The organism is Streptomyces sp. NPDC046712, assembly GCF_040645695.1.
GTDB lineage: Bacteria > Actinomycetota > Actinomycetes > Streptomycetales > Streptomycetaceae > Streptomyces.
On sequence record NZ_JBEYYW010000029.1, the window covers coordinates 56,287 to 107,568 of the forward strand.

Consider the following 51,282-nt stretch of genomic DNA (forward strand, 5'->3'; position numbering starts at 1 on the left):
GTACTTCGACTGGGGCGACGACCGGCGCCCGCGCACCGACTACCACCGGACGGTGATCTACGAGGCCCATGTGAAGGGCCTGACGATGCTCCACCCGGAGCTTCCCGAGGAGCTGCGCGGGACGTACGCGGGTCTCGCACACCCGTCCGTCATCGGACATCTGAAGGAACTGGGCGTCACGGCATTGGAGTTGATGCCGGTGCACCAGTTCGTCAACGACCATCGGCTGGTGGACGCGGGCCTCGCGAACTACTGGGGCTACAACACCATCGGCTTCTTCGCCCCGCACAACGCCTACGCCTCCTGGGGCGACCGGGGCCAGCAGGTCCTGGAGTTCAAGTCGGCGGTACGGGCCCTGCACCAGGCGGGGATCGAGGTCATCCTCGACGTGGTCTACAACCACACGGCCGAGGGCAACCACCTCGGCCCGACGCTCTCCTTCCGGGGCCTGGACAACCCCTCGTACTACCGGCTCGCGAACGACCGCCGGTACTACACGGACACCACCGGCACCGGGAACTCGCTGCTCATGCGGTCCCCGCACGTGCTGCAGCTGATCATGGACAGTCTTCGGTACTGGGTGACCGAGATGCATGTGGACGGGTTCCGCTTCGATCTGGCGGCGACGCTCGCCCGCCAGTTCCACGAGGTGGACCGGTTGTCCTCGTTCTTCGACCTGGTGCAGCAGGACCCGGTGGTCAGCCAGGTGAAGCTGATCGCCGAGCCGTGGGACGTGGGTGAGGGCGGCTACCAGGTGGGCAACTTCCCGCCGTTGTGGACCGAGTGGAACGGCATGTACCGGGACTGCGTACGGGACTTGTGGCGGGGCGAGCCGAGGACTCTCGCGGAGTTCGCCTCCCGGCTGACCGGCTCGTCCGACCTCTACCAGGACGACGGACGCCGGCCGCTCGCCTCGGTCAACTTCGTCACCTGCCACGACGGGTTCACGCTGCGCGACCTCGTCTCGTACAACCAGAAGCACAACGAGGCGAACGGGGAGGGCAACCGGGACGGCGAGGGCTACAACCGGTCGTGGAACTGCGGCGCCGAGGGCGAGACGGACGACATCGGCATCAACGAGCTGCGCAACCGGCAGATGCGGAACTTCCTCGCCACGCTGATGCTGTCGCAGGGCGTGCCGATGCTCAGCCACGGCGACGAGTTCGGGCGGACGCAGGGGGGCAACAACAACGCGTACTGCCAGGACAACGAGGTGTCGTGGGTGCGCTGGCCGGAGCCGGGCAGCGACGCGGACGGCACGCTGCTCGAGTTCACCCGGGCGATGGTGCGGCTGCGCCGGGACCATCCGGTCCTCCGCCGCCGCCGCTTCTTCCACGGGCGGCCGGTGGAGGGCACGCACGACGAGCTCACGGACATCGCCTGGTTCACGCCGGAGGGCGAGGAGATGACCGCGCGGGACTGGCAGGCGGCGCACGCGCAGGCGCTGTCGGTGTTCCTGAACGGGAACGCGATCTCCGAGCCGGGGCCGCAGGGGGAACGGATCGCCGACGACTCGTTCCTGCTGATGTTCAACGCGTCCTCGCAGGAGCTGGAGTTCGAGGTCCCGGTCAACCACGGCCAGACCTGGCGGGTGGTGGTGGACACCTCCCACCCGGAGGGCATCCCACCCCAGGAGGGGCCGAAGGTGGCGGCGGGTGAACGGGTGACGCTGGCGCCGCTGAGCCTGACGGTCCTGAGACGCCCGGCGTAGCGCGTGGGCGGGGGCGCCCCGGCCGGGGCGCCCCCGCCCTCTCCGGGCGTTCCCACGACGGGGTGTCAGGGGGTGGGGGCCGGTTGCCGGGGCGCGGGGGACGGGGTGTGGGGGCGGGTGGTCCAGGAGAGGGTCGCGCACAGAAGCGCCGCGACAACCGCCACCGCGAAGGCCGCCGGCGCGCCATGACTCTCCGCGAGCCGACCCGAGAGCGCGAGCGCAAGCGCCTGCCCGCCGACGATGCCGCTGGTCAGAAACGCCATGGACTCGGCGAGCCGGGACGCCGGGACGATCCGCTCGGTGAGGCCGAAGACGGTGATCAGATGGGGCGCGTACGCGGCGCCGAGAACGACGACGACCGCGTACAGGGCGACGAGGGAGTCGACGAACACCAGCGGGACGGACAGGACGACGAGCGCGGCGGTCGCGGCCCGCCACCGCGTCGGCAGCCCGATCCGCGCCGGCACGCCCGCCATGGAGAGCCCGACGGCGGCGCTCATCACGCCCATCGCGGCGTAGACGAGCCCGGCCTGGGCGGGCGCGCCCAGCTTCTCGGTGAGCGCGGTGATCCCGGCCTGCGAGGCCCCGAACATGGCGCCCTGGAGCACCATCGTGATCCGCAGGGCGTACGCGGACCTCGGCAGCCGTCCCCGTTCGGCGGCGTCCGTTCGGGTGGTGCTGGCCGTCGCGCCGCCCTCGGCCACCCGGGTCGACGGGTGCAGTGCGAAGGCCGTGCCGCAGACGGCCAGGAGGACGGCGGCAAGCAGCAGGGCCGCGGCCGGGTGGGCGATCGCGGCGGCGAGGCCGACGAGGGCCGGACCGAGGACGAACGAGACCTCGTCGAGCGTCCCCTCGAAGGAGAGCACCGTCCCCACCACCCGGTCGTCCGCGCCGGAACGCCGCGCGAGGGCGACGGAGCGGGTCCGGGCGAGCGGCCCGATCTGCGGGACTGTCGCTCCGGCGAGCGCACCGAGGACCATCAGCCAGCCGGTCGCCGCGTGGGCGAGCGCCGCGAGGACGAGTGCGGTGACGGCCACCGCGTTGGCGAGGGACGCGGCGGCGACCACGCCGCGCTGTCCGCGCCGGTCGGCGAGCCGGCCGACGACCGGTCCCGCGACGGTCTGCCCCGCCGCGAGGGCACCTCCGGCGAGGCCCGCCGTCGTCAGGGATCCGCTCGTCTCGGCGACCAGAAGGAGGCTGCCGAGCTGGCACATGGCGGTGGGCAACCGCCCCAGGAAGGAGACGACCGGGAGTACCGGCCCGAGCAGTGACAGGGTGTCGCGATACATGCGGAGCATCGCCAGAACGTAACGCGATGCACACGAACGGACGCATGAGGCGATGACACAGAAGCCTCCGCGCCGGGTACGTACGTTCGCATGACGTCCTCGCTCACCGCACCGACGGTCCCCACCGCCACCTATCGGCTCCAACTCCAGCCGGAGTTCCCGTTCTCCGCCGCCGAGCGGGCGGTCCCGTATCTCGCCGGTCTCGGGGTGTCGCACCTCCACCTCTCCCCGGTCCTGGAGGCCGTGCCCGGCTCCGCGCACGGCTACGACGTGACCGACCACCGCACGATCCGGGCGGAGCTGGGCGGTGAAGCAGGGCTGCGGGCGCTCGCGGCGACCGCCCGGGCGCACGGTCTCGGCCTGGTCGTGGACCTGGTGCCCAACCACATGGCGGCGTCGCCCGTACACAACCACGCGCTGCGCGCCGTGCTCCGCGAGGGCCCGGACTCGCCGTACGCCCGCTGGTTCGACATCGACTGGGAGGCGGGCGACGGCCGGGTCCTGCTGCCCGTGCTGCCGGCCCGACTGCCGGAGGTACGGGAGCGGATGCGCGTCGCCGACGGCGTGCTGCACCTGGACGGGCAGACGTTCCCGCTCCGCGCGGGCACCGAGGGGCTTCCTCTGCCCGAGCTGCTCGACGCCCAGTGGTACCGGCTCGCCTGGTGGCGACTGGCCCGCACGGAACTCAACTACCGCCGGTTCTTCACCATTTCGGATTTGATCGGGGTGCGGGTCGAGGACCCCGAGGTGTTCGACGCGACCCACGGAAAGATCGTGGAACTGGTACGGGACGGGGTGATCGAGGGGCTGCGGATCGACCACCCGGACGGGCTCGCCGACCCGGAGGGCTATCTGGAGCGGCTGCACGGGGCCACGGGCGGACGGTGCTGGACGGTGGTGGAGAAGATCCTCACCGGTACGGAACCGCTGCCGCCGACCTGGCCCGTGGCGGGGACGACCGGCTACGACGCCCTGCGGTATGTGGACGGCGTCTTCGTGGACGCCGTCGGCGCCGACGAACTCCTCGACCTGTACCGGGAGTTCGCCGGGAGGGCCGGGGACCGGGGCGGCATCTGGGAGGCGACGGCCCGGCGCGCCGCGTACAAGGTCGTGACGCACGAGCTGGTCGCGGAGACGACCGCGCTGACCCGGATCGCCGGGCGGATCTGCGCCGCCGATCCGCAGCTCCGTGATCACGCGCCATGGGCGCTGCGCACGGCGATCCGTGAACTGCTGGTCCGTGTCCCCGTCTACCGCACCTACCGGACCGGCGGGGAGACGGTCCTCACCCCGGAGGCGGCCCGTGGGGCGAAGGCTGCCTTCGCCGTGCCGGAGGAGGCTGCGGCCGTCGACACCGTACGGGACCTGGCGCTGGGGCTGCTCGGCGACGGGCCCGAACACCGGGCGTTCCGGGCGAGGTTCGCGCAGACGTCGTCCGCACTTCGGGCCAAGTCCGTGGAGGACACCGCCTTCTACCGCTACACCCCGCTCCTGTCGGCGAACGAGGTGGGCGGCGAGCCCGGCCGTCCCGCCGTCGCGCCCGAGGAGTTCCACGCGTACTGCCTGCGGCTGGCGCGCGACTGGCCCGCCACCGGGACGGTGCTCTCCACGCACGACACCAAACGCAGCGCGGACGTCCGGGCGGGGATCGCGGTCCTCTCCCAATGCCCGGCGATCTGGGCCGCGTTGCTGGAGGAGGTGGCCGGGGTGCCGGCGCCCGATCCGCATCTGGCATGGACGGCGTGGCAGACCGCGTTCGGCTTCGGCACGCCGGATCCGGACCGGCTCGGTCCCGCGGTGCTGAAGTCCGTACGGGAGGCGGGGCTGCACACCAGCTGGACCGAGCCCGATCCGGTGTACGAGCGGGCCGTGACCGAATTCGTCGCGGCGGGGCCCGGCCGGATTCCGCTGCGGGCGGCGTCGGAGGCGGCGTTCGCCCTGGAGCCGCACATCCGGGCGCAGATGCTGGGCGCGGCGCTCGTCCAGTTGACGATGCCGGGGGTGCCGGAGCTCTACCAGGGGACGGAGCGGGAGTACCGGGCGCTGGTCGACCCGGACAACCGGCAGCCGTTCGCGATCGGGGCGGACGACGACAAGACGGCGGTGGTCCGGGCGGCGCTGGGGCTGCGGCGGCGATACCCGGAACTCTTCGGTGCGGGGACCTACCTTCCGCTGACCGCGTCCGGGGCCGCGGCGCCGCACTGTCTGGCGTTCGCCCGGGGTGAGGGCGCCTCGGCGGAGGTGGTCACGGCGGTCACCCGGCTGCCGCTGCGCCTCGTGGAAGCGGGCGGCTGGCAGGACACGGAACTGACGCTGCCGCCCGGTCCGTGGTTCGATCTACTCGACGGTGTACGGGAGTTCACGGGCGGCGCCGTGAAACTTGCCGAGCTCTTCGACGCGCGGCCGGTGGCGCTGCTCAGCCGCCGGGCCGTACGAGAGGACACCGAGCCCACGTCGACCGTGAGGACCTGAGGCGTGAGGCCGTGAGGGCACGGCCCGGGGGTGCTGCTCAGCCGCCGGGCCGTACGAGAAGGCTCCGTGGGGCGCGGGTGATCAGGCCGGTCCGCTCGGGCAGGAAGCCGTCGGCGAGCCGCAGCCGGGGCATGGCGTGGAGCAGCGCCCGCACGGCGTACTCGGCCTCGAGCGCCGCGAGGAGCACGGCGGGGCAGGCGCCGGTGCCGTAGGTCAGCTGGCCCGGGTCGTCGCGCAGGGGGTCGTAGCGGTCGGGTTCGCGGAACCGTTCCGGGTCGCGGCCCGCGGCCCCGATCAGCAGGGCGACGGGCTCCCCCGCCGGGATGGTGCCGCCGCTGACCCGCACCTCGGCGTCGGTGCGCCGGACGGCGATCTGGACGGGCGGGTCGCGGCGCAGCGACTCGGTCCAGGCGCGGGCGATCTGTCCGGCGGGGGCGTCGCGGAGGGCCGTCGCGTGCTCCGGGTCGGAGAGGACGTTGGCGAGGAAGGAGGCGAGGGCCTTCTCCCGTACCGCGATCTGGCCGGTGCACTGGCCGGCGAGCGAGGAGGCGGCGCGGCCGCGGACCAGGCGCATCATGTCCCGGTAGGGCACGCCGACGGCGGCGGCGACCGTGCCCGCGGGCAGCCAGTGGCAGAAGTCCGCGACCAGGTCGGCCTGGGGCCGGTCGGCGATGCGGCGGGCGAGGACGTAGGCGGTGCGGGCGGTGACGCTGCGGAGCTCGGCCTCGTCGACATCGACGTGCGTCTCCGCACAGGGCGGGTCGCCGGGCCGGTGGCCGTGGGTGAACCGGGCGTCGGTGAGGGCGGTGGCCACATCGGCGTACCGGCTGAGCACCCAGGCCCGCAGCAGCGGGTCGTAGGTGAGCGGGAACTCCTCGCGCAGGGCCCGGTGGACGGGGTACGGGTTCCGGGCGGCGCCGGGATCGAGGGGGCTGGGCGCGATCGTCCGGCTCGGCGACCGCTCGGCGGCGGAGGGCCCGTCCGCCCGGACCCGCGTGGCGGCGGCGGCGTTCACCCGTACGCGCGAGGGCGGCGCGGGTTCCATGGGCGGCACGGCCGCCCAGCCGTCCTGCCGTATCCCCGCGTTCGACTCGTCGCTCATCGCGCCCCCTGTCGGTCCACCGTGAGTGCGTCTCCCCACCCCACCACCGCGCCGGGAGCACCGCAGCCCGCATACCGCCGAACGGGTGAAGTCGGCCGGAATCACCCCTCAACGACAAAGGGGCGGGGCGGCTCGTGCCGTCCCGCCCCCTTGCGGTGGCTCAGGCCAGGACCCTCTCCCCGGCCGCCGCAGCGGACCGCCCCTCCGGCACCGACGACTCGGCCGGGCGGCGCGGCCACCAGGCCCGCTCGCCCAGGAGGGCCATCGCCGACGGGAGGATCACCGCGCGCAGCACGATCGCGTCGAAGAGGACGGCGACCGTCAGGCCCACCGCGATCTGCTTCATCTCGATACGGTCGATGAACAGGAAGCTGACGAAGACCGACACCATGATCACCGCGGCGCTCGTCACCACACTCGCCGAGCCGGCGATCCCGTCGACCACCGCCTGTCGCGTCGGCACCCCGCGCCCCACCGCCTCACGGATCCGGCTGACCACGAAGATCTGGTAGTCCGTGGACAGCCCCACGAGGATCGCGAGCACCAACAGCGGCGTACGGGAGCCGACGAAGCCCAGCGACTCGAAACCGAGCGGCCCCTCCGCCCAGGTCCCCTGGAAGACCAGCGTGAGCACGCCCCAGGCCACCACGACCGCCGCCAGGTTGAGCAGCGTGCCGAGTGCCGCCAGCACGACCGAACGGAACGCCGCGTACATGATCGCCAGGGTCGCGAGGGCCACGAAGGCGACCACCCAGGGAAGCCGCTGCCGCTGATGCGCCGCGTAATCGGCGCCGGCCGCGATCTCGCCGGAGACGGCCCACTGCAGCCCCGGCACTCCCTCGACGGCGGCGGGCAGCAGTTGCCCGCGGACCTTCTCCAGGGAGCGGCTCGCCTCGGGCGAGTTCGCGGCGTACGGGACGGGCAGGGCCAGCAGCGCCGTACGCCCGTCCTCGGCCGTCCGCACCACCGGCGCCCGGTCCTGGGCGAAGAGCGTGTCGCCGCGCGTGGCCTCGGTCAGTCCGCGGAGCGGCGCGGCCGGGTCGTCGCCCCGTACGAGGACGAGGTGCGCGGGGCCCTCGGAGGGGAAGGCCGCCACGAGCCGGTCGTACGCGGCGACGGCCGGGATGCTGTCCGGGAAGGTCTCCTTGCCCTCGGTGCCGAGCTTCATGCCGAGCGCGGGCGCGGCGAGCGCGACGGTGGCGACGAGACCGGCGATCAGGGCGACCAGCGGGCGGCGGACGACGGGCCGCAGCAGCCGGGCCCACATGCGTCCCTCGCCGCCCGCACGGCGCCGGCGGGCGCGCCTGCCACCGTCCATCCGGTGGCCCAGCTTCGCCAGCAGGGCGGGCAGCACGGTCAGCGAACCGCCGACCGCCACCAGCGTGACGAGGATCGCCCCGGTGGCGATCGACGAGAAGATCACGTCCCCGACGAGATACAGACCGGCGAGGGAGAGGGCGACGGCGAGACCCGAGTCGACGACGGCCCGTCCCGAGGTCGCGGCCGCCAGCTCGACGGCCCGCGCGTGGGAGATCGTGCCGCCGGAACGCTCCCGCTCCTCCCGGGCCCGCTTGAGGTAGAAGAGCGAGTAGTCGACGCCGACGGCCATGCCCATCATGAAGATCACGCTGAGCGCGGCGCCGCCCGCGTCCGGGAACACCCAGGAGGCGAGCCCGTACAGGCCGACCGCGCCGACGAAGGAGAACAGGGCGAGCAGGACGGGGACGCCGGCGGCGAAGACCGCGCCGAAGACGACGAAGAGGATCAGGAAGGTGACCGGGAGACTGATCATCTCGGTCCGCTGGAGCTCCTGGCCCTGCTTGTCGTTGACGGCGACGGAGATCGAGGCGCTGCCCGTCTGCTCGATCCGCAGACCCGGGTGGGCCTGCTGGACGGCGGCGGTCTGCGCGAGGAGTGCGTCGACGTCCTTCTTCGCGGTCTCCCGGTCCCCGCGCAGGGTGACGGCGATCCGCAGGGCGTCGCCCTCGCGGGAGGCGACCGGCTCGCCGACCGACTCGACAGCCGGCAGGCCGTCCATCCGCCGGCGGATCTCACCCGCGGCGGCCACGGGTTCCCCACCGGCCGCGGCCGCGGGTCCCTCGCCGGCCGCCCGGTCCCGGCGTTCGATCAGCACCTGCTCGACGGGCGGCGGCGTCAGCCCGCTGCCGGAGGCCATGGCCTCGGCCCGTCCGGCCTCACCGATCCAGAAGTCCTCGAACGAGCCCTTGTTCATGCCCGCGGCCGCCCCCGCGCCGACGCACAGAGCGAGCAGGAGCACCCAGCCCGAGATGGCCTTCCACGGGTGCGTGGCACACCACTGCGCCGTACGGACCGTGACGGGAGCTCTGCCCTGGGAGTGCTGACCTGTTGTTCTCATGGTGGCCAGCCTCCCGTCGGAGGCGGTACGCGGTCACTGGTGGACTCCGGTGTCCGACCGGGGGGTTACCCCCACCCGTAGGGGAAGTCCCTTACCTGGCACGGCCGTTCAGCGGCGGTCGACGAGCGGTGGCTGTTCACCGGCGGTCGACGAGTGCTGGCCGTTCAGCGCACCGAGAGCCGGAAGGACATCTGCCCGAACGCGACCATGTCGCCCGCCCGCACGGCCACGGCGCCCGTCACCCGGCGTCCGTTGACACTCGTGCCGTTGGTCGAACCGAGGTCGCGCAGGACCCACATGCCGCCCTGGAGGGAGAGTTCGGCGTGCAGCCGGGAGACCGTCTCGTGGCTCAGCCGCAGCCCGTTCGCCGGGTCGCGGCCGATCCGCAGCGGGTGCGGGCCCGGTTCGGGCAGCAGCAGCTTCGGCAACCGCTCGGCCTGCCAGGCGCGCCCGAGCTTGGCCGTGAACGCGGACATCTTCTCGACCGCGCCCACCACGCGCCGCGTCCAGCTGGACTCGGTCTGCAGATCGGCGGTGAGGAGGGCCAGTTCGTCGGGCCGGCGTGCGGTGAGCGCGCGCTCCATCCGGAACAGGAAGGTGTCGTGCGAGAGCCGGCCCTGCGCGGCACCCTCACGGAGCAGCACCAGCGCACGGTCCCGCTCGGCGTCGGTGAGCCGCGCGGAGTGCGTGGGGAACTCGAAAGGCGTCGTCACACCGTGATTGTCGGGCCGAGGGGCCCGAAGTGTCCAGAACGGAGCCCGCGGCGCGGTACGGAGGGGGTGTCAGGAGCCGCGTGGGGCCACCAGGCCGGATTCGTACGCGAGGACCACGAGCTGAGCGCGGTCACGGGCGTGGAGCTTGGCCATGGCCCGGTTGATGTGGGTCTTCGCGGTCATCGGGCTGATCACCATGCGGCCCGCGATCTCGTCGTTGGACAGGCCGTGCGCGACCAGCACGACGGCCTCGCGCTCGCGACCGGTCAGCTCCTCCAGCCCCCTGCCCGTGCCGTTGCCGGTGCCGGGCGGCTGGGTGACGTACCGGTTGATCAGCTTGCGGGTGATCGAGGGGGCGAGCAGGGCGTCGCCGCGCGCGGCGACACGTACGGCGTGCAGGAAGTCCTCCGGCACGATGTCCTTGACGAGGAATCCGGCGGCGCCGGCGCGCAGCGCGTCGAAGACGTACTCGTCCAGGCCGTAGTTGGTCAGGATGACGACGTGCATCCCCGCCAGGGCCGGGTCGGCGGCGATACGCCGGGTCGCCTCGATGCCGTCCATGACCGGCATCTGGACATCGATGAGCGCGATGTCGGGCAGATGCCTCCGGGCGAGCTCCAGGCCCTCCTTCCCGTCACCGGCCTCGGCCACGACCTCGATGTCGTCCTCGAGGTCGAGCAGCGCGCGGAATCCGCTGCGGATGAGCGGCTGGTCGTCGACCAGCAGGACACGGATCACGACGTCCGCTCCACGGGGAGTTCGGCCCGGACCGTGAAGCCGCGCTCGCTGCGCGGCTCCGCCCGCAGGCGACCGCCGAGGGCGGTGACGCGTTCGCGCATCCCGAGCAGGCCGACGCCGGGCGTCGGCGCGGAGTCCGGTCTGGCCCTGCCGTCGTCGTCGACCTGCACGGCGAGGACGTCCGGCCGGTAGTCGATGCTGACCGTGGCGGTCGTGGCGGCGGCGTGCCGGGCGACGTTGGTCAGCGACTCCTGAACGATCCGGTAGGCGGTCCGGTCCACCGCGGCCGGCACGTCGGTGCGTTGCCCCGCGATCGTCAGCGTCGCCTCCAGGCCGGTCGTACGGGCTCGTTCCACCAGCTCCGGGATGTGGTCGAGCCCGTGCGGCGGGGTGGTGTCGTCGTCGCGCAGCGCCTCCAGCGTCGCGCGCAGTTCCCTGGTCGCCTCACGCGCGGCCTCCTGGATCGCCAGCAGGGCCTCCGGGACCTCTTCGCCGCGTTTGCGGGCCACATGGACGGCGGCTTCGGACTGCACCTTGACGACCGAGATCTGATGGGTCAGCGAATCGTGCAGCTCGCGGGCGATGTGCAGCCGCTCCTCGTCGGCGCGGCGCCGCGCGGTCTCCTCCCGGGTGCGTTCGGCTTCGTCCGCCCGCCGTTCGGCCTGCCGCAGCGCCTCCCCCGCCGCGCCGGCGGCGATCAGCCAGGCCAGCTCAAGGGCGCCGCGGGCCCGCGCGAACGCCTCGCCCGTGTCGTGCAGGCCCGAGACCAGGGCCGCGAGGGGGAGCGCGGCCAGGACGGCCACGCTCGCCACCACCGTGAAGGTGCGGTGCCCCGCCCGTACGGCGGCGTACACCGCGAACAGGTACGCGATGGCCGGGACGTCGAAACCGGCCGCCTGGTAACCCACCGCGCACAGCCCGGTGACGACCAGGACGGGAACCGGAGCGCGGCGGCGCGCGGCCAGCGCCAGGCCGCCGGCCGTCAGCAACGCGATGCCGAGCAGGTCGAGGTGCGTGGTGGAGTGCTGCCCCGACACCCCCGTGACCAGCAGCGCCGCCGTCACGCCGACGGCGATCGCCCAGTCCACGGCGGGGGGCGGGACACCGGGTCGTCCTGTGCTCATGCGCGCACCCTAGCCGGACGTCCGCGCGGGCGACTCCTGCCCGGGGACGACCGGTCGACTACCGCGCACGCGGTACTTTCGCGGCTCCTGCGGCGGCCGCGGTAGCCGGCTGCGTCGGCGGTGGCAGCGCGAAGTGACTGCGGCCGCGGGACGACCTGCGGGGAGTCCGGCGGACATGCTCGGGGGACGTCCACTCGGACGTCTCGTCCTCTTGGCAGAAGGAGCACCCGTGTCCGTTGCATTCCTGCTTGCGGCACCGGCGACCGCGGCCGACGTCACCACCATGAGCGCCGGCCGACTCGGAGCCACCACGGCCGCGCTGGTGGCTCTGGCCGGTGTGGTCGTCGGTGGGCTGGCGTTCGCCCGCTCCACCGGTCGTATCGGCAAAGGCCCCGGGCGCGGCGGCGCCGTCATGGCCGTGGTGACGGGGCTGTTCGGCATGGCGCTCGGCGCGCTGGTCGTGGCCACGGCCGAGGGTGGTCTCGGCACCGGCAACGGGCTGGGCGGCGGGGTCGTGGCCCTGGTGGTGGGGCTGGCCGGTGTGGCCGTCGGCGGGCTGGGGCTGGCCCGTACCCGCCGTACAGTCTGACGGGCCGGCGGGCCGCTACCACCACACCATCGCGTACGTCGGCGTGCTCCCCGCACACCGCGGTCAGGGCCACATCGACGACATCCTGGCGGCGGGCACCCGCGTGCCGGCCGGGCAGGACGTGCCGCGGATCCGCGCGGCGACCGACCTCGCCAACGTCCCGATGGCGAACGCTTTCGCCCGCGCGGGTTACGTCAACTTCGAGCGGGCGATCAACTTCATCTGTGACGCGCCGGGCGCGGCCGGGTCCTGACTGCCAGGATGGACGCCGTAGTCGTTGTCGTTGTGTGTGGTCCATCGACGAGGGGATCGGCCGGTGCTGTTCGAGGTGTGGGCCCCGCAGGCCCGTGACCGGGTGACGCTGGAGCTGAACGGCACCGGGCACCCTCTTGAGCGGGACGCCGAGCGGGCCGGCTGGTGGACCGGGGTCGCGGTGGCCCGGGACGGCGATCGCTACGGCTTCTCGTTGGACGGCGGGCCCGTGCTGCCCGATCCCCGGTCCCGCCGCCAGCCGGACGGGCCGGACGGGCTCAGCGCGGTCGTCGACCACTCCGCGTACGTCTGGTTCAACGAGGCACCGCGGCTGCGGCTGCGCGCCGCGGTCCTGTACGAGCTGCACATCGGGACCTTCACCCCCGACGGCACCCTGGACGCGGCCGCCGAGCGGCTCGGGGAGCTGGCCGGGCTCGGCATCACCCATGTGGAGCTGATGCCGCTGTGTCCTTTCCCGGGGACGCGCGGCTGGGGGTACGACGGCGTCGCGCCGTGGGCGGTCCACGAGCCGTACGGCGGGCCGACGGCGCTGAAGCGGTTCGTCGACACGGCGCACGGGCTCGGGATGGGCGTGGTCCTGGACGTGGTCCACAACCATCTCGGCCCGGACGGGAACCATCTGCCGTCCTTCGGCCCGTACTTCACGGACACGCACCACACGCCGTGGGGCGCCGCGGTGAACCTGGACGCGCCGGGCTCGGACGAGGTCCGCGCGTATCTGATCGGCAGCGCCCTGGCCTGGCTGCGGGACTACCGGATCGACGGGCTCCGGCTCGACGCGGTGCACGCCCTCGCGGACACCCGGGCCCTGACGTTCCTGGAGGAGCTGTCGGAGGCGGTGGACGAGCTGGCCAGGGAGCAGGGCCGGCAGCATTTCCTGATCGCCGAGTCGGACCTCGCCGATCCGCGCACGACGACACCGCGTGTCTCGGGCGGCCTCGGCCTCCACGCCCAGTGGAACGACGACTTCCACCACGCCCTGCACACGGTGCTGACCGGCGAGTCCCAGGGCTACTACGCCGACTTCGCGCGCGCCCCGCTGGCCGGGCTCGCCAAGACGCTGACGCATGTCTTCTTCCACGACGGTACGTTCTCGAGCTTCCGGGGGCGGCACCACGGCCGTCCGGTGGACCGGGTCCGCACCCCCGCGCACCGCTTCCTCGGCTATGCCCAGACACACGACCAGATCGGCAACCGGGCGCTGGGCGACCGGCTCTCCGCGACCCTCTCCCCCGGGCTGCTCGCCTGCGCGGCGACGCTCGTCCTGACCGGGCCCTCGGTCCCGATGCTGTTCATGGGCGAGGAGTGGGGGGCGGCCACGCCCTGGATGTACTTCACCGATCACACGGACCCGGAGCTGGCGGAGGCGGTACGGCGGGGCAGGCGGCGGGAGTTCGCGGCGCACGGCTGGGCGGAGGAGGACATCCCCGACCCGCAGGAGCCGGCCACCCGGGACCGTTCCGTCCTGGACCGTACGGAGCGCGAACGGGCCCCGCACAACCGTCTCCTCGCCTGGCACCGCGAGCTGATCGCGCTGCGCCGCACCCTGCCGGACCTCACCGACCCGGATCTGGCAGCGGTCCGGGTCGCGTTCGACGAGGAGGCCCGCTGGCTGGCGTTCCGCCGCGGGGTGCTGCGGGTCGCGGTCAATCTGGCCAAGGAACCGGCGGAGATCCCGCTCGGCACGAACGGCCGCGACCGGGTCCTCGCCGCCTGGGAGCCGGTCGAGCCGCCGGGAGCGGACGGCCTGCTGCGGCTGCCGGCGGAGTGCGCGGTGATCCTGACGGACGGATGACCCGGGCGGAGCCCTGTGGGCCAATTGGATCATGGTCCTGCCTGTCTGTGGCGCGAGGCGCCCGTCCCGTGGTGGGCTGTGGCCGGTGGGGGGGCGCCCGGTACGTCGACCTCCGCTCGGGGACTCGCACATGACCACGCGTGGCCCTCGATGGCGGACGGCGGCGAGGCCTCGCCCCGCGCCTCCGTGTGGTCCACCGAGTTCCGCAGGTCCTTCAAGGACCTCGCCCACCAGGGCGACGCCACGTTCGACGCGCTGGTGGCGGCCGACGACGAACGCTCCCAGGCCCGCCACACCAGGCTCGGGGAGGCGTCCCCCGCGATCCCCACCGTCGTCTACTGGTTCATGGTGGTGTCGCTCGCCGCCACGGTCGGCGCCTTCGCCTTCGGCCTCCCCCGCCGCCGCGGCCCGGCGCACCTCCTCCTGCTGTGCACCCTCGCGATCCTGTTCACCGGCTCCCTGCTGCTGATCCAGGACATCGACAGACCGTTCACCGGCCAGATCCGCATCACGGGCGACGCGATGCGGGAGACGGCCCAGGACATCTCCGAGGACTTCGCCACGGACCACCCCAGGGCCGCCCTCCCCTGCGACGACGGCGGCACACGCACCCTCTGACTACTCCACGATCGCCATCTCGTGCGGGGTGTTGTTGAAGCGGCGGCCCGAGCCGTCCTCGGTCGCCGTCACGATGTCCTCGATGCGGACGCCGAAGCGGCCCGGGAGGTAGACGCCCGGCTCGATGGAGAAGCACATGCCCGGGACGATCGGGCGCTCCTCGCCCTCGATCATGTACGGGGGTTCGTGGGTGGTGACGCCGATGCCGTGGCCGGTGCGGTGGATGAAGTACTCGCCGTAGCCCGCGTCCGTGATCACCTTGCGGGCGGCCCGGTCCACCTCCTGGCAGGCCACGCCCGGGCGCACGGCCTCGAAGCCGGCCTGCTGGGCCTCGCGGACGACGTCGTGGACACGCTGTTCCTCGGCCGTCGGCTCGCCGACATGGACGGTACGGGTGGTGTCGGAGCCGTATCCGTGCTTGAGGCCGCCGAAGTCGAGGACGACCATGTCGCCGCGCTCGATGACCCGGTCCCCCGCCTCGTGGTGCGGGTTGGCTCCGTTGGGTCCGGAGCCGACGACGGTGAAGTCGACCTGGGAGTGGCCGAAGCGCAGCAGCGCGGCGGCGAGGTCGGCCGCGACCTCGGTCTCCCTGCGGCCCTCGAAGCGGACCGTGAGGATCTCCCGGTAGGCCTCGTCGGCGGCCACGCCCGCGGCCGCGATCCGCTCCAGCTCGTGCGCGTCCTTGACGGCCCGCAGCATCGGCAGCGCCTCGGTGAGCGAGACGTACGAGGTGGAGGGCAGCTCCTTCTGCAGCCCGAGCAGGTGCATCGCCCAGGCGTTGTCGCTCACCCCGAAGCGCCCGGCGGCGTCGAGGAGCGGCTCGGTGACCGCATACGGGTCCTGGCCGTCGGTCCAGTCCCGCAGGGTGAGCGCGTCGGCCCCCGGGGCCTTCTCGGCGTCCGGGGCCTCGAGCGTGGGCACGACGAGGACCGGCTTCCGGCCCGGGGCGATGACGAGGACGGTGAGCCGTTCGGTGATCGCGGTCGGCTGGTAGCCGGTCAGATAGACGAGGTCGGGGCCCGGGGCGACGAGGACACCGGCGAGTCCGGCGTCCGCCGCGGACTCGGCGGCGCGGGCCATCCGGGCCCGGTAGTCGTCGGCGGTGAACGGAGCGGGTGCGGTCGGTCTCGACATGGGGTCATCCTGCCTGCCACGGGCAGGGGACGCGACCCGTCAGCGCGGTTCCGGGCCCTGGGCGATGAGGCGTTCGAGCAGCTCGTGGAAGTCCTCGCCGACGACGATCCGCAACTCCCCGCCGTCCCCGTCCCGGTCGCTGAGCTGGGTGAGCTCGCCGCCGCGCCACCAGAAGACGTACGGGCTGATGGCGCCGGGTGTGTCCTCGTAGCCGGAGGCGGCGAAGGAGGCCATCGCGCCGAGCGCGGGGACGATCGTGGTGTCGCGGATCGGGTGGAAGGCGAGCTGGTGGCGGAAGGGCATCGCCACCAGGGCCCCGTGCTCGCCGATCGGCTTCCCTGTGACGCGCCGTACGACCGTGTCCAGGTCGAGGACGCGGCTCGCGGTGTAGAAGGAGTCGCCGAGGAGCACCTCGAAGCACATGCCGTCGGCGTCCTTCACCGTCTCGTGGCCCTCGACGGGCAGCCCGCGCAGATTGGCGTGCGCCCGGTCCCGCAGCTGCTCCACGTCACCCAGCGGTTCGATGGCCTCGTCGGTGAGCATCATGACGCTCTCCGGCAGGTCGAGGGCGAGGATCTCGTACAGTCCGGGCGCGACGCTCCGGGCGTAGCCGAAGGTCCCCGGGTCGATACCGTCACCGCTGACCACCCGGGGGTAGAGCTGGGCGCGGATCTGCTCGGGCGGGAGGGTGTCGAGCGCCGACGGGCCGTCCATGGTGCGCAGGACGAGTCCGACATGACGGCGGATCAGCGTGGGCCAGGCGCGCGGTCCGCGCCGGTCGTTGTGGCAGACGGCGGCGAGGTTGCCGAGACCGAACCTGCGGCCGTCGGCGTCGCTCACCATGTCGGCGTAGACGGTGACTTCGAGCCCGAGCTCGGCGAAGGCCTCCCGGACCCGGCTGCGGAAGATTGCCGCCTCGCGCTCGGAGAAGTACGAGAACTCGGGGTCCCTGGGTGCGTCGTCACCGTCTCGTTTGGGTCCTCGTCGGAACAACCCCACGTCCGCCCGCCTTCCGTCGACTGCTCACAGCCTAGGGGCGCGGCGTCACGTGTGCAGTCGGCGGACCAACTCGGCAGCCGAACCGCCTGGTTGGGAGCCGGTGTGGAGGAGTTCGGTGCGATGCACGAGACGGGGCGCGCTCAGCGGTACGGCGACGGCGCCCGCGATCGCGGTGGCGAGGGACACGGGCAGCAGCGTCAGGCCGTGGCCGGCGGCGGCCAGGGCGCCGAGGGTACGGATGTCGGTGCCTTCGTGGCGCAGGGCGGTACGGAAGCCGTGGCCTGCGGGTCCTCCGTGCGCGGCGCGCAGCCGGTCGAGCGGGAACCCGGCGTCGGGGGCGTCGAGCCAGCGCGCGTCGACGAGGTCCGCGAGGCGCAGACCGGTGCGGCCGGCGAGCGGATGGCCGGCGGGCAGGACCACGGCGAGCGGCTCCTCCGCGACCCGCGCGGCCGTGAGCGGCGCGACGTCGGGGAGCCGCAACGGGTCGCTGGGCGCGGCGAGTCCGTCGACCAGACCGAGGTCGGCGGCTCCGGTCGCGACGGCGGCCGGCACCTCGTCGCGGGGCAGGGTGCGCAGGGTGACTCCGGAGGCGGGCAGGGCGGCGAGCGTCCGGGGGTGCAGGGCGAGCGGGGCGGCGGCGAGGGTCAGCGTCTCGCGGGGCGCGGCGGCGAACCGGGCGAGGTCGGCGCGGGCGGCGTCGAGGCGGAGGAGGAGGGACCCGGCGTGTTCGAGGAGGCGCTCGCCCGCGGGGGTGGGGACGACGGGGCGGCGGCCGAGGAGCGGCAGGCCGAGGTCGTTCTCCAGGGCGGCGATGTGCTGGGAGACGGCGGACTGGGTGTAGCCCAGTTCGCGGGCGGCCTCGGAGAAGGAGGCGAGGCGGGCGACGGTGACGTACGTACGCAGGAGGTGCGGATCCACGGTCATAAGTGTTCACGATGGAGAGTGCAGGAATCATCGTTGGACGTGAATACGGGCCGACGAGCAGCATGGTCGGCATGACGAACACAGCTCGTGTCGCCCTGGTCGGCGACCGTTCCCCGCACGTGAAGTCCCATGTCCGCATACCTCTGTTGCTGGACGCGCTGGCCGAGCGCGACGGCCTGGTCCTCGACGCCTACTGGATCCCGTCCGGGGACGCGGAGGCGCCCGGGGCGGTGAAGGGCTTCGACGCGGTGTGGCTGCTGCCGGGGAGCCCGTACGCGAGTGAGGCGGGGGCGCTCGCGGCGATCCGTACGGCGCGGGAGGACGGTATTCCGTTCCTCGGCACCTGCGCGGGCTTCCAGCACGCGCTCCTGGAGTTCGCCCGCAACGTCTGCGGTCTGAGCGCCGCCGCGCACGCCGAGAACGACCCGGCGGCGGACGGCGACGACCTGCTGATCGCACCGCTCGCTTGCTCCCTGGTGGGCCACGAGGGAGCGGTGCGGGTGACGCCGGGCTCGCTCGCGGAGTCGGTGCTCGGCGCCGAGCGGACGACGGAGCGGTATCACTGCAACTACGGCCCGGACGGCCGCCACTTGGACACGCTGCGGGCCCACGGCCTGCGCTTCACGGGCGAGGACGAGGAGGGCCGGTTCCGGATCGCGGAGCTGCCCGGGCATCCGTTCTTCCTGGCCACGCTCTTCCAGCCGGAACTGGCGGGCGACGGCTCGCGCCCGCACCCGATCGTGCGGGCGCTGGCGCGGGCGGCGGCGGAGCGGGGTCGTTCGTAGAAGTACGGCTCCGGCTACAGCGAGTCGAGGCCGCGCTCGTGCTTGTCCATGGCTTCGCGTACGGCCCCCACGAAGCCGTTCCAGAACGGGGCCGCGGCGCCCGCGCCGGCGGTCGCCCTGCGGGCGGCGGCGCCGCTGAAGTCTCCGAACATCGCCCGCCGCAGTTCGGTGGAGATCTCCAGCTGGGCGCCCGCTCCGGTGCGGGTGCGGTTGACGATGTTCGTCGGATCGTCGCCGTTCAGCTCGGCGTCGACGCCCGCGACGACCACGGTCACACCCAGCCCGGAATCGAGCCCGTGCTTGTCGAAGGCCCAGGCCAGGTTGCGTATCAGCCGCTGGTCCCGGCCGCCGATGAGGATCCGCTTGGCGAGCGCGTCGTCATCCGGGGCGAAGCCGTGCAGGGAGACGGCGTACAGGTTGTTGCCGCAGACGGCCAGGGCGGCCGGGTCGTCGCAGTGGGTCGAGGTGACGTGGAGGGCGCTGGAGGAGGCGAGCCCCTCGAACATCCAGTAGTCGCGCTGCGGCACGCCCGGCTCCGCCACCGGGTCGGTTCCGGCCCCGACGCGCGAGTAGCCGGCGAGGGTGAGACACAGTTCGCTGGTGCCCGCCTCGATACCACCGCCGTGCGGCGCGATGATCGCCGTACTGCGGACGGGGTCGCTGGCTGCGCTCACGTTGTCGAAGAGTTCGGTCCTGGGGTGGGTGCGGAAGCGCCGCATCCAGTGGGTGCCCTCCTGGTACGCGGTGCTGCTGTACAGCGCCGTGTTGGAAGGGAACTCGGCGGCGGTGGCCGCGGCCGCGGTGCTGCTGGTGCCCGCGAGGTCGCTGATCAGGGGCAGGCCGACGGCAGCGGCGGCCACGGAGGACAGGACGGTACGGCGACTGGTGAGCTTCATGCGGCGATCATCTCCGATGGGCCGACGGCAGCTGCGGCAAGGTGGGGTCAGCTCATCCGGACGACGAGGTGGGCGCGGTCGCGGCCGAGGGCGACGAGCCGGGCGTTGGACTCGTCGGAGTCCCGGACCCAGCGCTCGGCGTGGGACCGGTCCTTGCCGAAGCGGACGTGCCGCTCGACGAGCCGGGGCACGCGGCGGTGGTCGTCGAGGTCCAGGTACCAGGCCTCGTCGAGGAGCGGCAGGACGGTGGCCCAGGGGCCCTCGTCGTGGAGCAGGTAGTTGCCCTCGGTGACCACGAGCGGGACGTCGGGGGCGACGGGTATCGCGCCGGCGACGGGCTCCTCCAGGGCGCGGTCGAAGGCGGGGGCGTAGACGGTGGTGCCGGGCTCGGGGGCGCGCAGGCGGGCGAGGAGCGCGGTGTACCCGGCGGCGTCGAAGGTGTCGGGCGCCCCCTTGCGCTGCGCGCGTCCGAGCCGCTCCAGCTCGCGCTGGGCGAGGTGGAAGCCGTCCATCGGCACAAGGGCGGCGCGCCCGTCGAGCCGGGCGACGAGGCGTGCCGCGAGCGTGGACTTCCCGGCCCCGGGGGCCCCGGCGAGCCCCAGGATCCTCCGCCGGCCGGGGACGGCGAGGCGCCGGGCGCGGTCGGTGAGCTCGGTGAGCAGCTGCGCGTCCATGCGCCGCATTCTGCCACCGTTTGTCACCCCTTCAGTCATACGTATAACCTCGTTGTATGTCCTCCATCGCTCTCGTCACCCTCGTCGTCCGTGACTACGACGAGGCCATCGCCTTCTACACCGATGCCCTCGGCTTCGACCTCGCCGAGGACACCGACCGCGGCGACGGCTCCCGCTGGGTCGTCGTCCGACCCGCGGGCGCCCCCGCCGGTACGGGTCTCCTGCTGGCCCGCGCGAAGGACCCGGCGCAGGAGTCCGCCGTCGGCGCCCAGACGGGCGGCCGCGTCGGCTTCTTCCTGCACACCGACGACTTCGCCCGCGATCACGCCCGGATGACCGCGGCCGGCGTCCGCTTCCTGGAGGAGCCCCGCCACGAGCCGTACGGCTCCGTCGCGGTCTTCGAGGACCTGTACGGGAACCGCTGGGATCTGCTGCAGCCGGCGGGGCCGTCCGCCTGAGGAGAGTGCGTACTCAGTGCCTACTCGACGAAGTAGGAGTCGTGCTTGATGAAGAACGCGGTCCGCTCCTCGTCACTCGCGTCGGCCAGCTCCGCGAGGCCTTCGAAGTACTCCTCGCGGGGCGCTCCGGGTGCGAACAGCATCAGCATCTCGGCCGGCGCGTCGGAGTCGTTGCGGAAGGCGTGCAGTCCGCCCTGCGGGACGTAGAGGAAGTCGCCCTTGCGCGCGTCGATCCACGCCTCGCCGTTGAAGAGACGGACCGTGCCGTCGAGGATGAAGAAGGACTCCGAGATCGCCTTGTGGTAGTGCGTCTTCGGGCCGCCGGCCCCCGCGCTCATCTCCACCCGGTAGAGCCCGAACTCGCCCCGGGTGGAGGCCTTGGTGGCCAGATAGTGGATGGCGTCCTTGCCGGACTCGCCCAGGTCGGGCGCGGTGTCCACCGGCCGGAAGACCGCGCTGACCTCTCCCTCGTCCCCCATGTACACCGGCTCCGGATACGACATGGCGTGCTCTCCCCTCGTTCGTACAACCGTGTGATCAAGCCTAATCGGCCTTGATCGACAACGCCTCGGCGGACATGGGGACTTTGGTCGTAGGACCAGGCCGGGCGGGGTTGGTTCCGCAGCCCGATACGGACCCGCGCCACCCCCGCATAGCGTGCTTCGCATGGACACAGCGAAAGGCAGCGGCGCGCTGGACGAAGCGCTGGAACGGCTGCACACCTCCGGCCCCGAGCGCCTCGGCCGGCTCACCAACCACGCCCCGATGGTGGTCGAGGCACTCGCCGCGCACGGGCGGTCGAGGTCCGTGCACCGCTGGCTGGACCTCTACGAGCCGAAGCTCGAGGAGTTCCCCACCTCCGTGGAGCCCGTCACGGACACCAACTGGCCCACCGCGCTGGGGGATCCGCGCCGAGCCGCCGACTGGATCGCGTACTTCTCCCGGGCGCTCGCCGAACAGCCGTGGAGAGACCTGCTGGCGGTGTGGTGGCCGCGTCTGCTGCCCGGGATGTACGGAGGGTCCACCCACCCCGTCATCCGGGTGGGCCATGCCGTGCGTGCCCTCGTCGACAGCGAGGGGAGCGGCGGGAGCGGCCCGCGCCTCACCGAACTCGCCCACGGGCTCGGCTATTGGGCCGCCCGGCACCGCCCGGTGTCCGGAATCGCGCTGCTGCCCGGCGCGTCCGGCGCCGGGGACTCCTTGGACGCGGTGCCCCCGATCAGCGAACCCCGGGGCGGCTTCCCCGACAGGCTGGCCCGGGTCGACCGGCTGCCGGCCTGGGCGGCCGGGGTGACCGACCCGGACGAGGCGGAACGGCGCCTGACCGAACTGGTGCGTGCCGCGACGCATCGCTACGCCACGCACGGCCACGGCGAGGCCACGATGCTGGTCCACGCGGCGACGGCGCCCAACGCCGTACTGCGTACCCTTCCCGCCCTTCCCCGGTCCCTCTGGGTGCCGAGCCTGCACGCGGCGTGGACGGCTTCCGCGGCGGTGACGTCGATGTACGCGACGGCCGACCCGGTCCCCTACGTCTCCCCCGGCCGCGTCACCGCCGAGGAGGTCGTGGAGCGGGCCCTCGCCCACGGCGACGAGCACGTCATCAAACTGACCGACACCGCGGTCGACGTGGGTGACGAACAGGCACTCGCCGCCGCGCTCCGCGCCGTCGAACTCAGCGAACCGCTCCGCTAGTTCGCCGTCCAACTCAGCCCACAGCTCTACCAGTTCCGCATGCGGAAAAGGCTGCAGACGGCAACAGTCCTCGTGCTTTCATGGCCTTCATGGTGTCCACCGACCGACTGCTGGCGTTCGCCGCCATGTCCTTCCTGCTGATCGTGATTCCCGGCCCCAGCGTGCTGTTCGTGATCGGGCGCGCGCTGGCTCAGGGGCGCCGAGCCGCACTGACCACCGTCGCGGGGAACACGCTCGGGGCCTATGTGCTCGTCGTGGCCGTGGCCCTCGGAGTCGGGGCCGTCGTGGAGCGCTCGGTCCTCGCCTTCACGACACTGAAGCTGGTGGGCGCCGCGTACCTCGTGTACCTCGGCGTCAAGGCGGTGCGCCAACGCGGTTCGCTGCATGCCGCGTTCACGGGCAACGACCGCCCCGCGCGGGGCGACCTGCGCACACTGTGGGAGGGGTTCGTGGTCGGCGTGGCCAACCCCAAGACCATCGTGTTCTTCGCCGCGGTGCTGCCGCAGTTCGTCGACCGCGGCGCCGGGCACGTCACGCTGCAGATCCTGCTGCTCGGCCTGGTCTTCAATGTCATCGCCGTGGCGTCCGACAGCGTATGGGGACTGGCCGCGGCCACCACCCGCAGCTGGTTCGCCCGCTCGCCGCAACGAATCGCCCTGGTCGGCGGGGCCGGTGGACTCGCGATGATCGGCCTGGGCGTCACCGTCGCCACGACAGGCCGCAAGGACTAGGGGCTGTCCGTCGGATCAGGGTCGGAGAGGCCACGGCTGGTCGGGCCGACCAGGGCCTGGGACTCGCGGCCCGACCTTCTCAGTCGCTCACCGCCTCGTCGCAGGCGGGACAGACCCGGCCCGCGTACTCGGGGGCGTACCACGCGGGGCTGGGCCCGCCGTCAGGCTGCCGTGAGGCCGTCTCCATCGCGAAGGTGTCCCTGCCGCAGAAGGTCCGCGGACCGGGCACAGAGGTGCTGCCCGGGGCGGCGGGGGCAGCATGCACCCGGCGCACGACGACCTCGCCGCCATGTGCCGTTCCCGCGGATCCGTGCGCCGTCACCGGCTCGTCGACCTCGTACACAACGACCATCCCGCTCATACCTCGACGGTAGGCGGCCGGGCGACGAAATTGCCGAATCAACAGCGGGAGACACGCGGCGTAGTCTCGAATTCGAAGCCTGACTCCCACCCGCGTTGTGCGCAATCCCCTCGCGGAGACGGTGTCCCGGTCACCGCGCAGACGGCGTGCAGGCAATTCCATTTCCGTTGCCGTGCGACCATTCCGTACGAGCGGTCCTCGATCAGTTCGACGGCGTCGCTGTTCATCGCCTCCGAGTACCTGGCCCAGCTCAAGGCCGAGAGCGGCTTCGCCGACGTACCACCGGAGAAGATGACCCGCGAGCAGATGCAGGAACTCGCCGCCCGCTACAACGGCGGCCCCTACTACGACAGTGACGATGCCAAGGCATACGGTCGGGGCTTCGACCGCAGACTGGACCAGGCGAAGGAGGCACTGGGGTGACGGATGTGCGCGAGCGGCAGCTGACGGGAGCCGTCGGCCGGGTCGGGGCTGTCGTCTGTGCCGTCGTCCTGGGCCTCGGGCATGTGGTGACGGGCTACCTCATCCTTGTCGCCTGGACGATCGAGCCGGACGGCTCCTGGGATCGGCAGGCCGTCACCAACTCGGACTTCGCGGCGGGGTTCGGCCTGGCTCTGTCCGTGGTGACCGCGCTGCTGACGCTCTGGTTCGTGAAGGCGGAGTGGCTGCGGACGTGGTGGTTCGCGATTCCGACGGTGCTGGCCGCCGCGGCGATCTTGCGTCTGACCTTCCTGGCGCCCGTACTCTGACGCGCGCCGTGTCCGCCCCGCCCCCGCCGTGACGAACGGCGAGGGCGGGGCGGGCAGTCGGATGATCAGCGTCTGCCCCACCACGACTTGCCGCTCTGGCCCCTGCGGATGTCGGTCACGTTCGCCAGGCCGCCGCCGTTCTGCGGCCCGCTGTGGGGCTGCAGCCGCTTCAGCCGTGCCCGCCAAGGGCCGTCCGCCATCTCCAGGTGCACGATGAGCGGGCCCTCGGGCAGCGGCACCGTCTCCCGTCGCTTGCCGATCTCGTTGACGACGTTCTCGTCCGTGGGCAGGCTCGTCGGGTCGTCGTGCCCGGCCAGTTCGTAGAGGTTGACGATGAGGTTGTCGTCGCCTCGGTAGTGGAGGGCGAGGTCGGCCGTCCCCCCGGTGTGCAGCAGGACGTCAGGACCGCGGCACTCGAACTCTTCCTCCGTCAGACGCCGAGCCGCCGCCAGCGGCAGCACCCGGAGCTCCCAGGGGCCGTCCGCCTTCAGCTGCAGCCGCAGCCGCCCGTTCCCGGGGACGTGGGCGAGCACCCGGCCCTGGAAGTCATCCTCGGTGCTGTTGACGAGGGTGTCCCCCTCCTTGTTGAACCGGGTGAGGGGCCACAGGCCGGTGTATCCGTCGCCCCGGATGGCGAGTTCGACCACGACCGGCCCTGGCGGCAGCCCGTCCACGGTGATCACGTCGTTGTCCCGGCCGGTCTGCGTGTACGGCTCGAAGACGGCACCGAACGACCAGTCCGGCTCGGCCTGGACCGGCGCGGGCATCCCCGGCGCGGCCTGGACCGGCGCGGGCTGCGGCGCCATCGCCGGTGCGGGCGCCGGGGGCACCTGGAACGGGGCCGGAGCCGGGCCCGCAGCCGGAACCTGGAATGGGGCCGGGCCCGCAGCCGGAACCTGGAACGGGACCGAGTCCTGGACCGGAGCCGCCTGGACCGGGGCCTGGAACGGCACAGGGCCCTGGAGCGGGGCCTGGACCGGGGTCGCATGGGTCGGCGTCGGGGGCTCGTCCGCCACGTCCACCCCGTGGTCCGTCACCAGGCCGGCGAGCCCGTTCACGTACCCCTGGCCCACCGCGCGGAACTTCCAGCCCCCCGCCCGCCGGTACAGCTCGGCCAGCACCATCGCCGTCTCGCCGCCCGCCTCGGTCACCTCGTACCGCGCGACCGACGTGCCGTCCGGCGCGAACGCCTCCACGGACAGGCCGTACACGTCCCGCATCGCGCCGCTCTCCGTCGACCCGACCACCAGGACGCGGACGATCTCCTCCTCGACCGCGGTGAGGCCGGCCTCCAGCCACACCGTGCCGTTCTCCTCCCCCAGCAGCCGCACGGCGCCCGAGGAATGGGCCGGCGCACCGTGGAACACGATGTCCCCGTCCCCCCGGACCCTGCCCTTCTCCGTCAGCAGCAACGCCGCGACATCCAGCCCGCTCCGTACCGCGATCCGCAGCGGCACCGTCGGAACGAAGGCGTTTGCCCCCTTGATCATTTCCCCTCCCCGAAATCGATCACTGATGGATCTTCCGGCCATCCGGGCCCGAGGGGCAAGGCCCTCGGCCCCCGAGCCCCGGCCCCAGCCCCTGCCCCGGCCCCTGCCTGTCGTACCGCGTTGTTAGGGTGACTCACGTGCGGCCATCCCCTATATCCCTGCTCTCGGACGGTCCGGCGCTCCGGATCCTCGAACTCGCCGTCGCCGCACAGGAGTCGGGCGGAAAGCTCTCCCTGGGCGACGAGATCAGGCGGTACATCCGAGTGGTCACGATCGACACCATCGACGACCACACGCAGCGAGAGCACTCATGACCACCCTCACCCGCCACCTGCGGTCCGCCGCGCCCCCCACCGCCGTCGCGGCCGGATTCCTCGCCATGCTCATCGGCGTCACCAGCTCGGTGGCCGTGGTGTTCACGGCCGCCAAGTCGGCCGGGGCCACTTCCGCGCAGCTCACCTCGTGGGTCTTCGCGCTGGGCATAGGCATGGGCGTCACCTGCATCGGCCTCTCCCTGCGCCACCGCGCGCCGATCGTCACCGCCTGGTCGACGCCGGGCGCCGCGCTGCTCGCCACCGGGCTGCAGGGGGTGACGATGGCGCAGGCCGTCGGAGCGTTCCTGCTCTCCTCCGTACTGATCGTGATCAGCGGGGTCACCGGCTGGTTCGAGCGGATCATGAACCGGATTCCGGTCCCGCTCGCCTCCGCGCTGCTCGCCGGGGTGCTCCTCCAGTTCGGCACCGAGCTGTTCACACAGATGGAGCGGAGCGGCCTCATCGCCGTTCCCATGTTCTTCGCCTATCTCGTGGGCCGGCGCTGGTTCCCCCGGTACGCGGTCGTCGGCGCGCTCGTCGCCGGGATCGCGGCGACCGCGTGGCAGGGTTCCTGGAAGCTGGACGGCTTCGAGCTCGCCCTCGCCGAACCCTCCTTCGTACGGCCCGAGTTCAGCTGGCAGGTCCTCGTCGGGGTCGGTCTGCCGCTCTTCGCGGTGACGATGGCCTCGCAGAACCTGCCGGGAGTGGCCGTCCTGCGCAACGCCGGTTACTCCACGCCGGTCTCGCCCCTGCTCACCTGGACGGGCACGGTCAACACCGTCCTCGCGCCGTTCGGCTGCTTCGGCCTGAACCTGGCCGCGATCACCGCCGCGATCTGCAGCGGCGAGGCCGCCCACCCCGACCCGCGCAAGCGCTATGTCGCGGGCGTCTGGGCGGGCGTCTTCTACCTCCTCGTCGGTCTCTTCGGCGGAACGGTCGGCTGGCTCCTCACCGCGATGCCGCCGGCCCTCGTCCTGGGGATCGCGGGCATCGGCCTCCTCGGCACCATCGGCAGCTCCCTCACCTCGGCGCTCCTGGACGAACGCCTCCGCGAGCCGGCCGTGGTGACGCTGCTCGCCACCGCCTCCGGCTTCACGCTCTTCGGCATCGGCTCGACCTTCTGGGGCCTGCTGGCGGGCGTCCTGACGCTGGCGGTGGGCGACCTCGCCCGCGGCCGCACGTCCCGGAAGGACTCCGGCAAGGAGCCGCACGACGGCAGCCTCACCCCCGAAGAGGCGAAGAGCCGCTGAGGCAGGCGAATCAGCCGCTGAGTGGCGGGTGAGCCGCCAAGTGCGCGAGTCAACCGCCGCCCAGGACGCGAACTGCCGATGATCGGGCGTAGAGCGGCCGAGTGCGCGAGTGAGCCGCCGAGTCTCAGACCGACCGTGCCAGCTCCGCCGCCCGTGCCAGGTGTTCGCCCTTGAGGGTCGCCCACTCCCCCGCGCGCGTCGCCGAACCGCCCAGGACGACGAACTCGCTCGTCTTCGCCCGCTCCCCGATGCGGTCGGTGAGCATGGTGGTCCGCATCGCCTCGTAGCATCCCGAGGCTTCGAGTTCGGCGACGGTGTAGCCGGCCGTGCACAGCACCAGTGCGTTCCGTGCCACCCGGAGCCGGGTGGGCCTGTACGCGAAGCCGACCGTCCACACACGGTCGAACCAGCCCTTGAGCCGGGCGGGGCAGTCGGCCCACCAGACGGGGTAGACGAACGCCCAGACATCGGCGGCCTCGAGCCTCGCGTGCTCGGCGGCGACGTCGTCGGGGACGGGCGCGTCGGCGCGGTGACCGGACTCGCGCTCGTACTCGTCGCGCGTGAGTTCCGAGCGGAACTCCATCGCGTAGAGGTCCGAGACCGTGTACGTGTGCCCGGCGCCGTCCAGCCCGCCCACGAACGCGTCGAGCACCTCGCGCGTGAAGCTCCGCTCACTCGGGTGCGCGTGGACGACATGGACGTGCGTCATGGGTGGTCTCCCTCGTCGAAGCCGCCGGTCTGCGTGAACATGTCGTTCACGATCTTCTGGGCCGTGGCGGCGTGTTCCTTCGGAACCTCTGCTCTGACCCAGAGCAGGTGGGCGTGCCAGGTGTTCGTGCTCTTCTCCCGCCGGCCCCAATGGCGCTTCATCGCCATCCGGTAGCGGTCGTCCCCGCCGAAGGCACCCGCCGCGTAGTACGTGGAGTCGTCGGCCTTCGTCCACGAGGTCCGGGCACGGTCGGGGGCCGAGCGCAGAAACGCGTCCGTCTCCTGCCGGCTGCACGAGCTGCCGCAGTAGTGGAACTGGACCTCGACACGCATGTCCGGCAGGAATCCGGCCTTCACCTGGTCCGGGCCGGCCTTGCAGGTGTACGTGACCGGGTCGTCGACGTCCGCGCTCCGGCAGTCGAGGTGCTTCGGGGCCCGGAACACCAAGGGGGCGCGCCAGAGGTACCAGAGCTAGGACCGTTCGTCGCCCACGACCGCGACGGGCGAGGCGGCGGTGACTTGCACCAGGAGATATCGGGCGGCACGCAGAAGAACGTCGTCTTCACCCGGGACGTCAGCGGACCGTAGGCTCTGCCCCGCGGCTCCCGCGGTCCCGCTCGCCAGAGCCATGAGAAGTTCTGCTGCCACCGGTTCCACGGACGCTCCCCCTTCGACACACCACTCGATCCCACACGAACGTGCCCCCGGCCGACCGTAGTCGACCAGGGGCACGAACGACGATGGAACGACCGGGCTCAGCTCTCGTCGGACTCCGGCGTCAGCCGCAGCGAGATCGAGTTGATGCAGTAGCGCTGGTCCGTGGGGGTCGGATAACCCTCACCCTCGAAGACATGGCCCAGGTGCGAGCCGCAGCGGGAGCACCGCACCTCGGTGCGGACCATTCCGTACGAGCGGTCCTCGATCAGTTCGACGGCGTCGCTGTCCTTCGGGTCGTAGAAGGACGGCCAGCCGCAGTGCGACTCGAACTTCTCGGTCGAGGTGAAGAGCTCGGCGCCGCACGCCCGACAGGAGTAGACGCCCTTGGTGGTGGTGTCGGTGTACTCGCCCCGGAACGCGGGCTCGGTGCCCGCCTGGCGCAGTACCTGGTACTCCGCCGGGGTCAGCTCCGCACGCCACTGCTCGTCCGGCTTCTCGACGTCGTACGACATGAGTCCACTCCCTCTACTTCGACAGATGGGCGAGGATCCGCGGTCCCAGGTCCGTGACGTCGCCCGCGCCCATCGTCAGAACGAGATCGCCGGGCTTGGCCATTCCCGCGACGACCTCCGGGACGGTCTCCTTGTCGTGCACCGCCGTCACGTCGGCACCGGCCGCGCGGGCCGCCGAGATGATCAGCTCGCTGGTGATGCCGGGGATCGGGTCCTCGCGGGCCGGGTAGATGTCGAGGACGACGGAGGCGTCGGCGAGGGCCAGGGCGTCGCCCATCTCCTTGCCGAGCTCCTGGGTGCGGGAGAAGAGGTGGGGCTGGAAGACAACCAGGAGGCGGGCGGCCCCGGCGGCGCCGCGCATGGCCTCCAGGTCGGCGGTCATCTCGGTGGGGTGGTGCGCGTACGAGTCGATGACCTGGACGCCCGCCGCCTCGCCCTTGAGCTGGAGGCGCCGGCCGACACCGGTGTACGCGGTGAGGGACCGGGCCAGCTCCGCCGGGTCGATGCCCATGTGGACGCCGGCGGCGAGGGCCGCGGCGGCGTTGTGGGCGTAGTGGCGGCCGGGCACCGAGACGGTGAAGGTGATCGCGTCCCCGCCCCACAGGGAGACGGTGACCTCGCTGGTCATGCCCTTCGGGGTGATCGAGAGGATCCGGACGTCGGAGTCCTCGCCCTCGCCGACCCGGGTGATCTCCAGGTCGTCACGCCCGCCGACCCGTGCGGCCAGCTCGCGGGCGCCCGCGTGCTCGCCGACGACCAGGGTTCCGCCCGCCGGGATCTTGGCGACGAACGCCTCGAAGGACTCGTAGATCTCGTCCATCGACGCGTAGTTCGCGTGGTGGTCCAGCTCGACGTTGAGGACGATCGCCACGTTCGGGTCGTACTTCTGGAAGCTGCGGTCGCTCTCGTCGGCCTCGGCGACGAAGATCTCGCCCTCGCCGTGCCGGGCATTGGTGCCCGGGCCCGCGAGGTCGCCGCCGATGGCGTACGAGGGGTCGAGGCCAAGCTCGGTGAGCGCGACGGCGAGCATCGACGTCGTGGTGGTCTTGCCGTGCGTGCCGGCGACGGCGATCGTGCTGCGGCTGCGCATCAGCGCGGCAAGCGCGTCGGAGCGGTGCACGACCGGGATGCCGAGCTCGGCGGCGCGGGCCAGCTCGGGGTTGTCGGCGCGGATGGCGCTGGAGACGACGACGGCGGTGGCGTCGTCGGCAAGGTGGGCGGCGGCGTGTCCGATGTGCACGGTGACGCCGAGGGCGCGCAGCGCCTCGGCGGTCGCGGACTCCTTCGCGTCGCTGCCGGCCACCTTCGCCCCGCGCTGGGCGAGGATCTTCGCGATGCCCGACATTCCGGCACCGCCGATGCCGATGAAGTGCGGCCGTTCCATGGCGGCAGGGATGGCGGGTGCCATGCGGATCTCTCCCCGGGGTGCGACGTACAGGAGGCCCCCAGCCTAGTGGCTCGCCCGGACGGCCCCGGGCACCGCGCCCAGGGCCGTCCGAGCGGCCCGGTCACCGCCGTGGATCACGAGCCGTACGTCACGCGGCCACGGCCGCGCGTACGCCCCTCGCTGTGTCACTCGCTGTACGTCATTCGCTGTGTCACTCGCCGCACGCCACCCGCTGCGTCATTCCCCGCCCGTCACTCGCTGTACGTCATTCGGCCGCCCGTCACTCGCTGTGCGCGAACAGCTTCAGGACCGGGACGCCGACCTTGTGCCGTGCCCGCGAGGCCCAGTCCCGGTGGAAGAACTCCTCCACATAGTGCGGGGCCGTCAGAACGATCACCTCGTCGGCGTCCGACTCGTCGACGACGGACTTCATCTTGTTGATGGGGTGGTCCTCGACCACCTGTCCGACGGCCTCGCAGCCGACGTTCCGCAGGGCCTGGAGGGAGTGCTCCAGGGCCTGCTCGGCGGGGACACGGGCCGCCTTGCCCTCCGGTTCCTCACCCTCGTGGGTCGCTTCCTTCAGCTCGCCCATGGCGACGTCGTCGATGGCGCGCAGCAGTACATCGGCCTGGTCGCCACGGGGCTGCATCAGCACGATGAAGGACACCCTCTCGTCACCGTGCAGGGTGGTGACGAACTCCACGTCGACGGACGTGAGGGGCTTCTCGATCATCAAAACGCTTGTGAACACCTCAGGAGCCCTTCTGCGGAAACCATCCTTCCCCGTGCCCGAACGGGGTCTACGGGGGTAAGTGTGCCCAGCGGAAGCGAACCGGAACGACAAATTCCGCCGATTGTCAGATACGACGGTAGCGGGTGAAAAGGAACCCGGCCTCCTCCAGCACCGACGCCACGGCGAACCGTTTCGGGACATCCACCGACGGGCCTCCCGCGATCCGCTGCGCGGTGCCCGCCGTCATCGTCGGCGAGACCGTCAGACACAGCTCGTCGAGCACTCCCGCCGCCACGAACTGGCCGAGCAGCCGGGGCCCGCCCTCGGTCAGCTGGCGCCGCAGCCCGCGCTCCGCGAGCGCCGCCACCGCACGGGCCGGCTCGACCCCGGGCCCGTCGCCCGCGATCACCACCTCCGCCCCCGCCTTCCCGGCCGCGTCCACCCGTTCGACAGCCGCCGCGGCGCCGGTCAGGACCAGCGTCGGGACCAGCGGCTCGGTGAAGAGCGGAGCCGAGAAGTCCAGGTCCAGGGAGGCGCTGACCACCGCGATCACCGGCGCGGGGCCCTGCCCGGCGGCGGCCCGGCGGGCCGCGAACGCGTCACGCGCGCGGGCCGGCCGGTACCCCTCCTGGCGTACGGTCTGCGCCCCCACCACGATCACGTCGGCGAGGCCGCGCAGCGTGCCGAAGATCCGCATGTCGGTGTCGGAGGAGAGGGGCTGGGAGCGGCCGTCGTGCTGACCGGCCCCGTCGAGGGAGGAGACCATGTTGGCGCGCAGCCAGACGTCGCCCGGGGGCAGCTCCGGGTACGCGTAGAGGTCGGCCAGCTCGTCGAGGGACCACTCGCGGTCCCCGGAGGCGGCGTCTTCGGCTGTCATGTCCGTCACAGGGAACAGGCGTCGCATCCTCGCAGTCTGACACGGCGCTTACAGTGGGGAACTGTGTCGACCCGTGCCTCCCACGCCCCCCGCGCCATAACCGAAGCGGCTTCCACCGAAGCGGCTCCGGTCTCCCTCTGCGCCCGGGAGCCCCATGTCCCCGCCGACCGTCTCGTCGCCGAGATGGTCCCGCCGCCGCGCTTCGACTCGGTGCGCTTCGACACGTACATCCCGGACCCGAACCAGCCCAGCCAGACCGACGCGGTCAAGGCCCTGAGCTCCTTCGCCGAGGGACTCGGCGGCTCCCACGCCACCGGTGCCGGCAAGCGCCCGGGCCTCAGCCGCTGGTTCGCCAAGAAGCCCGCCGCCCCCACCGGCCCGCGCGGGATCTACCTCGACGGCGGTTACGGCGTCGGCAAGACCCACCTGCTCGCCTCCCTCTGGCACGCCACGCCCGCCGAGCCGGGGCTCAAGGCCTTCGGCACCTTCGTGGAGCTGACGAACCTGGTGGGTGCGCTGGGCTTCCAGCAGACCGTGCAGACGCTGAGCGGACACCGGCTGCTCTGCATCGACGAATTCGAGCTCGACGACCCGGGCGACACGGTTCTCGTCTCCTCCCTGCTGAGCCGGCTCGTCGAGGCGGGCGTGGCGCTGGCCGCCACCTCCAACACGCTGCCGGGCAAGCTGGGCGAGGGCCGGTTCGCCGCCGCCGACTTCCTGCGCGAGATCCAGGGCCTCTCGGCCCACTTCCGCCCGCTGCGGATCGACGGCGAGGACTACCGCCACCGCGGGCTGCCCGAGGCGCCCGCCCCGTACTCCGACGAACAGGTGACGAAGGCCGCGTACGCGACCCCGGGCTCCTCGCTCGACGACTTCCCGCATCTGCTCGACCACCTGGCCAAGGTCCACCCGAGCCGCTACGGCGCGCTCACGGACGGGCTGAGCGCGGTCTGCCTCACGGACGTCCAGCCGATCCCGGACCAGTCGACGGCGCTGCGGCTCGTCGTCCTCGCCGACCGGCTCTACGACCGCGAGGTCCCAGTGCTCGCCTCCGGTCTCCCCTTCGACCGGCTGTTCAGTGAAGAGATGTTGAAGGGCGGGTACCGGAAGAAGTACTTCCGGGCGATCTCCCGGCTCACGGCGCTGGCACGCGACGCAAAGGGTCTGGTGGAGCAGTAGGTTGGGGGCCATACCCGATCGAAAGGGATTCATCATGGCCGCAACCCGTTCCGCCCACGCCGTCTGGGAGGGCGACCTCCTCAAGGGCAAGGGCGTCGTCACCCTCGACTCCTCCGGCCTCGGCTCGTACGACGTCTCCTGGCCGGCCCGCACCGAGGAGCCGAACGGCAAGACCAGCCCGGAAGAGCTGATCGCCGCCGCGCACTCCTCCTGCTTCTCGATGGCCTTCTCCAACATCCTGGCCAAGAACGACACCCCGCCGACCCGCCTGGAGACGAAGGCCGACGTCACCTTCGTGCCGGGCAAGGGCATCACGGGCAGCCACATCACCGTGCGCGGCGAGGTCCCGGGCCTGGACAAGGACAAGTTCCTCGAGCTGGCCGAGGACGCCAAGAAGAACTGCCCGGTGAGCCAGGCGCTCGCGGGTACGACGATCACGCTGACCGCCGAACTCGCCTGATCTCTCACGCCACATGAGGCCGTTGTGGCCCGCATGGTTCACGTGTCACCACAGTGCGTGATACACACATGCGGGTCACGCGTCATTCCTCTCCTGTCCTCCCCCATAGCCTTCGGCATGGGGGTACCCCCACAGAAGATGGGTTGCCTCATGTCCGCAACACGACGTCAGATCCTGTCCCGCACCGGCGCCTCCGTCGCCGGGATCGCCTTCGCGGGCGCCTTCTCCGAACTCTTCGCCGGTACGGCGGCCGCTCGCGGCCACGCCGGCTACGGACCGCTGGTCCCCGACCCCGCCGGGCTCCTCGACCTCCCCAAGGGCTTCCGCTACCAGGTGCTCTCCCGCCAGGGCGACCCCCTCCGCTCCGGCGAGGGACCCGTCCCCAGCAATTTCGACGGCATGGCCGCCTTCGCCGGCCGCCGGGGCCGCGTCCACCTGGTCCGCAACCACGAGAACCGGGTCACCGGCAAGATCGGCGTCCCGACCGTGCAGGGCCTGACGTACGACCCCGCCGCCAAGGGCGGTTGTACGGCGATCGAGCTGGACGGCCGCAACAACGTCCTCGGCGAGCGCGTCGCCATCGCCGGCACCGCCGTCAACTGCGCGGGCGGCCCGACCCCTTGGGGCACCTGGCTGACCTGCGAGGAGACCGAGGACAAGGCCGGGACCAACGGCTACACCAAGGACCACGGCTTCATCTTCGAGGTCGACGGCGCCGACCCGCACCGCACCGGCGCCGTACCGCTCACCGCCATGGGCCGCTTCCAGCACGAGGCGATCGCCGTCGATCCGCGCAGCGGCATCGTGTACGAGACGGAGGACGCGTTCCAGCATCCCTTCGGGCTCTTCTACCGCTTCCTGCCGGAGAAGCCGCTGGGCGGCCACGGCTCGCTGCGCGCGGGCGGCGCCCTGGAGGCGATGCGGGTGCCGGGCGTGCCCGACCTCTCGGTGGTCCAGGAGACCGGTGCGAGCTTCGACGGCGTCGAATGGGTTCCCGTACCGGACCCGCAGGCGGCCGAAACCCCCATCAGGCTCCAGGACTTCGGGCCCCGGGGCATCACGCACGCGCAGAAGCTGGAGGGCTGCTACTGGGGCGGGCGGGCCGTGTACTTCGTCTCGTCCTTCGCCCGCGCCAAGGACGGCTCCGCGGCCACCCACTTCGGCCAGGTGTGGAAGTACGAGCCGCACCGGCGGCGTCTCACGCTCGTCGTCGTCTTCGGCCCGAGCACCGACATCCAGCTGCCCGGCGAGTCTCCGGACAACATCTGTCTCGCCCCCAGCGGCGGCCTGATGGTCAGCGAGGACGGCGACGGCGCCCAGCATGTGTACGGGGTGAGCCGGAAGGGCGAGGTGTACGCGATGGCGCGCGGGGCGCAGAACATCGGCACACCGGACGCACCGGAGTGGGGCGAGTTCGCCGGAGTCACGTTCTCGCCGGACGGACAGACGATGTACGTCAACTGCTACACCCCGGGCACGACGTTCGCGGTGACGGGCCCGTGGTGCTGAGGTAGGTCGCCCGCCGCGGCCGGGTGCGGTGTTCGGCGCCACCCGGCCGCCGGGTCGTAGGTGCCCTCCCTGGGAACTTCGACCACGGTCGTACGATGGCCGTACTGCGATGTACCCGCCCCGAGGAGTTGCCGTGGCCCGCCCCCGTACCGCCGCCCGGACAGTGGAACACCCCGAGCTGTCGGAGGTCTCCCTGCAGCAGGCCCTGGAGGCGCTGGTGGACCCGGTGCGGCGTGGGGTGGTGTGCCAGCTGGCCAGGTCCGGCGCGGACATGAGCTGCGGCACCTTCGACGCACCGGTCTCGCTCTCGACACTCACGCACCACTTCAGCGTGCTGCGCGAGGCGGGGGTGATCCGCCAGTACTACGTGGGCACGACGAAGATGAACACGCTGCGCGCGGAGGAGATGGAGGACCGCTTCCCCGGCCTGCTGTCGGCCGTGCTGGCCGCCTCCGCCGCGGAGCGGGAGGCGGGCGCGGTCTGACGTCGCCTCGCGGGTCCGTCGATTCCGTCGCAGGATCGGGGGAAGGCGAGCCACGGACCCGGAGGGGCGCAGGATGGCGAAGAAGGACGAGCCGAAGAGGGACGAGAAGAAGGCCAAGGCGTCCGGGAGGAACCGGCCCCGTACCCCACCGGTACCCTCCCCGGTCCTGCGTGACCTGCTGCGCGTCCCCGCCGGCCGGCCGGTCGACCTCTCCTCGTACTCCTCCTCGAAGATCCCGGCCGGCCCGCCCGACAAGGCGGCGGGGATCGTGGCCACGGAACTCCTGGCCCCGCGCCTGGCCGACCTGCAGGAGCGCCTGTACGCGGCGAGCACGGCCGGCGACCGGCGCCGGCTGCTGCTCGTCCTGCAGGGTATGGACACGAGCGGCAAGGGCGGCACGGTCAAGCATGTGATCGGCTACTTCAACCCGTCCGGCTGCCGGATCCGGGCCTTCAAGGCGCCCACGACGGAGGAGCGGAGCCACCCGTTCCTCTGGCGGATCACGCGGGCTCTGCCGGTGCCGGGCGAGATCGGCATCTTCGACCGCTCGCACTACGAGGACGTGCTCATCGCGCGCGTCCGCGACCTGGTCCCCCGCCGCGACCTCGGCCGCCGCTACGGCCAGATCAACCGCTGGGAGGAGACCCTCACGGACGACGGCGTCACCATCGTCAAGGTCTTCCTGCACATCTCGTACGAGGAGCAGCGCGCCCGGCTCCTGCAGCGGCTCGACAACCCGGACAAGCACTGGAAGTTCAACGCGGGCGACATCGAGGAGCGGGCGCTGTGGCCGGCGTACCAGCGGGCGTACGAGCTCACGCTCGAGCGTTGCTCGACCCCGGAGGCGCCGTGGTACGTGGTCCCGGCCGACCGTAAGTGGTACCGCAACTGGGCCATCAGCACGCTGCTCCTGGAACACCTGGAGGCCCTGGACCCGCGCTACCCGGCGGGCGACTTCGACGTGGCCGAGTGCCGCAAACAGTTGCTCGCTTCCTGATCGGCTAGTTTCCGTGGGTGACCATTTCTGTACGAAGATTGTCGGCGCTCGCTCTCCTGGGCGCCGTTCTCGTCGGCTGTGGCGGGGGTACGGCCGACACCGCGTCGACGCCTGACACCTCGGCGCCTGACACCTCGTCCGCCGCGCCGAGCACGAGCGCGTCTCCGTCCACGAGCGCTTCTGCCTCCACGAGCGCGAGCGCCGCGCCCGGCCCGGCGACCGTACGCAAGGCGCCGCCCACCATGGCGCCCGGCCCCGCGGGCCTCACGCCGGTGTTCGAGCGGGGGCGCAAGGGCGGGGACAAGGTCGTCGCGCTCACCTTCGACGCCGACATGACGGCCGACCAGGGGCCGCGGGCCGCGGGCGGGGAGCGCTTCGACAACCCGCGGCTGATCGAGACGCTGCGGCGGCTCAAGGTCGACTCGACGGTCTTCATGACCGGCCGCTGGGCCGAGGAGTACCCGGACCAGGCCCGCTCCATCGGCACCGATCCCCGCTTCGAGATCGCCAACCACTCGTACAGCCACTACGCATTCGCCTCCCCCTGCTACGGCCTGCCGACCGTGGCGAAGCAGGACATGGCCAAGGACGTGCGGCGCGCCTTCGAGGCGTTCCGCAAGGCCGGGGCGCGCAATGTCGTGCCGTACTTCCGCTTCCCCGGCGGCTGCTACAACGACGACGCGCTGCGCGCGCTCGCCCCCGCGAAGGTCACGGCGGTGCAGTGGGACGTGGTCAGCGGCGACGCCTTCGCCAAGGACGGCGACGCGGTCGCCCGACAGGTGCTCGACGGCGTGAAGCCGGGCTCGCTGGTGGTCATGCACTGCACCCGCAGCGCCGCACCCGTCACGGAACAGGCGATCCGCCGGATCGTCCCCGAACTGCGGGCCAGGGGCTACCGCTTCGTGAAGGTCTCCGAACTGATGGCGGAGCGGCCTTCCTAGACGTCCTGGAGGTTCTAGCCCGAGCAGGCCGTGCGCTGGGCCTCCTGCCACTCGCAGACCGGGCAGAGAGTGATCCCCCTGATCGACTCGGGGTACTCGGTCGGCTTCCGGCACAGCACGCACTCGGCGTACGGCCCGCCTGCGGCCGACGCCGCCGGCGGCCTCACCTCGGTGGGTTCGCAGTACGACGTGTCCTCGTCCATGCCATCGAGCGTACTCACTCCATTCGGGCCGTGGCCTTGGTGCTCACCGCCACCGCGGCGGCGGCGAGCGTCAGAGCGCCCGCGAGGGCGAGCCAGGGCATGGCGACGGTCGCGGTACGGGAGCCGGAGACCAGGCCCGTCACCGCGTACTGCGCCGGTGAGCCGGTGGTCACGAGCGCGAGGAGCGAGCCCAGGACGAGTGCCGCGAGCGACCAGCCGCGGGACCGGACGAGGGGCCGGGTGGTGAGGACACCCACGGCGGCGCCCGTCAGGACGCAGATCGCCATGGCGAGGAGCCCCGCCGCCCCGGCCTCGATGAGGACGACCCTGCGGAGGTCGCTCACCGCCGTCACCCCGAGGACGGCGACGACGCCGACGAGCGTCACGCAGGCCATGGCGGCCAGGACCGCCGCCAGGTGTGCCCGTTCCCGTCCGGCCGCGGCGGCCACCACGCCGCGCGCGGCGGGCGGTTCCTGCCCGAGGCAGATCCGTACGACCCACGCCGCGACGGGGAGCAGCGTGGCGGCGGTCCACCCGAGGGCGCCGAGCACGGGCTCCCCGGCGCGCACGCCGACGGCGAGGAACACCGCGTACAGCAGCAGCGGTGCCAGCCACCGCTGGGAGCGCAGGAGCAGGTCGGTCCGATAGCGCAGCAGTGCGGTCATGCCCGTCCCACCCGGATGCCTTCGGTGGACAGCTCGTGGATGTGCCAGGAGGCTTCGAGGAGGGCCCGGAGCAGCCGGTCGGAGTGCGCCGCGTCGACGGTGACGGCCGTGGTGCCGTCGGATCCGGGCTCGTACGAGGGCGAGCCCGGCAGCCCGTCGGGGCGCACGGTCCCGCCGGAGACCACGATCCGCACGCGGGGCCCTACGCCCCCGTCGCGTCGCGGACTCCCGGACCGTACTCGCCCCGCCTCCACCGTGAAATCGGTGTCGGCCTCGCCCGCGAGCCGCCGCGGGTCGTGGTCGACGAAGACGACCCTTCCCCCCGCCGCGACCCGCTCGCGGACCGCGCGGTCCAGCTCCTGCCGCGCCCCGGTGTCGAGGCCGGTCCACGCCTCGTCGAGGACCAGGAGGTCCGGGCCGGCGAGCAGGGCCTGGGCGACGGCGACCTTCTGGCTGGTGCCCTTGGAGAGCTCGGCGAGCGGAGCGCCGGCGAAGGCGCCCGCGCCGAACCGCTCCAGCCACTCCCCCGCCGCGGCCACCGCCTCGGCCCTGCCCAGCCCCTGGACGCGCCCGAGATGGACCAGATAGCCGCTCGCGGTGAAGGGCAGGGCGGCCGGGAACCGCTCGGGGACGTACGCCGTGCGCCGCGGCCGGCCGGTGATCCGGCCCTCCGTCGGGGCGTCGATGCCCGCGAGCAGGCGGAGGAGCGTCGACTTGCCGGTGCCGTTGGTGCCGGTGATCCGGACGAGGGCGCCGGCGGGCAGGGCGAGGCCGACCTCGCGCAGCACCCATGGTCCGCGCAGGCCGTAACGGCGCCCCACCTGTTCGAGGTTCAGTTGGACGAGGCCTTCTGCGGGGTGAGCTCGCTCGGCCGGACGATGACGAAGCCCTGGCCGTCGAGGCGGAGCTGGACGGCCTCGCCCGATCCGCCGCGGATCATCGAGCCGACGGACTGCGAGCGGTGGAGCGAGGTCTGCAGCTGCTCGCTCCAGCCGACGACGGCGTCGGTGTCGACGCAGACCGGGGCCTGCGGCGTGACGGGGATGACGATCGGGCTGCCCTCGCAGATCAGGGCGATCTTGCCGTAGCCGGTGAAGACGCTGTTGAAGAGGCCGCCTCCGGTCATGCCGGCGCCCTTCACCGTCTTGATCTCGTAGCTGAGGGTGGGGTCGAAGCAGAGGACGTTGCGGCCGTTCACGGTGAACGCGTCGTTCTGCTCGATCTCGACGATGAAGCAGTTCTGCGCCTCGTGCGCGAACCATGCCTCGCCCTGGCCACGGACGGCCATCAGCGCCAGGCCCTCGCCGGTGACGGCGCGCTTGAGCATGCCGCCGATGCCCTGGCCCTTGCGCTCGAAGTGGAGGTCGCCGCGGAAGGCGATCATCGAGCCCTGCCGGGCGTGCATCTCGCCGTTGACGGCGTACTTCACGCACTTGGCGTTCTGCAGGCTCATGCCCGGGAAGGTCGCGGTCTCGGCAAGGTGTTCGCTGGCAAACAGATCGCTCTTCATGCGTGCATCCTGTCCCGGAATCGTTCATTCCCACAAGAAACACGTGTGCGGGCAGTGGCAGACTTGCCGGGTGAGCAGCAACGACACCGACATCCGTGACACCAAGCCCCAGTTCGTCCTCCCGTTGGTGGTGCGGATCGAACGGGCCGAGCCCCCGGCCCGCACCGACGCCCTGGAGACGGCCGCCCGCGCCGTCCTGGAGATCCTCGCCGACGAGCGCGCGCACGGCGAAGGGGAATGGGCGCAGGCCATGACCGACTGGCAGGACGCCCGGATCCGCAAGGTCGTGCGCCGGGCGCGCGGCGCGGAGTGGCGGCGCGCGGAGGCGCTGCCGGGCATCACGGTGACGGGTGAGGCCGCGGAGGTACGGGTGTTCCCGCCGGTCCCGCTGGACGGCTGGCCCAAGGAACTGGCCAAGCTGCAGGTGTCGGGCACCGATCTGGAGGACCCGGTCGCGCCCGGCGCCCCGCGGTCCGGGGCGGCGCTGCTGTGGCTCAACCCGGACCTGGACATGTCCGCGGGCAAGACGATGGCCCAGGCCGGGCACGGGGCACAGCTGTTGTGGTGGGAGATGCCGGAGACGGACCGCAAGGCGTGGCATGAGGCCGGCTTCCCGCTGGCCGTGCGGACGGCCGATCCGGCGCGCTGGGCGGAGCTGACCACGAGCGGGCTGCCGGTGGTGCGGGACGCCGGATTCACGGAGATCGCGCCGGGTTCGTGCACGGTCGTGTCCGAATTCCCCGTACTCGGTCCGCTCGGCGACTGAACACGCCCGTCCCACCGTACGTATCTCCCGATACCGGCAAGTGGGTTGAACGACGGCCTCGTTGGCGGTTCAGTCTGCGGTGACCGATATTTCGAACGTACGGGAGACACCTTGTCGCTACGCGTCAACGGGACGGCACTCATCATCGCGGCGCTCGTCGCCACGGTCGGCGCGCTCGCCTTCCCCGTCTGGTCCTACGCCGACCGTTCCGGAACCGGCCAGGCGAATCTGAACGCGTCGAGCGTGGCCACCCAGTGGGGGCCGCTGTCGGCCACCGACCGGGACTTCCTTGTCAAGGTGCGGCTGGCCGGTCTCTGGGAGCTCCCGGCCGGCCAACAGGCCATCGAACGCGCGCCGAGCCGGGCGATGGTGGAGTGCGGCGACCATCTCGTCGTCGGCCACACGGACCTGGACCGGCGGGCCAGGGACGTGGCGGCGAAGCTCGGCGTCGAGCTGCCCAACCAGCCGACCGAGCAGCAGCAGGGCTGGCTGCGGGAGCTGACGGCGGCGCGCGGGGAGGAGTACGAGCGGAAGTTCGCGAATCTGCTGCGCAACGCGCACGGCAAGGTGTTCGCGCTGGTCGCGGAGGTCCGGCACACCACGCGCAACTCGCTGATACGACAGCTGGCGAGCGACGCGAACCAGACGGTGCTCGACCACATCACCATGCTGGAGGCGACCGGGATGGTCGACCACGACGCGCTGGCGAACGAGGCGGCGGGCCGGAAGACGTCGCCGCCGACCGGTCCCCCGGTCGTGCCGTCGCCGGCGGTGCCCTCACCGGTGGTGCCCTCCGGGACGGACCAGTCGTTCACCTCGCGGCCGGCGCCGGAGGCGGGGATCGTGACACCGCACTCGGAGCCGTAGCGCCGCCGGAACCTCAAATCAACCTCTGAACGTCCCCCCGACTGGATTCGAACGCATCCGGCCGGGCCATCAGGTGAGGGACTGAAGGAGGGGGACATGACGGAACTCGGCACGGCACGCGGCACGGAACTCGGGGTCGGGATCGGCTGGCGTCCGGAGATCGCGGGGGCGGTGGAGGCTCTGCCCGGCCTGGACTGGGTGGAGGTCGTCGCGGAGAACGTGTGCGCGGGCCACCTCCCCGAGTCGCTGCAGCGGCTGCGGGCGCGGGGGGTCACGGTCGTCCCGCACGGGGTCTCGCTGGGTCTCGGCGGCGCTGACCGGCCGGACGCGGGGCGGCTGGCGGAGCTGGCGGCGAAGGCGGAGGCGCTGGGGGCGCCGCTGGTGACGGAGCACATCGCGTTCGTACGGGCCGGGGGCCCGCTGACCGCGACGCCGCTCCTGGAGGCGGGGCACCTGCTGCCCGTGCCGCGGACCTGGGACGCGCTGGACGTGCTGTGCGAGAACGTCCGGATCGCGCAGGAAGCGCTGCCGGTTCCGCTGGCCCTGGAGAACATCGCGGCGCTGATCTCCTGGCCGGGCGAGGAGCTGACGGAGGGCGAGTTCCTGGCGGAGCTGGTGGAGCGTACGGGGGTACGGCTCCTGATCGACGTCGCGAACCTCCACACCAACCACGTCAACCGCGGCGAGTCCCCGTCGAAGGCCCTCGCCGAACTGCCGGTCGAGGCGATCGCGTACGTCCATGTCGCGGGCGGCCTCGAACGCGACGGCGTCTGGCACGACACCCACGCCCACCCGGTCCCCGAGCCCGTCCTCGACATCCTCTCGGAGCTGGCGTCGAGGATCTCCCCGCCGGGAGTGCTCCTGGAGCGGGACGACCGTTTCCCGCCCGCGGAGGAACTCGCCTCGGAACTGGAGGCGATCCGGAGGACGGTGGCCGGGGCCGCCGTGGCCAGGGCGCGATCCGCCGCGGACGGCGCGCCGGCCGACTCCCCCGCCGAGCACCCGCTGCTCATCGGCGCGGGCGCCCGGGTCTCCGGCGGCCCGATGCCACACCCCCGGACCGCCCCGGGCGAGTCACCGGCCGCGCCCGGACCCTCCGGCGGCACCGAGCCGGTCGAGACGCACGAGACCCGGCGCCCCGTGGGCGGGGAGCGGGCGCGGGACCGGGTCGCCGTGGCACAGGCCGCCCTGCTGTCCGCGCTCGTCGCGGGGACCCCCGCGCCCGAGGGGTTCGACACACGGCGGCTCGGCGTGCAGAGCCGGGCCCTCGTCGGTAAGCGGGCCGAGGTGATCGCGAAGATCGCCCCCGAGCTGCCCGAGATCCTCGGCGACGACTACCGGCCCGCGTTCCGCGCGTACGCCAAGTCCCGCCCCATGACCGGTGGCTACCGCCGCGACGCGCTCGGCTTCGTCGAGCACCTGCTCGTCACCGGGCGCCCCGAGGACCCGGACGCCCGGCGCCGGCTCACCCGCTGGTGGCAGGACCGCGCCGACACCCGCCCGCCCGGCCTGGCGGCCAGGCTGATCCACGCGGCCCGCGCCGCGCTCGTACGGAGGTAGGACACATGACCGGCTTCGCCGTACTCATCTGGGTCGTGGTTCTCGTCAGCTCGGGAATGCTGATCGCCCGCCTCAGTACCGCCCGCGCGGGCCGCAGGGGCTCCGTCCACGACCTCGCCGAGGCCGCCTTCCTGGCCGGCGGCCCGCCCCGCGTCGTGGACACGGCACTGGCGACCCTGCACGCCGAGGGACTGATCGGGGTCGGCGGTCCCGGCCTCGTCGTCGTGCTCCGCCCCGACCTGCGCGCCCGGGACCATGTCGGCCGCGCCGTCCTCCAGCAGCTCGCCGCCGCACCCAGCGGCGCCCTGCACGAGCTGCGCCTCGCGGTGATGCGGAGCCCCGCCGTGCAGGAGATCGGCGACGGCCTCGCCGCGCGCGGGCTGATGCTGGCACCGGAGCGGCGCCGCGCGGTCAGGCGGTGGTGCTTCGCCCAGGGGCTCGGCTCGTTGGCGGTACTGATCCTCTCCCCCGTGCTCACCCTCGCCGTCGACCGCCCCTCCGGCACGCTGCCGTTCCTCATCACCGTGCTGCCCGTCCTCATGCTGGGCGTGGTCTTCGCGCTCATCTGCGGCGCGATCAACGCCGGGCGGCTCACCCGCGCCGGGCAGCGGGCATCGGCCGCGTACCACCGGGATCACATCCATCTGCAGGACGTCGGCCATCAGGTCGCGCTGCGCGGGCTGCGCGCCGTGCCGGACGAGGAGCTGCGGGCGCAGCTGATCGCCGCGGCCCGGATGTACGGCTCGCGCCCGGGACAGCAGCCGTTCCCGCGCCCTCCGCGCACCACGTCGCACAACTCCTCGTCGGACACGGCGGCGCTCATGGTGCTCTCGTGGTGCGGAGGCAGCGCGGGCAACGGGGGCGCGTGCGGCGGCGGGAGCGGCGGAGGCGGCGGGTCCTCCTGCGGAGGCGGAGGCGGCTGCTCGGCCGCGGCCTGCTCCGGCGGAGGCGGCGGCTCCAGCTGTTCGAGCTCCAGCGGAAGCTCGTGCTCCAGCAGCAGCGGCTGGAGCAGCAGCGGCAGCTCGTGTTCCAGCAGCAGCGGTTCGAGCTGCTCCAGTTCGAGCGGCTGACGGGGGCGCATCGGGGCATTGGGCCCGACACCGCCCGTAGATCCTTTACTTCGGCGATCCGGCCGCCAACGATCCCGGTGTGAGATCTCTCGTCCTGTTCGGAGCCGTCGGAGCCCTGGTGCTGTCGTCACCGGCGGCCTTCACCCCCGCCCGGGCCCTCGACGCCCCGCCCGCCGAAGCCCACGGCACGCTGCTCGCCGCCCGCCGCGCCGCCGCCGAGGGCATCCGCTTCACGAGCTGCCCGGCGGAGGAGAAGCTGCCGCCGTCCGTCCAGTGCGGCACGGTCCGGGTCCCGCTCGACTACGGGGACCCGGACGGCTCCCGGATCGGGCTGACCGTCAGCCGGGTCAAGGCATCGGGTCCGGCCGCCGACCGCCAGGGCGCGCTCGTGTACAACCCCGGCGGCCCCGGCGCCTCCTCGACGTACTTTCCCCTGATGGCGGACCTGCCCGCCTGGAAGCGGATCTCCGCCGCGTACGACCTGGTCGGCTACGCCCCGCGCGGGGTGGGCCGTTCGGCCCCGGTCTCCTGCCAGGACCCCGCCGACCGGGCCACCGGCCCCACCCCGGCGCCCACCCACCCCTCGGAGGTCTTCAAGCGGGAGCGCATCGCCCGCGCGAAGACGTACGCCCAGGGCTGCGCCACCCGCACGGGCACGGCGCTGCGGCACTACCACTCGCTCAACAACGCCCGCGATCTGGAGGTGCTGCGCGCGGCGCTCGGCGAGACGAAGCTGACCTACATGGGCGCCTCGTACGGCACGTACTTCGGCGCGCTGTACGCGACGCTCTTCCCGCACCGGGTGCGCCGGATGGTCTTCGACGCGCCCGTCAACCCGGCGCCGCGCCAGATCTGGTACGTCAACAACCTCGACCAGTCGCCCGCGTTCGAGCGCCGGTGGGCCGACTTCCGCACCTGGGCCGCCAAGCACCACAAGGTGTACGGCCTGGGCACCACGGCGCGGGAGGTCCAGGAGAGCTACGAGAAGGTCCGCGCCGAACTCGCGGCGCGCCCGGCGGGCGGGAAGGTCGGCCCGGGACAGCTGCACGCGGCGCTGCTCCAGGTCGCGTACCACGACGGTTTCTGGAGGTCGCGGGCCGCCGCGCTGTCGCGGTATCTGAAGGGTGATCCGAAGCCGCTGATCGCACTGACCGGGCCCTCCACCGACGACGGCAACGGGCTGGCGGTCTACACGGCGGTGGAGTGCAACGACGCGCCCTGGCCGGAGGACTTCGCCGTCTGGGACCGGGACAACACCCGGCTCGCGAAGCTCGCCCCGTTCGAGACCTGGGACAACGCCTGGATGAACCTGCCCTGCGCGTACTGGAAGGCGCCTCGGCAGAAGCCGCTGGATGTACGGACCGGCCGGGGGGTGCTGCCGCCGGTGCTGATCCTGGCGGCCGAGCGGGACGCGGCCACGCCGTACGAAGGGGCGCTGGAGCTGCAGCGCAGGCTGTCGGGGTCCGCCCTGGTGACGGAGCGCGATGCCGGCACGCACGGCATCGGGGGCGGCGCGAACGCCTGCGTGAACGGGTATCTGGAGACGTATCTGCTGACCGGAGCCGTGCCCGGAAGGACGCCGGTGCGGCGCGCGTCGTGCGCGCCGCACCCGGAGCCGGACCCGGTGTCGCTGGAGCGGCGTGCGGAAACTCCGCCCGCCGTCTGATCTTCCGGGTCAAGGGGTGACGGCCCGGCCGGTGGCCGGGCTGTCACCAGGTTCGTACGGCCGTCAGGCCAGGCCGGCCACGAGCTCGGCGACCGAGCGCCGGCGGCCGGTGTAGAACGGGACCTCCTCGCGGACGTGCATCCGTGCCTCGGAGGCGCGCAGGTGGCGCATCAGGTCGACGATGCGGTGCAGCTCGTCGGCCTCGAAGGCGAGGATCCACTCGTAGTCGCCGAGCGAGAACGAGGCGACCGTGTTGGCGCGGACGTCCGGGAAGCCGCGGGCCATCTTGCCGTGGTCGGCGAGCATCCGGCGACGGTCCTCGTCCGGCAGCAGGTACCAGTCGTAGGAGCGGACGAAGGGGTAGACGCTCACGTAGTCGCGGGGCGTCTCGTCGGCCAGGAAGGCCGGGATGTGCGACTTGTTGAACTCGGCGGGGCGGTGCAGCGCCATGTTCGACCAGACCGGCTCGAGGGCGCGGCCCAGCTTGGTGCGACGGAAGAGGTTGTACGCGTCCTGGAGCTCGTCGCTCGTCTCGGCGTGCCACCAGATCATGACATCGGCGTCGGCGCGCAGACCGGAGAGGTCGTACGTGCCGCGGATGGTGATGTCCTTGGCGGCGAGCTGGTCGAACAGCTCCTGGACCTCGTCGGCGTAGCCGGCGCGGTCCTCGGGCAGGTTGTCGCGCAGCTTGAACACAGACCACAGGGTGTAGCGGATGACCTCGTTGAGGTCCTTCGCCTTCTTACCGGCGTTCGGGATCTTTTCGGGCGCACTCATACGCCTATTCTCGCCCGTCACGGACAGTGCCCTGCACCAGGGTGGGTGGTTTCCGACGTGGCGATGATCTCGTCCGCGATCTCGTCGGCGGCGCGGTGGCCGGAGGCGATGCAGGCGGGGATGCCGACGCCCTCGTACACGGCCCCCGCCATGCGCAGTCCGGGCAGCTCGGCGACGGCCTCGCGGATGCGGGCGACGCGGTCGAGGTGGCCGACGGGGTACTGCGGGAGGCCGTCGGTCCAGCGGGTGACGGTGGTGGCGACGGGGCGGGCGGTCAGGCCGGCCGCCGCGCCGAGGTCCTTCAGGGAGGCCTCGACGAGGTCGGTGTCGTCGCGGAGGATCTGCTCCTCCTCGCCGTAGCGGCCGACGGAGGTACGGAGCACGAAGAGGTCGGGGGCGGCGTCGGAGACCCACTGCCACTTCTGGCTGGAGAAGGTGGACGCCTTGATGGTGTGTCCGTCGACGGGCGGCACGAGGAACCCGGAGCCGGGCAGGCCCTGGACGTCGGAGCGGCGGAAGGCGAGGGTGACGAGGGCCATGGAGGCGTACTCGACGGCGCCGAGCTCGGCGGAGGCGGCGGGTGCCTCGCGGGCGAGCAGCTCTGCGGCGGACCAGGCGGGGGCGGCGAGGACGACCGCGTCGGCCGTGATCGCCCGGCCTGCGGCCACGACGCGCCACCGCGTGGCGGGCCCGGAGCCGAACTCCGGTCCCGTGACCCGCCGCAGCTCCGTCACCGGGGCGTGCGTCAGGATCTCGCCGCCCGCGGCGCGGATCGCGGCGGCGACCGCGGCGGGCAGCGTGCCGATGCCGCCCTCGATGCCCATGAAGGCGGAGCCGCTGAGGCCGGTGGCCGCGCCCGCGGCGTCCGAGGGGGTCGCGGCGCCCGCCCGCTGGACGGCGTGGACGGCCTCGGTGAGCGTGGGGTGGGTGCGGGCGGCGGCGAAGAGGGCGGGGACGGCGGCGCGCATCGAGATCCGGTAGGCGTCGCCGGCGTACACCCCGCCGAGCAGCGGCTCGACCAGCCGGTCGACGACCTCGTGGCCCATCCGGTCCGCGACGTACGCGCCGATGGCGATGTCCTCGCCGATCTCGGCCGGGGGCAGCTCGCGGTCCCGCTCGACCCGGTGCAGTCCGTCCTCGGTGAGGAGGCCCGCGAGCGCCGCGGCGTCGCCGGGGACGCCCATGACGTGCCCCTTGGGCATCGGGCGCAGCGCCCCGCGGGTCCAGACGGACGCGGTGGTCGTGGCGGGCGGCCGGAGCCGGTCGCCGAGGCCGACGGCGCGGGCGAGCGCGATCGCCTCGGGGCGGCGGGCGAGCAGCGATTCGGCCCCGAGGTCGACGGGGGCGCCGGCGATCTCCCCGGCGAGCAGCTTGCCGCCGACCCGGTCGCCGCCTTCGAGCAGCGTCACCCGTGCTCCGGCGGACAGCAGCCGGTGGGCGGCGGCGAGGCCGGCGATGCCGCCTCCGACTACGACAACGTGCGCGTTCATGGCTCCACTCTCTCAAAACCCGTTCCGAGGCCGGAACGTGACCGCTTCGCTATCGCCCGGGGGCAACCCGCGGTCCCACTCCGTACGTCGAACCGGCAACACTCACCACCACCCGAGGGGGATCCCATGCGTGGAGCACGAGGGGCGGCCGTGGCGCTGCTGGCGGTGTCGCTCGCGCTGACCGGCTGCGCCGGGGGCGCGTCCGACAGTGGCGCCGACAGCAAAGGGGCGGCCGCGGAGCGGCCCGCGGACGGCGGCGCCGCCGACAGAGGCTACGAGTCGGACACCGCCAGTGGCGCGGACAAGGGGGCGGCTGCCCCGCAGAAGCCCGCCGACGTGGCCAGGCAGCAGCACATCATCCGTACCGCCGAGCTGAGCGTGGAGGTCGCGGACGCCACCAAGGCGCTGGCCACCGCGCGCCGGGTCGTCGAGGGCGCGGGGGGCCAGGTGGCCAACGAGTCGACCGATCGGGTCGACGACACGCACATGACCTCGCGGATCGTGCTGCGGGTGCCGCAGGAGCGGTACGCGTCGGTGCTGGAGGAGCTGGCGGGCACCGGCAGGCTGCTGTCCCGCAAGGCGGACGCGAAGGACGTCACCGAGCAGGTCGTGGACGTGGAGAGCCGGATCGCCACCCAGCGGGCGAGCGTCGCCCGGGTGCGGGCGCTGATGGACCGGGCGGAGAAGCTGAGCGATGTGGTCACCCTGGAGGGCGAGCTGAGTCGTCGTCAGGCGGATCTGGAGTCGCTCCTTGCCCAGCAGGCCTCCCTGAAGGACCGTACGACGCTGGCGACGATCACCCTCGAACTGACCGAGAAGGAGAAGGCGGCACCGTCGGACGGCGAGGACCGGCCGGGCTTCCTGGAGGCTCTCGCCGGGGGCTGGAACGCGTTGGTGACGGCGCTGACCTGGGTCGTTGTCGTGCTGGCGGCGGTGGCGCCGTGGCTGGCGACGGTCCTCGTCCTGTATCTGGTGTGGCGGCTGCTCGTCCGGCCCCGGCTGCCGCGGCGTGCGGACGGCGGACGGCCGGCCGCCGGACCGGCGGAGGAACCTGACACATCCAGGGACTGAACCACCGCGCCGACGTAGCGTGTTCGTATGAGCGAACGACTGGTGGTCATCGGCGGCGATGCGGCGGGCATGTCCGCCGCATCGCAGGCCCGCAGGCTCAAGGCGTCCGGGGAGCTGGAGATCGTCGCTTTCGAGCGCGGTCATTTCTCCTCGTACTCGGCCTGCGGCATTCCGTACTGGGTCGGCGGCGACGTCGACGAGCGCGACGAGCTGATCGCGCGCACCCCGCAGGAGCACCGGGAGCGGGACATCGATCTGCGGATGCGGACCGAGGTGACCGAACTGGACGTGCCGGGGCAGCGGGTGCGCACCCGGGACCTGGAGTCGGGTACGGAGGCGTGGACGGGCTTCGACAAGCTGGTGATCGCGACCGGCGCCCGTCCGCTGCGGCCGCCGCTGCCGGGGATCGACGCCCCTGGCGTGCACGGGGTGCAGACGCTGGACGACGGACAGGCGCTGCTCGACTCGCTGGAGCGTACGAAGGGCCGCCGCGCGGTGGTCGTGGGCGCCGGATACATCGGCGTGGAGATGGCCGAGGCGCTCCTGAACCGGGGCTACGAGGTGACGGTGCTCAACCGGGGCGAGCAGCCGATGTCGACGCTCGACCCGGACATGGGGCGGCTGGTCCACCGGGTGATGGACGGTCTCGGCATCACGACGGTCGGCTCCTCGGCGGTCACGAAGATCCTCACGGGTGAGGACGGGCGGGTCCGGGCGGTGGCGACGGAGGACGCCGAGTACCCGGCGGACGTGGTGGTGCTCGGGATGGGCGTCGTCCCGGAGACGGCGCTGGCGCGGGCGGCCGGGCTGCCGCTGGGGGTGTACGGCGGGTTGCTGACCGATCTCGCGATGCGGGTGCGGGGGCACGAGAACATCTGGGCGGGCGGTGACTGTGTCGAGGTGCTCGACCTGGTCTCGGGGCGCGAGCGGCACATCGCGCTGGGCACGCACGCCAACAAGCACGGGCAGGTCATCGGCTCGAACGTGGGCGGCGGTTACGCCACCTTCCCGGGCGTGGTCGGTACGGCGGTGTCGAAGGTGTGCGACCTGGAGATCGCGCGGACGGGGCTGCGCGAGAAGGACGCCCGCGAGGTCGGGCTGCGGTACGTGACGGTGACGATCGAGTCGACCAGCCGGGCGGGCTACTACCCGGGCGCGGCCCCGATGACGGTGAAGATGCTGGCCGAGCGCCGTACGGGCCGGCTGCTCGGGGTGCAGATCGTGGGCCGTGAGGGCGCGGGGAAACGGGTCGACATCGCGGCGGTGGCGCTGACGGCCGGGATGACCGTGGAGCAGATGACGGCCCTGGACCTGGGGTACGCGCCGCCGTTCTCGCCGGTGTGGGATCCGGTGCTGGTCGCGGCGCGGAAGGCGCTGGCGGCGGTTCGCAAGGCGGGCTGACCCGAGCGGAGCAGTGACCCGTGGTGACGAATTGCGATGTTTGAATGACCGTGGGTTAACTCGATGACATGATCAGACACACAGTGCGTGCGCTCTGCGCCGCCTCCCTCATCGTCGCCCCGCTCGCTCTGAGCTCCCCCGCCCAGGCCGTGACCTGCACGGTCAACGGCGTCCCGCGCTCCGCCACCAATCTGACCGGCACGGCCGGCAGCGACTTCATCCGTTGTGCGTCGGTCCCTGCCAACCACTCGGTCGACGGTCTCGGCGGCAGCGATTACATCGTCGTCGACGGCCTCGTGGGGCCCATGGCCGCGGTGCGCGGCAACACCGGCAGCGACTTCATCCGGGTCGGCGGCAACGCCGGCGTCGTCGACGGCGGCCCCGGCGTCGACTTCTGCCGGGTCGGCGCGGGCAACCTGCCCATCAACTGCGAGGCCTGCCGAGTCGCAGGCCCGGGGGCCGGTACGAGCAACTGACCGAGGTCGCCTTGCCGTCGAGCGAGACGGCCAGGAGGCCCAGATACCGCTGGGC

The 51,282-nt window shown here is 72.6% G+C and carries 53 protein-coding genes and 1 pseudogene (1 of these 54 only partly in view); 28 read left to right on the plus strand and 26 right to left on the minus strand.

Annotated elements, in window-relative coordinates; all coding sequences use genetic code 11:
• Positions 1-1,711: the 3' portion of a glycogen debranching protein GlgX gene (gene glgX / locus ABZ939_RS30095; protein ID WP_361861973.1), read on the plus strand. 410 nt of this gene lie to the left of the window's left edge; 1,711 of the gene's 2,121 nt are visible here — the last part of the coding sequence; its start codon lies off the left edge, out of view; its stop codon occupies positions 1,709-1,711.
• Between the two features lie 65 nt (positions 1,712-1,776).
• Here glgX and ABZ939_RS30100 read toward each other — a convergent pair whose 3' ends face one another.
• Positions 1,777-3,000, minus strand: coding sequence for an MFS transporter (locus ABZ939_RS30100; protein ID WP_361862128.1), 1,224 nt, complete (start codon positions 2,998-3,000; stop codon positions 1,777-1,779).
• Between the two features lie 90 nt (positions 3,001-3,090).
• Here ABZ939_RS30100 and treY point away from each other — a divergent pair, with 90 nt between their 5' ends.
• Positions 3,091-5,472 (plus strand): malto-oligosyltrehalose synthase, encoded by a 2,382-nt coding sequence (gene treY, locus ABZ939_RS30105; RefSeq protein ID WP_361861976.1) that lies wholly within the window; start codon positions 3,091-3,093, stop codon positions 5,470-5,472.
• A gap of 37 nt (positions 5,473-5,509) precedes the next feature.
• Here treY and ABZ939_RS30110 read toward each other — a convergent pair whose 3' ends face one another.
• From ABZ939_RS30110 to ABZ939_RS30130, 5 genes are all read right to left on the minus strand, one after another.
• Entirely contained in the window at positions 5,510-6,574 is a 1,065-nt protein-coding gene (locus ABZ939_RS30110; RefSeq protein ID WP_361861979.1) for a cytochrome P450, read from the minus strand.
• Between the two features lie 160 nt (positions 6,575-6,734).
• Entirely contained in the window at positions 6,735-8,951 is a 2,217-nt protein-coding gene (locus ABZ939_RS30115) for an MMPL family transporter (RefSeq protein ID WP_361861982.1), read from the minus strand.
• A 164-nt stretch (positions 8,952-9,115) separates the two neighbouring features.
• Positions 9,116-9,664 (minus strand): DUF1707 and FHA domain-containing protein, encoded by a 549-nt coding sequence (locus ABZ939_RS30120; RefSeq protein ID WP_361861985.1) that lies wholly within the window; start codon positions 9,662-9,664, stop codon positions 9,116-9,118.
• Between the two features lie 69 nt (positions 9,665-9,733).
• Positions 9,734-10,402 carry a response regulator transcription factor gene (locus ABZ939_RS30125; protein WP_361861988.1) on the minus strand — a complete coding sequence of 223 codons (669 nt, stop codon included), beginning with the start codon at positions 10,400-10,402 and terminating at the stop codon, positions 9,734-9,736.
• Entirely contained in the window at positions 10,399-11,526 is a 1,128-nt protein-coding gene (locus ABZ939_RS30130; protein WP_361861991.1) for a histidine kinase, read from the minus strand. Before ABZ939_RS30130 ends, ABZ939_RS30125 begins: the two co-directional genes overlap by 4 nt.
• Positions 11,527-11,755: 229 nt before the next feature.
• On the opposite strand from ABZ939_RS30130, the gene ABZ939_RS30135 reads away from it, so the two are divergent.
• From ABZ939_RS30135 to ABZ939_RS30150, 4 genes and pseudogenes are all read left to right on the plus strand, one after another.
• Positions 11,756-12,115: a DUF6223 family protein gene (locus tag ABZ939_RS30135; RefSeq protein ID WP_361861994.1), complete on the plus strand. Its 360-nt coding sequence runs from the start codon at positions 11,756-11,758 to the stop codon at positions 12,113-12,115.
• A 16-nt stretch (positions 12,116-12,131) separates the two neighbouring features.
• Positions 12,132-12,368 (plus strand): annotated as a pseudogene (locus ABZ939_RS30140) (GNAT family N-acetyltransferase); the annotation flags it as partial.
• Positions 12,369-12,431: 63 nt separating this feature from the next.
• Positions 12,432-14,183 (plus strand): malto-oligosyltrehalose trehalohydrolase, encoded by a 1,752-nt coding sequence (gene treZ / locus ABZ939_RS30145; protein WP_361861997.1) that lies wholly within the window; start codon positions 12,432-12,434, stop codon positions 14,181-14,183.
• Between the two features lie 150 nt (positions 14,184-14,333).
• A complete protein-coding gene (locus tag ABZ939_RS30150) occupies positions 14,334-14,801 on the plus strand; it encodes a hypothetical protein (RefSeq protein ID WP_361862000.1) in 468 nt (155 codons plus the stop codon).
• On the opposite strand, the gene ABZ939_RS30155 is transcribed toward ABZ939_RS30150, so the two are convergent.
• From ABZ939_RS30155 to ABZ939_RS30165, 3 genes are read right to left on the minus strand one after another with little or no spacing between them, the layout of a single operon-like run.
• On the minus strand, positions 14,802-15,935 hold the full coding sequence (locus ABZ939_RS30155) for an aminopeptidase P family protein (RefSeq protein WP_361862002.1): 1,134 nt from the start codon (positions 15,933-15,935) through the stop codon (positions 14,802-14,804). It abuts the gene before it with no gap.
• Positions 15,936-15,974: 39 nt separating this feature from the next.
• The gene (locus ABZ939_RS30160) at positions 15,975-16,934 is read right to left on the minus strand and encodes a hypothetical protein (RefSeq protein WP_361862005.1); all 960 of its coding nucleotides are present in this window, start codon (positions 16,932-16,934) and stop codon (positions 15,975-15,977) included.
• A 45-nt stretch (positions 16,935-16,979) separates the two neighbouring features.
• The gene (locus ABZ939_RS30165) at positions 16,980-17,852 is read right to left on the minus strand and encodes a LysR family transcriptional regulator (RefSeq protein WP_361862008.1); all 873 of its coding nucleotides are present in this window, start codon (positions 17,850-17,852) and stop codon (positions 16,980-16,982) included.
• Between the two features lie 77 nt (positions 17,853-17,929).
• On the opposite strand from ABZ939_RS30165, the gene ABZ939_RS30170 reads away from it, so the two are divergent.
• Positions 17,930-18,643, plus strand: a complete 714-nt coding sequence (locus ABZ939_RS30170) for a hypothetical protein (protein WP_361862011.1) — start codon at positions 17,930-17,932, stop codon at positions 18,641-18,643.
• Between the two features lie 14 nt (positions 18,644-18,657).
• Here ABZ939_RS30170 and ABZ939_RS30175 read toward each other — a convergent pair whose 3' ends face one another.
• Both ABZ939_RS30175 and ABZ939_RS30180 read right to left on the minus strand, forming a co-directional pair.
• Positions 18,658-19,539: a poly-gamma-glutamate hydrolase family protein gene (locus ABZ939_RS30175; RefSeq protein ID WP_361862014.1), complete on the minus strand. Its 882-nt coding sequence runs from the start codon at positions 19,537-19,539 to the stop codon at positions 18,658-18,660.
• A 47-nt stretch (positions 19,540-19,586) separates the two neighbouring features.
• Entirely contained in the window at positions 19,587-20,213 is a 627-nt protein-coding gene (locus tag ABZ939_RS30180) for a nucleoside/nucleotide kinase family protein (RefSeq protein ID WP_361862017.1), read from the minus strand.
• A gap of 56 nt (positions 20,214-20,269) precedes the next feature.
• On the opposite strand from ABZ939_RS30180, the gene ABZ939_RS30185 reads away from it, so the two are divergent.
• A complete protein-coding gene (locus tag ABZ939_RS30185) occupies positions 20,270-20,671 on the plus strand; it encodes a VOC family protein (RefSeq protein ID WP_361862020.1) in 402 nt (133 codons plus the stop codon).
• 20 nt (positions 20,672-20,691) lie between these two features.
• Here ABZ939_RS30185 and ABZ939_RS30190 read toward each other — a convergent pair whose 3' ends face one another.
• Positions 20,692-21,174, minus strand: a complete 483-nt coding sequence (locus ABZ939_RS30190) for a cupin domain-containing protein (RefSeq protein ID WP_361862023.1) — start codon at positions 21,172-21,174, stop codon at positions 20,692-20,694.
• 163 nt (positions 21,175-21,337) lie between these two features.
• Here ABZ939_RS30190 and ABZ939_RS30195 point away from each other — a divergent pair, with 163 nt between their 5' ends.
• Positions 21,338-22,366, plus strand: coding sequence for a questin oxidase family protein (locus ABZ939_RS30195; RefSeq protein WP_361862025.1), 1,029 nt, complete (start codon positions 21,338-21,340; stop codon positions 22,364-22,366).
• An 89-nt stretch (positions 22,367-22,455) separates the two neighbouring features.
• Complete coding sequence (locus ABZ939_RS30200) at positions 22,456-23,097, plus strand: LysE family translocator (protein WP_361862028.1); 642 nt, start codon at positions 22,456-22,458, stop codon at positions 23,095-23,097.
• 79 nt (positions 23,098-23,176) lie between these two features.
• Here ABZ939_RS30200 and ABZ939_RS30205 read toward each other — a convergent pair whose 3' ends face one another.
• Positions 23,177-23,458 carry a hypothetical protein gene (locus ABZ939_RS30205; protein WP_361862031.1) on the minus strand — a complete coding sequence of 94 codons (282 nt, stop codon included), beginning with the start codon at positions 23,456-23,458 and terminating at the stop codon, positions 23,177-23,179.
• Positions 23,459-23,488: 30 nt separating this feature from the next.
• Here ABZ939_RS30205 and ABZ939_RS30210 point away from each other — a divergent pair, with 30 nt between their 5' ends.
• Both ABZ939_RS30210 and ABZ939_RS30215 read left to right on the plus strand, forming a co-directional pair.
• On the plus strand, positions 23,489-23,881 hold the full coding sequence (locus ABZ939_RS30210) for a hypothetical protein (RefSeq protein ID WP_361862033.1): 393 nt from the start codon (positions 23,489-23,491) through the stop codon (positions 23,879-23,881).
• Positions 23,878-24,207, plus strand: a complete 330-nt coding sequence (locus tag ABZ939_RS30215) for a hypothetical protein (protein WP_361862036.1) — start codon at positions 23,878-23,880, stop codon at positions 24,205-24,207. Before ABZ939_RS30210 ends, ABZ939_RS30215 begins: the two co-directional genes overlap by 4 nt.
• 65 nt (positions 24,208-24,272) lie before the next feature.
• Here the strand turns inward: ABZ939_RS30215 and ABZ939_RS30220 are convergent, their stop codons facing one another.
• The gene (locus tag ABZ939_RS30220; RefSeq protein ID WP_361862039.1) at positions 24,273-25,697 is read right to left on the minus strand and encodes a TerD family protein; all 1,425 of its coding nucleotides are present in this window, start codon (positions 25,695-25,697) and stop codon (positions 24,273-24,275) included.
• A 137-nt stretch (positions 25,698-25,834) separates the two neighbouring features.
• Between ABZ939_RS30220 and ABZ939_RS30225 the strand changes: the two genes are divergently transcribed.
• Positions 25,835-26,011: a hypothetical protein gene (locus ABZ939_RS30225; RefSeq protein WP_361862042.1), complete on the plus strand. Its 177-nt coding sequence runs from the start codon at positions 25,835-25,837 to the stop codon at positions 26,009-26,011.
• Positions 26,008-27,261 carry a benzoate/H(+) symporter BenE family transporter gene (locus tag ABZ939_RS30230; protein WP_361862044.1) on the plus strand — a complete coding sequence of 418 codons (1,254 nt, stop codon included), beginning with the start codon at positions 26,008-26,010 and terminating at the stop codon, positions 27,259-27,261. Before ABZ939_RS30225 ends, ABZ939_RS30230 begins: the two co-directional genes overlap by 4 nt.
• A 124-nt stretch (positions 27,262-27,385) precedes the next feature.
• Here ABZ939_RS30230 and ABZ939_RS30235 read toward each other — a convergent pair whose 3' ends face one another.
• The 6 genes from ABZ939_RS30235 to ABZ939_RS30260 form a co-directional block, all read right to left on the minus strand.
• Positions 27,386-27,970, minus strand: a complete 585-nt coding sequence (locus ABZ939_RS30235; protein WP_361862047.1) for an NAD(P)H-dependent oxidoreductase — start codon at positions 27,968-27,970, stop codon at positions 27,386-27,388.
• Positions 27,967-28,416: a hypothetical protein gene (locus ABZ939_RS30240; RefSeq protein ID WP_361862050.1), complete on the minus strand. Its 450-nt coding sequence runs from the start codon at positions 28,414-28,416 to the stop codon at positions 27,967-27,969. Before ABZ939_RS30240 ends, ABZ939_RS30235 begins: the two co-directional genes overlap by 4 nt.
• Before the next feature lie 308 nt (positions 28,417-28,724).
• Positions 28,725-29,138 (minus strand): peptide-methionine (R)-S-oxide reductase MsrB, encoded by a 414-nt coding sequence (gene msrB, locus ABZ939_RS30245; protein WP_361862053.1) that lies wholly within the window; start codon positions 29,136-29,138, stop codon positions 28,725-28,727.
• Between the two features lie 13 nt (positions 29,139-29,151).
• Positions 29,152-30,546, minus strand: coding sequence for a UDP-N-acetylmuramate--L-alanine ligase (murC, locus tag ABZ939_RS30250; RefSeq protein ID WP_361862056.1), 1,395 nt, complete (start codon positions 30,544-30,546; stop codon positions 29,152-29,154).
• Between the two features lie 259 nt (positions 30,547-30,805).
• A complete protein-coding gene (locus ABZ939_RS30255; RefSeq protein WP_361862059.1) occupies positions 30,806-31,276 on the minus strand; it encodes an indole-3-glycerol phosphate synthase in 471 nt (156 codons plus the stop codon).
• A gap of 106 nt (positions 31,277-31,382) precedes the next feature.
• Positions 31,383-32,162 (minus strand): pyrimidine reductase family protein, encoded by a 780-nt coding sequence (locus ABZ939_RS30260; RefSeq protein ID WP_361862062.1) that lies wholly within the window; start codon positions 32,160-32,162, stop codon positions 31,383-31,385.
• 36 nt (positions 32,163-32,198) lie between these two features.
• On the opposite strand from ABZ939_RS30260, the gene zapE reads away from it, so the two are divergent.
• The 6 genes from zapE (at position 32,199) to ABZ939_RS30290 (ending at position 37,705) form a co-directional block, all read left to right on the plus strand.
• The gene (gene zapE / locus ABZ939_RS30265) at positions 32,199-33,314 is read left to right on the plus strand and encodes a cell division protein ZapE (RefSeq protein WP_361862065.1); all 1,116 of its coding nucleotides are present in this window, start codon (positions 32,199-32,201) and stop codon (positions 33,312-33,314) included.
• 34 nt (positions 33,315-33,348) lie between these two features.
• Positions 33,349-33,774 carry an OsmC family protein gene (locus ABZ939_RS30270; protein WP_361862068.1) on the plus strand — a complete coding sequence of 142 codons (426 nt, stop codon included), beginning with the start codon at positions 33,349-33,351 and terminating at the stop codon, positions 33,772-33,774.
• A gap of 150 nt (positions 33,775-33,924) precedes the next feature.
• Positions 33,925-35,283 carry an alkaline phosphatase PhoX gene (locus tag ABZ939_RS30275; RefSeq protein WP_361862070.1) on the plus strand — a complete coding sequence of 453 codons (1,359 nt, stop codon included), beginning with the start codon at positions 33,925-33,927 and terminating at the stop codon, positions 35,281-35,283.
• Positions 35,284-35,416: 133 nt separating this feature from the next.
• Positions 35,417-35,767, plus strand: coding sequence for a helix-turn-helix domain-containing protein (locus ABZ939_RS30280; RefSeq protein ID WP_361862073.1), 351 nt, complete (start codon positions 35,417-35,419; stop codon positions 35,765-35,767).
• A 73-nt stretch (positions 35,768-35,840) separates the two neighbouring features.
• The gene (locus ABZ939_RS30285) at positions 35,841-36,764 is read left to right on the plus strand and encodes a PPK2 family polyphosphate kinase (protein WP_361862076.1); all 924 of its coding nucleotides are present in this window, start codon (positions 35,841-35,843) and stop codon (positions 36,762-36,764) included.
• A 17-nt stretch (positions 36,765-36,781) separates the two neighbouring features.
• The gene (locus ABZ939_RS30290) at positions 36,782-37,705 is read left to right on the plus strand and encodes a polysaccharide deacetylase family protein (protein WP_361862079.1); all 924 of its coding nucleotides are present in this window, start codon (positions 36,782-36,784) and stop codon (positions 37,703-37,705) included.
• Positions 37,706-37,719: 14 nt separating this feature from the next.
• Here the strand turns inward: ABZ939_RS30290 and ABZ939_RS30295 are convergent, their stop codons facing one another.
• The 4 genes from ABZ939_RS30295 to ABZ939_RS30310 are packed head-to-tail and all read right to left on the minus strand — an operon-like array spanning position 37,720 to position 40,083.
• Complete coding sequence (locus ABZ939_RS30295) at positions 37,720-37,908, minus strand: hypothetical protein (protein WP_361862082.1); 189 nt, start codon at positions 37,906-37,908, stop codon at positions 37,720-37,722.
• 14 nt (positions 37,909-37,922) lie between these two features.
• Positions 37,923-38,573 (minus strand): ABC transporter, encoded by a 651-nt coding sequence (locus ABZ939_RS30300; RefSeq protein ID WP_361862085.1) that lies wholly within the window; start codon positions 38,571-38,573, stop codon positions 37,923-37,925.
• Positions 38,570-39,394: an ATP-binding cassette domain-containing protein gene (locus tag ABZ939_RS30305; RefSeq protein ID WP_361862087.1), complete on the minus strand. Its 825-nt coding sequence runs from the start codon at positions 39,392-39,394 to the stop codon at positions 38,570-38,572. The genes ABZ939_RS30300 and ABZ939_RS30305 overlap by 4 nt, the downstream gene beginning before the upstream one ends.
• Before the next feature lie 11 nt (positions 39,395-39,405).
• Positions 39,406-40,083, minus strand: a complete 678-nt coding sequence (locus tag ABZ939_RS30310) for an AIM24 family protein (RefSeq protein ID WP_361862090.1) — start codon at positions 40,081-40,083, stop codon at positions 39,406-39,408.
• 70 nt (positions 40,084-40,153) lie between these two features.
• Here ABZ939_RS30310 and ABZ939_RS30315 point away from each other — a divergent pair, with 70 nt between their 5' ends.
• From ABZ939_RS30315 to ABZ939_RS30335, 5 genes are all read left to right on the plus strand, one after another.
• A complete protein-coding gene (locus ABZ939_RS30315; protein ID WP_361862093.1) occupies positions 40,154-40,849 on the plus strand; it encodes a peptidyl-tRNA hydrolase in 696 nt (231 codons plus the stop codon).
• A 111-nt stretch (positions 40,850-40,960) separates the two neighbouring features.
• Positions 40,961-41,716, plus strand: a complete 756-nt coding sequence (locus tag ABZ939_RS30320; protein WP_361862096.1) for a DUF4142 domain-containing protein — start codon at positions 40,961-40,963, stop codon at positions 41,714-41,716.
• Positions 41,717-41,812: 96 nt separating this feature from the next.
• Entirely contained in the window at positions 41,813-43,276 is a 1,464-nt protein-coding gene (locus tag ABZ939_RS30325; protein WP_361862099.1) for a DUF692 domain-containing protein, read from the plus strand.
• Positions 43,277-43,281: 5 nt separating this feature from the next.
• Positions 43,282-44,346: a TIGR04222 domain-containing membrane protein gene (locus tag ABZ939_RS30330; RefSeq protein ID WP_361862101.1), complete on the plus strand. Its 1,065-nt coding sequence runs from the start codon at positions 43,282-43,284 to the stop codon at positions 44,344-44,346.
• A gap of 79 nt (positions 44,347-44,425) precedes the next feature.
• Positions 44,426-46,012, plus strand: a complete 1,587-nt coding sequence (locus tag ABZ939_RS30335) for an alpha/beta hydrolase (RefSeq protein ID WP_361862104.1) — start codon at positions 44,426-44,428, stop codon at positions 46,010-46,012.
• A 63-nt stretch (positions 46,013-46,075) separates the two neighbouring features.
• Here ABZ939_RS30335 and hemQ read toward each other — a convergent pair whose 3' ends face one another.
• Both hemQ and hemG read right to left on the minus strand, forming a co-directional pair.
• Positions 46,076-46,789: a hydrogen peroxide-dependent heme synthase gene (gene hemQ, locus ABZ939_RS30340; RefSeq protein WP_361862107.1), complete on the minus strand. Its 714-nt coding sequence runs from the start codon at positions 46,787-46,789 to the stop codon at positions 46,076-46,078.
• A 17-nt stretch (positions 46,790-46,806) separates the two neighbouring features.
• Positions 46,807-48,279, minus strand: a complete 1,473-nt coding sequence (hemG, locus tag ABZ939_RS30345) for a protoporphyrinogen oxidase (protein WP_361862110.1) — start codon at positions 48,277-48,279, stop codon at positions 46,807-46,809.
• A gap of 126 nt (positions 48,280-48,405) precedes the next feature.
• Here hemG and ABZ939_RS30350 point away from each other — a divergent pair, with 126 nt between their 5' ends.
• From ABZ939_RS30350 to ABZ939_RS30360, 3 genes are all read left to right on the plus strand, one after another.
• Positions 48,406-49,350 carry a DUF4349 domain-containing protein gene (locus ABZ939_RS30350; protein WP_361862113.1) on the plus strand — a complete coding sequence of 315 codons (945 nt, stop codon included), beginning with the start codon at positions 48,406-48,408 and terminating at the stop codon, positions 49,348-49,350.
• 27 nt (positions 49,351-49,377) lie between these two features.
• Positions 49,378-50,751 (plus strand): FAD-dependent oxidoreductase, encoded by a 1,374-nt coding sequence (locus ABZ939_RS30355; RefSeq protein WP_361862116.1) that lies wholly within the window; start codon positions 49,378-49,380, stop codon positions 50,749-50,751.
• A gap of 68 nt (positions 50,752-50,819) precedes the next feature.
• Positions 50,820-51,227 (plus strand): hypothetical protein, encoded by a 408-nt coding sequence (locus ABZ939_RS30360; protein WP_361862119.1) that lies wholly within the window; start codon positions 50,820-50,822, stop codon positions 51,225-51,227.
• Positions 51,228-51,282 lie beyond the last annotated feature (55 nt).

Coding starts and splice junctions, on each gene's coding strand:
- ABZ939_RS30100 (WP_361862128.1), bottom strand. CDS start 3,000: ATGTATCGCGACACCCTGTCACTGCTCGGGCCGGTACTCCCGGTCGTC.
- treY (WP_361861976.1), top strand. CDS start 3,091: ATGACGTCCTCGCTCACCGCACCGACGGTCCCCACCGCCACCTATCGG.
- ABZ939_RS30110 (WP_361861979.1), bottom strand. CDS start 6,574: ATGAGCGACGAGTCGAACGCGGGGATACGGCAGGACGGCTGGGCGGCC.
- ABZ939_RS30115 (WP_361861982.1), bottom strand. CDS start 8,951: ATGAGAACAACAGGTCAGCACTCCCAGGGCAGAGCTCCCGTCACGGTC.
- ABZ939_RS30130 (WP_361861991.1), bottom strand. CDS start 11,526: ATGAGCACAGGACGACCCGGTGTCCCGCCCCCCGCCGTGGACTGGGCG.
- ABZ939_RS30150 (WP_361862000.1), top strand. CDS start 14,334: ATGGCGGACGGCGGCGAGGCCTCGCCCCGCGCCTCCGTGTGGTCCACC.
- ABZ939_RS30155 (WP_361862002.1), bottom strand. CDS start 15,935: ATGTCGAGACCGACCGCACCCGCTCCGTTCACCGCCGACGACTACCGG.
- ABZ939_RS30170 (WP_361862011.1), top strand. CDS start 17,930: ATGACGAACACAGCTCGTGTCGCCCTGGTCGGCGACCGTTCCCCGCAC.
- ABZ939_RS30175 (WP_361862014.1), bottom strand. CDS start 19,539: ATGAAGCTCACCAGTCGCCGTACCGTCCTGTCCTCCGTGGCCGCCGCT.
- ABZ939_RS30180 (WP_361862017.1), bottom strand. CDS start 20,213: ATGGACGCGCAGCTGCTCACCGAGCTCACCGACCGCGCCCGGCGCCTC.
- ABZ939_RS30185 (WP_361862020.1), top strand. CDS start 20,270: ATGTCCTCCATCGCTCTCGTCACCCTCGTCGTCCGTGACTACGACGAG.
- ABZ939_RS30190 (WP_361862023.1), bottom strand. CDS start 21,174: ATGTCGTATCCGGAGCCGGTGTACATGGGGGACGAGGGAGAGGTCAGC.
- ABZ939_RS30195 (WP_361862025.1), top strand. CDS start 21,338: ATGGACACAGCGAAAGGCAGCGGCGCGCTGGACGAAGCGCTGGAACGG.
- ABZ939_RS30200 (WP_361862028.1), top strand. CDS start 22,456: ATGGTGTCCACCGACCGACTGCTGGCGTTCGCCGCCATGTCCTTCCTG.
- ABZ939_RS30205 (WP_361862031.1), bottom strand. CDS start 23,458: ATGAGCGGGATGGTCGTTGTGTACGAGGTCGACGAGCCGGTGACGGCG.
- ABZ939_RS30220 (WP_361862039.1), bottom strand. CDS start 25,697: ATGATCAAGGGGGCAAACGCCTTCGTTCCGACGGTGCCGCTGCGGATC.
- ABZ939_RS30230 (WP_361862044.1), top strand. CDS start 26,008: ATGACCACCCTCACCCGCCACCTGCGGTCCGCCGCGCCCCCCACCGCC.
- ABZ939_RS30235 (WP_361862047.1), bottom strand. CDS start 27,970: ATGACGCACGTCCATGTCGTCCACGCGCACCCGAGTGAGCGGAGCTTC.
- msrB (WP_361862053.1), bottom strand. CDS start 29,138: ATGTCGTACGACGTCGAGAAGCCGGACGAGCAGTGGCGTGCGGAGCTG.
- murC (WP_361862056.1), bottom strand. CDS start 30,546: ATGGCACCCGCCATCCCTGCCGCCATGGAACGGCCGCACTTCATCGGC.
- ABZ939_RS30260 (WP_361862062.1), bottom strand. CDS start 32,162: ATGCGACGCCTGTTCCCTGTGACGGACATGACAGCCGAAGACGCCGCC.
- ABZ939_RS30270 (WP_361862068.1), top strand. CDS start 33,349: ATGGCCGCAACCCGTTCCGCCCACGCCGTCTGGGAGGGCGACCTCCTC.
- ABZ939_RS30275 (WP_361862070.1), top strand. CDS start 33,925: ATGTCCGCAACACGACGTCAGATCCTGTCCCGCACCGGCGCCTCCGTC.
- ABZ939_RS30285 (WP_361862076.1), top strand. CDS start 35,841: ATGGCGAAGAAGGACGAGCCGAAGAGGGACGAGAAGAAGGCCAAGGCG.
- ABZ939_RS30295 (WP_361862082.1), bottom strand. CDS start 37,908: ATGGACGAGGACACGTCGTACTGCGAACCCACCGAGGTGAGGCCGCCG.
- ABZ939_RS30300 (WP_361862085.1), bottom strand. CDS start 38,573: ATGACCGCACTGCTGCGCTATCGGACCGACCTGCTCCTGCGCTCCCAG.
- ABZ939_RS30310 (WP_361862090.1), bottom strand. CDS start 40,083: ATGAAGAGCGATCTGTTTGCCAGCGAACACCTTGCCGAGACCGCGACC.
- ABZ939_RS30325 (WP_361862099.1), top strand. CDS start 41,813: ATGACGGAACTCGGCACGGCACGCGGCACGGAACTCGGGGTCGGGATC.
- ABZ939_RS30330 (WP_361862101.1), top strand. CDS start 43,282: ATGACCGGCTTCGCCGTACTCATCTGGGTCGTGGTTCTCGTCAGCTCG.
- hemQ (WP_361862107.1), bottom strand. CDS start 46,789: ATGAGTGCGCCCGAAAAGATCCCGAACGCCGGTAAGAAGGCGAAGGAC.
- hemG (WP_361862110.1), bottom strand. CDS start 48,279: ATGAACGCGCACGTTGTCGTAGTCGGAGGCGGCATCGCCGGCCTCGCC.
- ABZ939_RS30350 (WP_361862113.1), top strand. CDS start 48,406: ATGCGTGGAGCACGAGGGGCGGCCGTGGCGCTGCTGGCGGTGTCGCTC.
- ABZ939_RS30355 (WP_361862116.1), top strand. CDS start 49,378: ATGAGCGAACGACTGGTGGTCATCGGCGGCGATGCGGCGGGCATGTCC.
- ABZ939_RS30360 (WP_361862119.1), top strand. CDS start 50,820: ATGATCAGACACACAGTGCGTGCGCTCTGCGCCGCCTCCCTCATCGTC.